Below are 56,241 nucleotides of genomic sequence, written 5' to 3'. Positions count from 1 at the left end.
GCACGCCTTGAGCGATGCGTTGCTCGGCGCAGCGGCGTTGGGTGATATCGGCAAGCACTTTCCGGACACCGACCCAACCTTCAAGGGCGCGGACAGTCGTGTGCTGCTGCGCCATGTCGTCGGTTTGATCCATGCCAGGGGCTGGAAAGTCGGTAACGTCGATAACACCATCGTGGCCCAGGCGCCAAAAATGGCCCCGCATATCGAGTCGATGCGTGCCCTGATTGCCGCAGACCTGCAAATAGAATTGGACCAAGTGAACGTGAAAGCCACCACCACCGAAAAGCTCGGGTTTACCGGTCGTGAAGAGGGCATTGCCGTGCACTCCGTCGCCTTGTTGCTGCGCGCATGAACGAATTTGAATTGCTTGGCCCGCGTGCCTATGGCGAGGCCTTGGGGCGCGCTGTACTGAAGGCCACCGCCGAAGATTTCCAGGTAGACGAAGTGCTCGACATCCCGTTGACCGGCGAGGGCGAGCACCTGTGGTTGTGGGTGGAGAAGCGCGGCCTGAACACCGAGGAAGCGGCGCGGCGTATCGCCAAGGCCGCTGGCGTGCCGTTGCGCACCGTCAGCTACGCCGGGCTCAAGGATCGCCAGGCATTGACCCGGCAGTGGTTCAGCGTGCAATTGCCCGGCAAGGCTGACCCGGACATGAGTGCCGCCGAGAACGACACCCTCAGGATCCTGAAAACCGCTCGGCATAAACGCAAGCTGCAGCGCGGTGCCCATGCCGCCAACGGCTTTACCTTGCGCCTGACCCAGTTGACGGGCGATACCGCCGCCATCGATGCGCGCCTGCAACTGATTGCCCGTCACGGTATTCCCAACTATTTCGGCACCCAGCGCTTCGGCCATAACGGCGGCAACGTCGTCGACGCCCGTGAGTGGGCGGCGCGCAAGGCCTTGCCGGAGCAGCGCAACGTGCGTTCGCGGTTGCTGTCCACCGCCCGTAGCTTTCTATTCAACAAAGTGTTGGCGGCGCGTGTTGCCGACGGCTCCTGGCAGTTCGCCCAGGTCGGCGATCTGCTGGCCTTCACCGACAGCCGCAGCTTCTTCCCAGCCGGGGAGGCTGAATGCAACGACCCGCGTCTGGCGATCCTGGACCTGCATCCCACCGGCCCGCAGTGGGGGGAGGGTGAGTCGCCAGCGAAAGGTCCTACATATGAGTTGGAACAATCTGTAGCCGCCGCAGAAGCTGACCTGCGTGATTGGCTAGTGAATGCGGGCATGAGCCAAGAACGTCGCATTCTGCGACTGCCCATTGGCGGGTTGACGTGGCATTATCCCGGGCCTGACATTCTGCAATTGGAATTCGTCCTGCCGGCCGGATGCTTCGCCACCGTATTGGTGCGTGAGCTCGTTGATCTGGTGCCGGTGGGGCCGACGGACAACCCATGCGTATTCTGATATCAAACGATGACGGTGCCACCGCACCCGGTCTCGCCGCGCTTCATGCTGCGCTGGCGGATTACGCCGAGTGCGTGGTGGTTGCCCCCGACCAGGACAAGAGCGGCGCCAGCAGTTCGCTGACGCTCGACCGTCCGTTGCACCCCAAGGTCCTGGCCAATGGCTTTATCAGCGTGAACGGCACGCCTACCGACTGCGTGCACCTGGCGATCAACAGCTTGCTGGAACACGCGCCGGACCTGGTGGTGTCGGGCATCAACCTGGGCGCAAACCTGGGCGATGATGTGCTGTATTCCGGCACCGTGGCGGCAGCCCTCGAAGGGCGTTTTCTCGGCGGTATCGGGTTTGCGTTTTCCTTCGCCTCACGGCAACTGGATAACTTGGCCACGGCGGCGTACTACGCGCGCAAGCTGGTGGAAGCGCACGGTTCCCTGGACCTGCCGCCGCGCACCGTGCTTAACGTCAATATTCCCAACCTGCCTCTTGACCATATTCGCGGAATCCAGCTGACGCGGCTGGGGCACCGGGCCCGTGCGGCGGCACCCTTGAAGGTGGTCGATCCGCGTGGCAAGGAAGGCTATTGGATCGCAGCGGCCGGTGACGCCGAGGATGGTGGCGAGGGCACGGACTTTCATGCGGTGATGCAAGGTTATGTATCGATTACCCCGTTGCAATTCGATCGCACCTTCAGTGATGCCTTCAGTGGTCTGGATGGCTGGCTGGAGGGACTGCGCTGATGGCTCGTGAACAAGACGACCTGCTGCGCCGTGGTATCGGGATGACCTCTCAGCGCACCCGCGAGCGTTTGATCCAGCGTCTGTACGAAGAAGGCTTGTCCAATGCGCAGGTTCTGGAAGTGATACGGCGCACGCCTCGGCACCTGTTTGTCGACGAAGCTCTGGCGCACCGCGCCTATGAAGACACCGCGCTGCCGATCGGCCACAACCAGACCATCTCCCAGCCTTATATGGTCGCGCGCATGAGCGAACTGTTGCTGGCTGCCGGGCCGTTGGACAAGGTGCTGGAAATCGGCACCGGCTCCGGCTACCAGACGGCGGTGTTGTCGCAGCTGGTCGAGCGGGTCTTCTCGGTTGAGCGTATCAAGGTGCTGCAGGACCGTGCCAAGGAGCGCCTGGTGGAACTGAACCTGCGTAACGTGGTGTTTCGTTGGGGCGACGGCTGGGAAGGCTGGCCGGCGTTGGCGCCCTACAACGGCATCATTGTGACTGCCGTGGCTACCGATGTGCCGCAAGCATTGCTGGATCAGTTGGCGCCGGGTGGCCGGCTGGTCATCCCGGTGGGCTCCGGCGAAGTGCAACAATTGATGCTCATTATCCGAGAGGACGAAGGCTTTTCCCGGCATGTGCTTGGCGCCGTGCGGTTCGTGCCGTTGCTCAACGGTCCGCTGGCCTGACATTTGTTTGCTGGCAGTGAATTCCATGGGCGCGGATGTGTCTTACAGCGGGGTCTATGGATTCAACAGTGGCGGGCGCTGGAATTAAACAGGATGAATGTTTCGTTTCAGTCGTGTGCCGGTAAAAAGCCATGCCCAGTTATACTTGCGTCATATTTCAAGCCTGATACAGGCGTTAATGTTCAGCCACCAGAAAGGGAGCGGCGGGTGAGTCTCACAGGTCCTGCGCAGCGAATGAGTAAAACAAGCTTTCAGCGACTGGTGCTTGGCCTTGTCTTGAGTTCCTTACTGGCCGCCTGCTCGAGCACGCCTTCCGGTGGTGCGCGCGTGGTTGACCGCACGAATGCGGCACCGCAAAAGCCGATGGTGACCACGGGCCAGTATGTTGTACGCAAGGGCGACACGCTGTTCTCGATTGCCTTCCGTTACGGTTGGGATTACAAGGCGCTCGCAGCTCGTAACAACATTCCCCTGCCTTATACGATCCATCCCGGGCAGACGATTCGTTTCGATGGTCGCACCGGTTCGGCGCCTACGGCAGTTGTGACAAAGTCCGGTTCTTCGGCTTCCTCTTCGAGCAAAACCACCGTCTTCACACGGCCCGCTGGCACCGCCGTGCCTTCGGCTGCGAGCAAGCCGGCACCCGCGCCATTGCCACCTGCGGGGCCTGCGCCGACCGGTTGGGGATGGCCCTCAAACGGAGTGTTGATTGGAAAATTCTCTTCAAACGGCAGTTTGAATAAAGGCATTGATATCGCCGGGGATTTGGGACAGCCTGTTTTAGCTGCGTCTGATGGGACAGTGGTGTACGCCGGGAGTGGTCTACGGGGCTACGGCGAGCTGGTCATCATCAAACACAGCGATACCTACGTCAGTGCCTACGGTCATAACCGCAGGTTGTTGGTTCGGGAGGGGCAGCAGGTCAAGGTCGGACAGACGATTGCCGAAATGGGTTCAACGGGTACAGACCGGGTGAAACTGCACTTTGAGATTCGCCGCCAAGGGAAGCCTGTAGATCCACTGCAATTCCTACCCCGCCGTTGATGTGTTGCCAGCCTGTTCCCTCACGTAGAAGGAACAGGCTCCAGCGTTGCCAAGGATAAAGGCGTCGCTTGAGCTTGAGGTCGAACTCACCAAAGGACTATAACAATGGCTCTCAGTAAAGAAGCGCCGGAGTTTGACATCGACGATGAGGTTCTCCTTATGGAGACCGGTATCGCTACGGAAACGATGTCAGATAATGAGGGGGCTTCACCACCCTCAGTTCGCACCAAATCCAAGAACTCCTCCGCGTTGAAGCAACACAAGTACATCGACTACACACGGGCGCTCGATGCGACCCAGTTGTACCTCAATGAAATCGGCTTTTCCCCCCTGCTCACCCCCGAAGAAGAAGTCCATTTTGCGCGTCTGTCGCAGAAGGGGGATCCGGCTGGGCGCAAACGCATGATTGAAAGCAACCTGCGCCTGGTGGTCAAGATCGCCCGACGCTACGTCAATCGCGGATTGTCGCTGCTGGACTTGATCGAAGAGGGCAACCTGGGCCTGATCCGGGCGGTAGAGAAGTTCGACCCTGAGCGGGGCTTTCGCTTCTCGACCTACGCCACCTGGTGGATTCGCCAGACCATCGAACGGGCGATCATGAATCAGACCCGCACGATCCGGTTGCCGATCCATGTGGTCAAGGAACTCAACGTGTACCTGCGGGCTGCGCGTGAGCTGACACAGAAACTCGATCATGAACCTTCGCCCGAAGAAATCGCCAACCTGCTGGAAAAACCGGTGGGGGAGGTCAAGCGCATGCTCGGCCTGAACGAGCGCGTGTCTTCGGTCGACGTCTCGCTGGGTCCGGATTCGGATAAAACCTTGCTGGACACCCTGACAGATGATCGCCCGACGGATCCATGCGAGCTGTTGCAGGATGATGATCTGTCCCAAAGCATCGACCAGTGGCTGTCGGAGCTCACGGACAAGCAGCGTGAGGTGGTGATTCGCCGCTTCGGCCTGCGCGGCCATGAGAGCAGCACCCTGGAGGATGTGGGTCTGGAGATCGGCCTGACCCGTGAGCGGGTTCGGCAGATTCAGGTGGAAGGTCTCAAGCGCTTGCGCGAGATCCTGGAGAAGAACGGCTTGTCGAGTGAGTCGTTGTTTCAATAACGATCCTGCTTGAGCGCTTGAATGTGGGAGGGGGCTTGCCCCTGATAGCGGTATGTCAGTCGAAGCCTATATCGACTGAAGCGCCGCCATCGGGGGCAAGCCCCCTCCCACATTTTTTTGCGTCGTGCATTTGACTGGCGGCAGCGCTAAATCCCAGGCATAAAAAAACCCCGCTTTTAAGGGCGGGGTCTTTTTGACTAAGTCAGGACAAGTTAGATAACTTGAACTTCTTCAGCTTGCATGCCTTTCTGACCGCGGGTAGCGATGAAAGAAACCTGTTGGCCTTCTTTCAGGCTTTTGAAGCCGTCGGATTGGATAGCTTTGAAGTGAACGAACAGGTCGTCACCGGATTGTGGAGTGATGAAGCCGAAGCCTTTTTCATCGTTGAACCACTTAACGGTACCAGTTTGGCGATTAGACATGGTGTAACTCCTTGAACAAAGTTAACTGCGACTCAGGAAAAGCCCTGGCCGAGACTGAGTGCAAAGAGCAGGAAAAATTCTTGGAGATGGTTGGATCGAAATTCAACATATCGTGTAGAGATTCTCAGTGACACAAGCAACACAGTGACGCCACCTTAACCCTTTTTCCGGAACGTGCCAATGGTATTTCCGAAGGTTTCTCTAATTTCGTGACTGGCGGTGGTATTTATTGTCCTGGAAAACCGCGCCAGGAGCCCCGGCCCCGCTGGCTGCGGGCTATGGACGCCAGCGCATTCTTCATTAAAAGCCCTGCGCCCTTTGAACGCCACCGCCGGCCCCGGTAAGATGCCCCACAGAATTTTTTCACCTCGCTATTCAGGACATCGCCATGAGCATCAAATCGGACAAGTGGATTCGCCGCATGGCGCAGGAACACGGCATGATCGAACCGTTCGTCGAGCGCCAGATTCGTGGTGAAGGCGACGCGCGCGTGATTTCGTACGGGGTTTCCAGCTATGGCTACGACGTGCGTTGCGCCGATGAATTCAAGGTGTTCACCAATATCAACTCGGCGATCGTCGATCCGAAGAACTTCGACGAAAAAAGCTTCGTCGACGTCAAGAGCGACGTGTGCATCATCCCGCCAAACTCCTTCGCCCTGGCCCGCACCGTAGAATTCTTCCGTATTCCACGGGACGTATTGACCATCTGCCTGGGTAAAAGCACCTATGCCCGTTGCGGCATCATCGTCAATGTGACCCCGCTGGAACCCGAGTGGGAAGGCCACGTGACCCTGGAGTTCTCCAACACCACCACCTTGCCGGCAAAAATCTACGCCAACGAAGGCGTGGCGCAGATGCTGTTCCTGCAGTCCGACGAGGCCTGCGAAGTGTCCTACAAGGACCGTGCGGGCAAGTATCAGGGCCAGCGTGGCGTTACTCTCCCACGCGCTTGATCGAAAGCTCCTACGGCTTAAGGGAATTAGTCTGCAAAAAGTGACTCTATCTAGGTGTACTGCCTCGGCGCGTGTAAAACGCGTCGAGCCACGCTTGAGGAGTGCCCTATGAAGATCAACCCGCGAATCAGCGCAGAACTTGCCCGGCTTGAACCCAACCAGATTGGCGTTCTGGCCTGGTCCCTGATGGCCGATCCTGCTTATGCGGGCGGCATCCCCGGCCAACCTGAACCGGACTATCCGCAGCCTACGGAACCGGGTGAACCGACCCTGCCGGATGAGCCGCCACCCTCGCCGGTAGCCTGATGCTCGAACGCCCGGGCGTTGTTCACTGAACCGGCCAAACCTCTTGATCGCCGATCACAAAGATTCGGCGCTCATTGTCCAGCTCCACCGCGTAACCGCCGGTAAATGCGCCAAATGCAGGCAGCAGGCTGACGCGCGTACCAATCTGGAAGCAGGGCAGGCGCAGGCTCTGCCGACCTCTACCGCGCAAGCGATACACCGGATGGACGTGCCCGGCCAGCACATGATGGCTGGGATGGGCGTCCGGCTCGTGCTGCAGCGCGAACGGCCCCATCAACAGGGGCTCCGGTACGACCTCGATGCGCAAATCGGCAGGTGGATCACCGGCGCGTTGATCGTGATTGCCGCGAATCAAGGTGATCGGCAACTGCGCATGGCGCGCTCGCCAGGCCCTGAGCGCGCCCAGGGTGCCGCTGGCGTGGGAGCCGGGTCCGTGGAGGAAGTCGCCGAGGAAGATCACCTGAGCGCAGGGAAACGCCGACAGCAGCCGGTCCAGGCGCTGCAGGTTTTCGCTCGTGGTGCCTTGGGGCACGGGCTGCCCGAGGCTGCGGTAGGCCGAGGCCTTGCCGAAGTGAGCGTCGGCGATCAGCAGGCATTGGCGCGCCGGCCAATACGCCGCTTTGTCCGCCAGCAACCACAACTGCTCACCCTCAAGCGTTACCGAACACACCATTAAGCTTTTCCTTTGTCCGCGATTTTTTCCAGGTCCTTGACCATCCGCGCAATGCGCTCCGAGAGTTTTTCCGAACTCAGGCTTTCGCGCATCCGCTCCACCAGTAGCGGGAAGGCCAGGGGCGTAGGGCGTTGGATCACATGCAGGTCCAGTTGCAATGCCGACAGGCGCAGCAACGTCTCTTCCAGGCGCTGAATGTCCAGTTCGTTGCGCAGCACCTCCTCCCCAGCCTGGGCCAGCAGCAGGTTCTGTGGGTCATATTGCTTGAAGACTTCAAAGAACAACCCGCTGGAAGCCTGCACCTGACGCGTACTTTTCGGCGCCCCCGGATAACCGGCGAACACCAGCCCGGCAATGCGCGCGATTTCGCGAAAGCGGCGCAACGCCAGCTCACCGGCATTGAGGCTGGCTGCTACATCCGTCAACAAATCCTGCGGGCTGAGCAGGGCCTCGTTGATTACATCGGGCCAGTGCACCTCGGTGGCGCTCAGCAGTTCCAGCCCATAGTCATTGACCGCAATGGAAAAGGTCACCGGTTGCCGCCGGCTGACGCGCCATGCCAGCAGACTCGCCAGCCCCAGATGCACCTGGCGCCCGGCGAACGGGTAGAGAAACAGGTGCCAGCCCTCGCGCGACTTGAGAAACTCCGCCAGCAAGTGATCGCGGGTCGGCAGGCCGGACCAGCGCAATTGTGTCTGCAGTAATGGCTGCACCGCCTGCATCTCCGGCCCTTCGAAGCGACCCTGCGCCGCCGCGTCGAAGCGCTCTATCACCGCCTGCGCCAGCTCATTGGAAAGCGGCATGCGCCCGCCATTCCAGCGCGGCACGGCCGCTTTTTTCGCGGTGCTGCGGCGTACATAGGCGGTCATGTTTTCCACGCGCACCAATTCCAGCAGGCGCCCGGCGAACAGAAAGCCGTCCCCCGGCTTGAGCCTTGCAATAAAGCCTTCCTCGACACTGCCGAGGTTCTTGCCGCCGCCGCCCTTGCTCCAATACTTCAGATGAATACTCGCATCACTGACGATGGTGCCCACGCTCATGCGATGGCGGCGTGCCAGGCGCGCATCGGGGACGCGCCAGATGCCCTGTTCGTCGGGCTCGACGCGGCGGTAATCCGGGTAGGCGGTGAGCGACAGCCCGCCATGGCGCACAAAGGCCAGGGCCCAGGCCCAATCGGCGTCGGTCAGGTCGCGGTAGGCCCAGGCTCCGCGTACCTCCGCCAGCAGCGCATCGGGGGTAAACCCGCCGCCCAGGGCCATGCTGACCAAATGCTGCACCAGCACATCCAGAGGTTTGTGGGGGGATTCGCGGGCTTCGATGCGACGCTGGGCAATCGCATCCTGTGCGGCGGCGGCTTCCACCAGCTCCAGGCTGTGGGTCGGCACCAATGTCACCCGGGATGGCCGCCCTGGTGCATGCCCCGAGCGGCCGGCGCGTTGCATCAGGCGCGCCACACCCTTGGCCGAGCCGATCTGCAGTACTCGTTCCACCGGCAGAAAATCCACGCCCAGGTCCAGACTGGAGGTACACACAACGGCTTTGAGTAGGCCTTCTTTCAGCGCACGCTCCACCCAGTCACGGGTTTCCCGCGACAGCGAGCCGTGATGCAGCGCAATCAGCCCGGCCCAGTCCGGCCTGGCCTCCAGCAGCGCCTGGTACCAGATTTCCGACTGCGCGCGGGTGTTGGTGAATACCAGGCAGCTGCTGCTCGAATCCACTTCAGCCACGACTTGCGGCAGCATCTTCAAACCGATATGCCCGGCCCAGGGAAAGCGTTCGGCGGTGGGCGGCAACAGGGTGTCGACCTGTAGCTGTTTGGCCGTGTGCCCCTGCACATTGACCCCGCCACCCTGTGGGACCAACACCTCCAGCGCGTGCGCCTGATTACCCAGGGTTGCGGAAATACCCCACACCAGCAACTCCGGATGCCAGCGCCGCAGCCGCGCCAACGCCAATTGCAGTTGCACGCCGCGTTTATTGCCGATCAGTTCGTGCCACTCATCCACCACCACCATGCGCAGATGCTCCAGGCTGACCTCGCTGTCGGCGCGCGCGAGCATCAGCGTCAGGCTTTCCGGCGTGGTGATCAGCGTGGTGGGCTGGCGGCGGGTCTGGCGCGCACGCTCGCTGCTGCTGGTGTCGCCCGTGCGCAGGCCGACGCTCCAGGGGATCTGCAGTGCGGCCAATGGCGCCTCGAGGGCGCGCGCGGTGTCGGCGGCCAAGGCACGCATGGGGGTGATCCACAGCACAGTCAAGGGTTCGGCCGGGGCCTTGCGCTTGCCGGTCGCGGGTGGACGCGAGATGGCAAAACGATTGAGGGCCGCAAACCACAGCGCATAGGTTTTACCCGCGCCGGTACTCGCATGCAATAAGCCTGACTGGCCCTCTTTGACGGCCTTCCACACGTCTTTCTGAAAGGCGAACGGGCGCCAGCCGCGGGTGGCAAACCATTGTTTGGCGAAGTCGACGGGTTTTGCCATGCGGCGGCGGACGCTCTGGAGGCTCTAATGCACAGACCCCCCAGGCGCCCCAAAGGTTTACTTCAAGTTGCCGCTCAAGAATTGCTGCAGGCGCTCGCTCTTCGGATTGCCCAGCACGTCCGCCGGCGCACCTTGCTCTTCCACTCGGCCCTGGTGCAGGAACAATATCTGGCTTGAGACTTTGCGCGCGAAGCTCATTTCGTGGGTCACCATGATCATGGTGCGGCCTTCTTCGGCCAGGCCCTGGATCACTTTCAACACTTCACCCACCAACTCCGGGTCCAATGCCGAGGTGGGTTCATCGAACAGCATCACCTCGGGCTCCATTGCCAGCGCGCGGGCAATCGCGACCCGTTGCTGTTGGCCGCCGGACAGGAACGCCGGATATTGATCGGCCACCCGCGCGGGCAGGCCGACTTTATCCAGGTAGCGGCGGGCGCGGTCTTCAGCGTCTTTCTTGCTGCACCCCAGTACGCGGCGCGGCGCCATGGTGATGTTTTCCAGCACGCTCATGTGGCTCCACAGGTTGAAGTGCTGGAATACCATGGCCAGCCGCGTGCGCAAGCGTTGCAACTCGGCATCGTCGGCCACGCGCATGCCGTGGCGGTCGCTGACCATGCGGATCACTTGACCATCCAGGGTCATGGCGCCGTCGTTGGGGGTTTCCAGGAAGTTGATGCAGCGCAGGAAGGTGCTCTTGCCCGAGCCGCTGGCGCCGATCAGGCTGATCACATCGCCGGTCCTGGCCTTGAGCGAGACACCTTTGAGCACTTCATTGTCGCCATAGCTTTTATGCAGGCCTTCAACGGTCAATTTGTACATGGAGCGTGCATCCTCAAGGCGAAAGTAGGTAGCCGCTGCGGTAAGCCTCTGCGCCGGCGACATGGCTGATCACCATCCCGGCGGTGGCCATGCGTCGCAGCGAGCGGGCGTACAGCAGGCCGGCATTGCGGCAATGCACGGGCGTTACGCGGTCCGTAATGGGGTCGATGATTTCGGCGACAAGCTGCCCGGCCTCCAGGTATTCCCCCGGCAAGGCGTGGAATACCAGCAAGCCGCCCACCGACGTGGTCACAGGCTCCACGCCCGCCAGTGGCGTGGCCGGGTAGGGCAGCGCGGGCAGTGGCGGCGCGTCGCCTTCAATTGCGCCGAAGTGGGTCAGGTAATCAATGATCGCCTGGCAGTCCAGGGCCGCCAGGCCGTGGTTGACGTCGCCCTGGCCGCGCAATTCGACGGTCACGGAAAAACTGCCCAGGGGGATCGGGAAGCGCTTGCCGAAGCGTTGCTGCAACTGCCACCACACCAGGGTGAAACATTCATCAAAGGACTGCCCGCCGGAATCGGTGGCCAGCAGGTTGGCCTCCGAGCCCAGGTAGCGCGCCAGCGGCTCCACCTGCGGCCAGGCCTCGGGCGTGGTGTAGAGGTGCGCCACGGCTTCGAAGTCGCAGTGCAGGTCCAGCACCATGTCGGCATCGCACGCCAGGCGCTGCAGCACCAGGCGCTGGGATTGCAATTGAGTCGACGCGGTCTGCGCGGCCAGGGCGCCGGATAAGGCGGTGCGGATCAACTGGGCGTTGCGCTGAGCGTCATTGCCCAGTAACGCTTCAACCTGACCCGCAACCGCGTCGCTGAGGTCGACAAACAGGCGATTGAAATTCTGTCCGCTTTCCAGCTCGTAACGGCCCAGGGGGATGTCCATCAGCACCTGTTCCAGCCCGACGGGGTTGGCGACCGGCACCAGTACGATTTCGCTGCGCAAGCGCCCGGCGGCCGCCAGCTGTGCCAGGCGCACCTTCAAGTGCCAGGCCACCAGCATGCCCGGCAGTTCGTCGGCGTGCAGTGATGATTGGATGTAGACCTTGCCTGGCGCCTGTTCCGGGCCGAAGTGGAAACTGTGTATCTGTCGCGCCGTGCCGGGCACCGGCGCAATCAGGTCATGTCGCTGATGACGCATGAAAACTCCTTAATGGCTCGGCCCGAGAAAGGCCAGCCAGCGGCGTTCCGCCAGTCGAAACAGACCGACCAGGGCAAAGGTCACGGCCAGGTAGATCAACGCCGCGATGCCGAATGATTGAAAGGTCATGAAGGTGGCCGAGTTGGCATCCCTGGCGACTTTGAGGATATCCGGAATGGTTGCGGTAAACGCCACGGTGGTCGAATGCAGCATCAGGATCACTTCGTTGCTGTAGTAGGGCAACGAACGGCGCAGCGCAGACGGCATGATCACATAGGCGTACAGCTTCCAGCCGCTGAGGCCGTAGGCCTTGGCCGCTTCGACTTCGCCGTGGGCCATGCTGCGGATCGCCCCGGCGAAAATTTCCGTGGTGTAGGCGCAGGTGTTGAGAGCGAAGGCCAGGACGGTGCAGTTCATCGCATCGCGAAAGAACCCATCGAGTACCGGTTGCGCGCGAACGGCGGCGATGCTGTAGATGCCGGTGTAGCAGATCAGCAACTGGATATACAGCGGCGTGCCGCGAAACAGGTAGGTGTAGAACTGCACCGGCCAGCGCACCAGGCGCCTGCGCGATACACGGGCGATAGACAGCGGAATCGATACTACAAAGCCGATCACCAATGCCGCGCTGAGCAGCCACAGGGTCATGGCCAGGCCGGTGATGTGCTGGCCGTCGCTATAAAGGAACGGGCGCCAGTAGTCCTGCAAAAGCTCGATCATCGTACGGCCTCCCGTGAACCTGCGGCGTAGCGACGTTCAAGACGGCGCAAGAGAAAATTGGAGGCGCTGGTGATCAGCAGGTAGATCAGCGCGGCGAGTACCAGGAAGTAGAACAGTTGGTAGGTGCTCTTGCCGGCATCCTGGGCCGCTTTCACCAGGTCGGCCAGACCGATGATCGACACCAGCGCGGTGGCCTTGAGCATCACCATCCAGTTATTGCCGATGCCCGGCAGGGCAAAGCGCATCATTTGCGGGAAGGTTACGTAGCGAAACCGTTGCCCGCGCTTGAGCCCGTAGGCGGTGGCGGCTTCCAGCTGGCCACGGGGCACCGCCAGAATCGCGCCACGAAAAGTCTCGGTGAAATAAGCACCGTAGATAAAGCCCAGGGTGATGACCCCGGCGCTGAATGGGTCGATCTCGATGTATTCCCATTCCATGAAGTCGGTCAGGCCGGTCAGCCAGGTTTGCAGGCTGTAGAAAATCAGCAGCATCAGCACCAGGTCAGGGACGCCGCGAATCAAGGTGGTGTACAGCTGGGCGGGTATACGCAGCAAGGGCAGGCTGGACAGTTTGGCGCTGGCGCCGAGCAGGCCCAGCAAGACGCTGACGGCCAGGGACAACACCGACAACTTGATCGTCATCCAGGTGCCTTGCAGCAACAGCGGGCCGAAACCCTTCAAGCTGAACGCGCTCAGCCCGAGGGTTTGCAACAGATCTTCGAACATAAATCAGGACCTATGGCGATAAAAAAGCGCCCCTTTGAAAAGGGGCGCCCCGGGCATTATTTGCCGCTGTACAGGTTCAGATCGCCAAAGTGTTTCTTCTGGATGGTGGCGTAGGTGCCATCATCGTGTAACGCTTTGATACCTTTATCCAAAAGAGCCTTGAGCTCAGTGTTACCTTTTTTGATACCGATCGCGGTTTTCGAGGGCAACAGCGGGTCGTCGATGGCGGCGCTGACTTCATAGCCGGCACCGGCTGGCGACTTGAGAAAGCCCAGTTCGGCTTGCAGCATGTCCTGCACCGAAGCGTCGAGGCGACCGGACGTCAAGTCGGCATACACCTGGTCCTGGTTGGCGTAGGCCTTGGTGGTCACGCCGGCCTTGTCCAGCACAGCCTTGGCGTAGGCTTCCTGGATGGTGCCTTGCTCATAGCCCACGGATTTGCCCTTGAGCGATTCAGGCGTCGAATACCCTGCACCTTTCTTGAACACCAGCGAGGTGGGGCCCGAGAACAGCTCGTTGGAGAAGTCGATCGCCTTCTCGCGCACCGGGGTCACGGTCATCGAAGAAATCACACCGTCGAACTTGTTGGCTTTCAGGCCCGGAATCATGCCGTCGAAGTCGCTTTCAACCCATTTGCACTTGACCTTCAGCTCCGCACAGATGGCGTTGCCCAGGTCAATATCGAAGCCCACCAGGCTGCCGTCGGCGGCTTTGGATTCGAACGGTGCGTAGGATGGATCGACACCGAAACGCAATTCCTTGTATTCCTTGGCGGTTGCAACACCTGCAGCCATGCACAGAGCCAGTGCAGAAAGGGTCAGCAATGCTTTTTTCATTATGTGTTCCCTGGAAACCAAGATAAGCGCTTGTGGCGCGTTTAGGACTGTTACTGAACGGTGTCAGACGCAACCCTGGTAGCAATTTCTGCACCATAGTTCCGAATGATCGTTTTAAAAGGTGGGACGAGGGATTTCTATGTGTAGGAAATGCCCACTAATGAGCATTCGGAAAAGGTCGCACCATTACAGGTCATATTGAGATTCCAATGTGGGAGGGGGCTTGCCCCCGATAGCAGTATGTCAGTCAAAGCATGTGTGTCTGACCCACCGCTATCGGGGGCAAGCCCCCTCCCACAGTTGATTTCTGTCAGGCCAGCAAGTCCTGCAGCGTGGCGAGGCTATCGGCTTCCTCCACCGGTTTATCCTGGCGCCAGCGCAACATTCGCGGGAAGCGCACTGCAATGCCGCTCTTGTGCCGCTTGGACAGGGCGATGCCCTCAAACCCCAACTCAAACACCATGCTCGGCGTGACACTGCTGACGGGGCCGAATTTTTCCACGGTGGTCTTGCGCACGATTGCATCGACCTTGCGCATTTCTTCGTCAGTCAGCCCCGAGTACGCCTTGGCGAACGGCACGAGTGTGCGCTCGCTGCCCGGCGGGCCGTCCCACACCGCGAAGGTGTAGTCGCTGTACAGGCTGGCGCGTCGACCATGGCCGCGCTGGGCGTAGATCAACACCGCATCGACGCTGAACGGGTCGACCTTCCACTTCCACCACAGGCCCATGTCCTTGGTGCGGCCCACGCCGTAGAGGCCTTTGCGATCCTTGATCATCATGCCTTCGACACCGAGGCTGCGGGAGGCTTCGCGTTGCACGGCCAACGCGTCCCAGGTTTGCCCCTCGAGCAGTGGCGAGGGCAAGAGCACCGGTTGGTTGCACTGCGCTATAACCCGTTCCAGCTGCATGCGGCGTTCAGCCAGGGTGTGGTTGCGCCAGTCGTCGCCCTGGTATTCGAGCAGGTCGTAGGCGAGCACCGCCACCGGCGCATCCTCGAGCACTTTTTTACTCAACGTCTTGCGGCCTATCCGCTGTTGCAGCAGGGCGAAAGGTTGCACCGCATCCTTCCAGACCACGATTTCACCGTCGATCACCGTGCCATCCGGCAAGCCACTGACCAGGCTGTGCAGCTCGGGGAAACGCTCGGTCACCAGTTCTTCACCACGGGACCAGACCCACAGGCGACCCTCACGCTTGACCAGTTGCGCGCGAATGCCATCAAATTTCCATTCCACCTGCCAGTCGTCGGGGGAGCCGAGCAGGGCGTCAAACTGCTCCAGCGGTTGCGCCAAGCCATGGGCGAGAAAAAACGGATAGGGCTGACCGCCGCGTTGCGCATGTTCGTCGGATGATTCGGCGGCAATCAGCTTGAGGTAGCCAGCGGCTGTCGGGCGATTGGACAAGTCGGTGTAGCCCACCAGCCGTTGGGCCACGCGTTTGCTGTCGAGCCCGGCCATGGCCGCAAGTGCGCGGGTCACCAGCAGTTTGGACACGCCCACGCGAAAGCTGCCGGTGATCAGTTTGATGCACACCATCAGGCTCGGTTGGTCCAGTTGCGCCCACAGCGCCGGCAGGCGCTCGGCCAGTTCAAGCGGCGCAAGGCCGCGCAGCGGCAGCAGTTTGTCTTCCAGCCATACCGCCAGGCCATCTTGCGAGGTGTAGGTCGATTCGGGTAGCAGCAGGGAAATCGTCTCGGCCAGATCGCCGACGGATTGGTAGCTTTCTTCGAACAACCACGGCTCGATACTCGCCGCTTCCGTTGCCATATCCCTCAGCAGGCGGGTCGGTACCAATTGCCGCGGCCGTCCGCCGGAGAGGAAATACACCGCCCAGGCCGCATCCTGGGGCGGTGCCTGCTGGAAATAGTCTTGCAGTGCCGCCAGCTTGGCGTTGCTGGAAGTCGTGGCGTCGAGGTTGGCGTACAGCTCGGCGAAGGCTTTCATGCGCTGGCCTCTTCTTCGTCGTCGCCGTATTCGGTGCTGAACCCTTGAGCATCCAGGCCTTTCTCACGCAGGTGGCGCACCAGTACGCCGACCGAGCCGTGGGTGACCATCACCCGCTCGGCACCGGTCTGCTCGATGGCCCATAACAGTCCCGGCCAATCGGCATGGTCCGACAGCACAAAGCCGCGGTCGACCCCGCGCCGGCGCCGCGTGCCGCGCAGGCGCATCCAGCCGCTGGCGAAGGCGTCGCTGTAGTCGCCGAAACGGCGTATCCAGGTGCTGCCACCGGTGGAAGGCGGTGCGATGATCAGGGCCTGGCGCAAGAGCGGGTCGTTTTTTTTGAAATCGCCGGCGTACAGTGTTTCGGGAATATAAATACCGGCTTCACGGTAGACCCGGTTCAACGGCTCGACGGCGCCATGGCTGAGAATCGGGCCGATGCTGGCATCGATACCGTGCAGAATGCGCTGGGCCTTGCCGAACGAATAGCAGAACAGCACGCTGGCCTTGCCGGCGGCGATATTGGCCTGCCACCAGTCGTTGATGCCGGCGAAAATCTGCGCCTGCGGCTGCCAACGGTAGATCGGCAGGCCAAAGGTGGATTCGGTGATAAAGGTGTGGCAGCGCACCGGTTCGAACGGCGCGCAGGTGCCATCGGGCTCGACCTTGTAGTCGCCGGACGCGACCCACACCTCGCCCTGGTATTCCAGGCGCACCTGGGCCGAACCGAGGACATGCCCGGCCGGGTGAAAACTCAATGTGACGCCGTGGTGTACGAGTTTTTCGCCGTAGGCCAGCGTCTGCAGGTTGATGTCCTGGCCGAGGCGCGAGCGCAGAATGCCTTCGCCGGGGGCGGCGGCCAGGTAATGCTCGTTGCCGGTGCGGGCGTGGTCGCCGTGGGCATGGGTGATGACGGAACGCTCCACCGGACGCCAGGGATCGATGTAGAAATCCCCGGCGGGGCAATAGAGGCCTTCGGGTCGGGCGATGACGAGGTCCATGGGCTGACCGGGGAGATGGGCTTATCAGTTAGGAGGATGGCACGGTGAGAGAAGTTCTATCTGAATGCACGGGGTCCAAATGTGGGAGGGGGCTTGCCCCCGATAGCGGTGTGACAGTCAACATATTCATTGACTGAACTACTGCTATCGGGAGCAAGCCCCCTCCCATATTTGGAAACCGGGTTACTTGCCGGGTGTCAGGGTCAACCGGGTCTTGCCATACACCTTGTCAAAGTTCTGCGGCTGCATCGGGAAGCTCAGGTATTGCGCCTTGAGCGATGGGTCGATGCCGTTGGCATAGTTCGGGCTGGCCGGGTTGCCGGACTGGCCGGTGCCGCCCTGGCCCATCATTGGTTCCGGCTGGCCGAAGTCGACAATCATGCGCAGCGCGGATGTCTGGGCCACGTTGAAATCCTGTCCCCAGGTGTACGGTGCCGGATTCAGGGTGTTGTGGTCGCCGCCGCTGGCGAATGGCCCACGGATAACCTGGCCGCTGGCGTTTTTCCAGGTGGTGGTGTGCAGTTTGCCCCATTGCCAGGCCTTGTGATCGGCGCCCAGCAGGCTGTCGCCACTGCTGATCGCGGCGGCCAGGGTGCGCGCGAGAATCGCCGGCTTGTCTTCTTTTTGCGGTGTGCGCGTGTCATCCCAGAGCAGGCTGTCTTCACGGCCCAGCAAATGGTCTGCGGTGGCGGAGTAGGACAGGCTCGCATTGCTGACAAAGGCTTTCCAGCTGGCGCTGTGTTCCGGACCGAGTTTGTCGAAAAAGATCTGTCTGGCGCTTTCCTGCAGGAACAGCTCATAGACCGCCGCGTCGGCGGACGTTGGTGCAAGGCGACCATCAAAGGCCATCAGGCGGCTCAGTGCTTCGCGCGCCTTGGCCTGTTCGGCGGCGGGCAGCGCATCGATTGCCTGTTTCAGCGGCTGGGCCATGCCCGGCGCCTGGAACATACCCTTGAGTTTGGCGGCAAAGGGGGTGGTCTGGTCGTATTGCATGGCGATCAGGCTGCGGCTGTCGTGCTTGCCGGCGTTGGCCAGTTGCGCCAGGCGCTCGCTGCGTTCCGGCGCGTCCCAGGAATTGGACAGCTGCATGCCATAGCCACGCGGGGCGGTGCGCTGGTTGGCGGTACCGATCCAGCCTTGAGCCGGGTCCTGGTCATAGGGGTGCAGCATGGCGTCGGCGTAACCGTCCCAGTCAAAGCGCGTATCCCAGCCCGGCGAGGGCAGCAGGCCTTCGCCTTCGCGGCGGTTGGGGAAGCGGCCGGTGACTTGCCAGCCGATGTTGCTGGCGTCGGCGAAGATCATGTTCAAGGCAATGGCGCGAATTTCGCGGGTGGCGTCCGAGGCCTTGCCGGCGTTTTGCGCGCGGGACAGGTCGAAGAACGCATCCAGGCTCTTGTCGTCCTTCAAATCGGCGGTTTGCAGGGCCAGGCCAAACCCGCTGGTGAGTGCCTGGCTGCTGTTGAGCAAGGCGCCGTGGCGGGTTTCGTACACCACGTCGCGAATCGAGCGTTGGCCTTTGATGAAGAAGGTCTCGTTACGCACGCCGGCCGGTAGCCATTTGCCGTTGTTCTCGTAGTACAACGCGCTGCCCTGGCGTCTGACCTTTTCCAGGAACAGGTCCTGGGTGTCGCCCTTCACCGCGCTCATGCTCCACGCCACCTTGCCGTTGAAACCCGATAGCAGGGTCGGCAGGCCGGCAATTGAAGCGCCGACCGCCTGATATTTCGGTGCACGGATCTGCACGTAGCTCCAGGGCGTTGGTGCCTGCGGCTGGGCGGCGATATCGTTGGCCAGCAGGCTTTTACCGCTGCGGCTGCGTTGCGGCCCGATGGCCCAGTTGCTCGAAGTGGTCACGCCCAGGGCATTGAGGCTGGTGAGCTGCTGGCTGACCGCGTCCAACCCGGCAAGCCCCGTGATCTGGCTCAGGGTCACGCCCTTGAGCTTATCGGCCTCGGCCAGGGGAATCGCTTCGTCCGGCGCGCTTGGAATGAGCCAGGCGAGCTTGTCCACTCCGACTTTTTGCGCCAGCACCAGCGACGAAATTTCTTCCTGCAGGTTGCTCGACTCACTGAAATTCAGCAGGCAGAACAGCAGCGCCGAATCTTCCGGTTTCCAGTACTCGGGCTTGTAGCCGGTCTGGGTCAGGTCGGTCGGCAGCTTGTCGCGGTAGCGGAACAGGTAGGCGTTGACGCCCCGCGCGTAGACCTCAAAGAAGCGCTTGAGGCGTGGCGACGAGGCGTTGTACAGCTCGCCGGCGCTTTTTTTAAGGTTGACCGCGCGCATGAAACGGTCGACGTCGAGGACCTCGGGACCGGACATTTCCGCCAGGCGGCCCTGGGCCAGCAGCCGCAAGGTGACCATCTGGGTGATCCGGTCGCTGGCATGCACATAGCCGAGGCTGAACAGCGCGTCGTGGAAGGTATTGCTTTCGATCAGCGGCATGCCCTGGGCATTGCGGCGTATCGACACGTTTTGCGCCAGGCCTTTGATCGGCTGTACGCCGGCTGCGGGGGGCAGGGTGTCCTGGGTGTTCTGGAGCTGGCAACCGGACAGGCTCAACGCACTGACCACTGCCGCGGCAACGCCGAACCGGGGAAGAAAATGTGTAAGGGCTGGCGAGGCCATGGCAAAGCTCCTGCGGGGGGTAGCGTCATTAAAGGCGCTACGTTAGTGAGCGCGGCGAAACGACGCAAGCGGGAGTTTTGTAATTGTGTGAGTACCAATGTGGGAGGGGGCTTGCTCCCAATAGCAGTGGGTCAGTACCAAATAGGCTGACTGACACACTGAATCGGGGGCAAGCCCCCTCCCACATTTTGATCTTCAGTGTGGCTTAGGCGCCGTGGCACTTCTTGAATTTCTTTGCGCTGCCGCATGGGCAAGGATCGTTGCGACCCACGTCTTTCAACGCGTTGCGCACCGGTTCCTGATGAGCGTGGCCGCAGTTCGGGCCGTGGACATGGCCGTGGTCGTGATCATGGTGATCGTGATCGTGGTTGCAGTCGGGACCATGGACATGGGGTTGCTGAGTCATCGATGTCGCTCCGGAATAAAATCGCCGGGGATTATCTCGCCATTGTGGGCCACCTGCACGTCATTACCGATGAATAATCCGGTTTTCAACTCGCCTTCAAGACGATAGGGCACGGGGCGCTCGGGGTTTTTCAGCATTTGCACCACATCGCGTATTCGCGGCCACAGATTGGTACGTACCGACACCCTGAAGTATTTATGGCTGCGCGGCGGTACGGTCAGCCATTCGTTGGACTCACCTTCGGTCAGCACCAGATCGCCGAGAGTGACCTTGTAAATCAGGCCGCGCACGGTCAGGTCGGCGTCGTCGCGGTTATCCACGCGAAAGTAGAGCTTGAACTTCTGCTCCAGCAACTTGGCGCGCACCACTTCGACCTTCACCAGTGAAACGTGGGGCGGCGGCGAATCGTCCTCGAACCAGGAGGCGCAGCCGCTCAGGCCCAGGGTTAACGCCAGCATCAGGCTGAATGTGCGAAGCATTGGCGTTATCCCGTCAGGTCATTAAAAGTAGCTGGAACAGCACTTCTTGAACTTTTGCCCGCTGCCGCACAGGCATGGGTCATTACGTCCGGCCTTCACTTCCACCGTCGGGTCGATGAAGTACCAACGCCCCTCATTCTGTACGAAAGAAGAGCGCTCGCGGTGGCTATGTTCACCGGTGCTGTCATGCCAGCGCGCCGTGAAGGTCACGAAGGCGTGTTCCGGTTGGCCGCCGAAGACCTCGGCGTTTTCCACCTCAAGCCCCAGCCAGGTGCTTTGGGCACTCCAGGCGGTAATGGCATTGCGGTCCAGGCCGGCCTGTTGCGTCGGCAAGGTGGTTGCCAACAGGTAGTCGACCAGGCCCAGCACATAGGCGCTGTAGCGCGAGCGCATCAATGCGCTGGCACACGGCGCGGGGTGGCCGGCGTGGTAATGGCCGCAGCAGGCGTCCAGCAGATTGCCACTGCCGCAGGGGCAAATGGATGTACTCATCGTGTTACCACCAATACTTTCCAAAATTTTCCGGGTTGGCCCAGAAGCGGGCGTTGAGCCAGTCGGGTACTTGTTTATAGTCAAGCAGATCATAGGTGAACAGCGTAAGCACCTGCTCATCGCGCTGGAAACGCTCACTGGCTTGCAGGGCCAGGGAGAAAAAGTCGGTGTCCTGCCAGTCACAGGCGTCCAGGTCCACCAGCACCGCTATGCGGCTGGCATTGAGGTTGCGAATGCCGCCCAGCAACGTCAGACCCTGAGATTTGGGCAGGTGTTCAAGGCAATCGACCACCAGCGCCAGGTCAAAACGCTGCGCCGCCAAGTCGGCGGGCAGCGGCCCAGGTCGGGCAACGCTGACGTGCACAGCGGGATGTGCTTTTTTGAACGCATCCAGAGCGGGAAACTGGCTGGCGCCCAACAGCAACAGGCGCTTGGGGGCGTGCAGGTCCAGCAGCGCAGCCAGGGCTTGCTGGGGTGTACGGGAAGAAATACCAGCGGTCATTGAAGATCCTCACATCAAGACCGTAGAGACTAGCGCGGCTGGGCGTGCGGGCCTAGCGCATTAGGGCCGATACCGCCGGTGCCAGAGACGGGCCTTCTGAAGTTTTTTGATGCTTCACTGGCAAATCGCCTGCAGAAGTCGTTACTGTGCGTCCAAAGAAAAATTTGAAAACACTCGGGAGCCCCATGATGCGTAAGGTTTTTCTGCTGGCCCTGTTGGTCAGCCCCATTGCCCTGGCCCAGAGTGTCAGTGTCGAAACCCATTCATTGATGCGCCTGCCCAGCAGCACCAGCGTGTTGCAGCTCGAGCGCCTGGACGTGGCGGACTATGGCACCCTGTTGATTCCGGCCACCATCGGTCAGATCTCGGTGGAGGAACTGCATCTGGGACGTGAAGCACGCATCGCCATCGTCCCCGGCGCTACCGCGCTGCAGTTGCAGGTGCGCCAGGCTCAACTGGACCCCGGCAGCCAGATCACCTCCCGCGGTGCGCCCGGCACCCATGAAAAGCCGGCCAGGGCCGGGCGCGACCTGACCTTGCGCATTGAGTCGCTGACGGCAGAACAACTGTCCGTGGATGCCCGTGGTGGCGCCGGCGCTCAGGGTTATGCCGGCCTGGATGGCGCCAACGGCGAAGACCCAGGCTGCACCTGGGGTTCGGCCGGGCGTGGGTTCAACGGTGATAACGGCGGCGATGGGTTGCCGGGTGCATCGGGTGCGCTAGTGCGCGTTGAGTTGCCGCAGAGTTTCCCGGCTGATCAGATCAAGGTCTTGGTGGACGGCGGGCCTGGGGGCTTGGCCGGTGTTGCGGGTAAGCCCGGCAAGGGCGGTCAGTCCAAGGGTTGCGTGGTGTACCGCGCCGATGGCGGTGAAAAAGGCCGCTCGGGGTTGGAAGGGCAACCGGGGCCGGCGGGGCCTGCGGGGGCGGTGACCATCCAGCGGCTCTGAGTCGCCTGGCCTGACGCTATCGGGGGCAAGCCCCCTCCCACCTTTGATCGCATTCCAATGTGGGAGGGGGCTTGCCCCCGATGGCGATGTAAGAGTCGCCTTACAACATCGGCCGAGCCGAAGCAATCGCCACCACCACCAACCCGACAATCAAGTTAATCCCCACCAGCCTGCGAATCTGCCCCAATGCAGCCGCGCCCGCCGGCCAGTCCTCAGCCGCCACCGCCGCCTTCAACGCCGGAAACTTCAACGCCTGGATGCGGATAAACAGCGCCGTCATCACCAGATACAAGCCCATCATCACCTGCACATAGCGCGGTGCGGTTTCAAAACCGTTGAAGCGCAGGTGCAGCAGGCCGACGCCGCTGATCGGCAAAATCAGCACCGCCACCCACACCCATACAAAAAAACGTTGAAACACATTTGCCCACAGCCTGAGCCGGGCAGGGCCCTCAAGGGCCGCCATGGCGGCGGGGCGCAGGATCATCCAGGCGAAAAACATACCGCCGACCCAGATCAGGGCGGCCAGTACATGCAGGGTGTAAGCGAGGCTAAACGCGGTCATTGTGGTACTCCGTTCTGCGCGGGATTAATTAGCGGGGTATGATAGCGGCCGAACCGAACCACTGAAAATTTATCCAGCGTTTTTTGCGCCCGACTATCCATGATCAGCACTGAACTCAAAACCACGATCCAGGGCGCCTACTCGCGTTTTCTCGAAGCCAAGAGCTTGAAACCGCGCTACGGCCAACGCCTGATGATCGCCGAAGTGGCCAAGGTCCTCGGGGATATCGACACCGACGACGAAGGTCGGCGCAGCGGTGACCCTGCGGTCGTGGCCGTCGAAGCCGGCACCGGTACCGGCAAGACCGTGGCCTACAGCCTGGCTGCGATCCCCACCGCCAAGGCCGCCGGCAAGCGCCTGGTAATTGCCACCGCGACCGTCGCGCTGCAGGAGCAGATTGTCTACAAGGACCTGCCTGACCTGATGCGCAACAGCGGGCTGAACTTCACCTTCGCACTGGCCAAGGGCCGTGGCCGCTACATGTGCCTGTCCAAGCTCGACGTGTTGCTGCAGGAAGGCCACGCGCAGACCGCCACGGCCTCGCTGTTCGAAGAAGAAGGCTTCAAGATCGAAGTCGACGAAGTCAGCCAGAAACTGTTTACCAGCATGATCGAGAAGCTCGCCGGTAATAAATGGGACGGCGACCGCGACAGCTGGCCTACCGCCCTGGAAGACTCCGACTGGGCGCGCCTGACCACCGATCACAGTCAATGCACCAACCGCCATTGCCCCAACTTCGGCCAGTGCGCGTTCTACAAGGCCCGCGAAGGCATGGGCAAGGTCGACGTGATCGTCACCAACCACGACATGGTGCTGGCCGACCTGGCCCTGGGCGGCGGCGCCGTACTGCCGGACCCGCGCGATACCCTGTACGTGTTCGACGAAGGCCATCACCTGCCGGACAAGGCCATCGGCCACTTCGCCCATTACACGCGCCTGCGCTCTACCGCCGACTGGCTGGAAACCACCGCCAAGAACCTCACCAAGCTGCTGGCGCAGCATCCGCTGCCCGGTGACCTGGGCAAGCTGATCGAACAGGTGCCTGAGCTGGCGCGGGAGATCAAGACCCAGCAGCAGTTCATGTTCAGCGCCTGCGAGCAGGTGGCCGACTTCAAGCCCGGCGAAGACGTGGAAGGCCGTGAGCGGCCGCGCCACCGTTTTGTCGGTGGGATGATTCCCGAGCACATGCGTGAAATGGGCATTGAACTGAAGAAGGGCTTTTCCCGCCTGACCGACCTGTTCACCCGTCTCACCGACTTGCTCAAGGAAGGCATGGATGGCGAGGTCAATATCGGCATCGCCAGTAACCAGGCCGAAGAATGGTACCCGTTGTTCGGCAGCCTGCTGTCCCGCGCCCAGGGCAACTGGGAGTTGTGGACCGCGTTCACCGTCGAAGACCCGGAAGACAACCCGCCCATGGCGCGTTGGCTGACCTTGGCCGAAAGCGGTGCGCTGTTCGATATCGAGGTCAATGCCAGCCCGATCCTTGCCGCCGAGATGCTGCGCCGCAACCTGTGGAACGTGGCCTACGGCTGCCTGGTGACCTCGGCCACCCTGACCGCGCTGGGCACCTTCGACCGCTTCCGCATGCGCGCCGGTCTGCCGAAAAAGGCCGTCACTGCGGTGGTGCCGAGCCCGTTCCATCACGCCGATGCTGGCGTACTGCGGGTGCCCGACCTCAAGGCCGACCCACGGGACGCGGCGGCGCACACCGCGGCGATCATCCGCGACCTGCCCGAGCTGGTGGAAGGCTCGCGAGGCACCCTGGTGCTGTTTTCGTCGCGCAAGCAGATGCAGGACGTGTTTGACGGCCTCGACCGCGACTGGCGTAAACAGGTGTTCATCCAGGGCAACCTGTCCAAGCAGGAAACCTTGAACAAGCACAAGGCGCGGGTCGATGGCGGTGATTCCAGCGTGCTGTTCGGCCTGGCGAGCTTTGCCGAGGGTGTGGACTTGCCCGGCGCCTACTGCGAACACGTGGTCATCGCCAAGATTCCGTTCTCGGTGCCGGATGATCCGGTCGAGGCCGCGCTGGCCGAATGGATCGAAGCCCGTGGCGGCAACCCGTTCATGGAAATCTCGGTGCCCGATGCATCCCTGAAGCTGGTGCAGGCCTGCGGGCGCTTGCTGCGCACCGAGCAGGACCGGGGCACCATCACATTGCTCGATCGCCGCCTGGTCACCCAGCGCTATGGCAAGGCCATCCTGAATGCCTTGCCGCCGTTCAGGCGCGAAATTTCTTAAGCCGCCGTGGGCGAACTCGCCCACTTCGTGGTCCATCTCATATATGTCATCAGGCCATTCACCGGCCGTCTGGGAGAACCTTGTTCGTATGATTCGCACGCTGCCCGCTCTTTTTGCCCTGCTGTTCGCCGCGCCCTTGATGGCCGCGCCTGCCGGGCAACAAACGCTGTTCAACTTCGTCCGGCCCGCCGATGTGGTCAAGGTGGCGACCCAGGACGCCAGCCTGCCGCAATACAACGCCGAACAAACCCCGGAGGGCGAGGTGCTGCGCCGCATCACCTTCAACCCGGCGGCCGAGCCGAGCCTGGTGCTCAGCCCGCAATCCGGCATGTGGGACTGGTCGCAATCGGGCGCCATGAGCCTGCGCATCCAGAGCGCGATGAATTGGGCGTTGACCCTCTATGTAAAAGTACAGAGTGCCGACGGCAAGACCCTGGTCAGTCGCGTCGACCTGCCGGCCGGCCCGGCCCAGACCCTGCTGGTGCCACTGCAAGCGAGCTCGCCGCTGAGCCAGGGCATGAAGGCCGGCCCGCCGATGCCGATGACCGTGGACGGCCAGCGTGTCCTGCTGGCTGCCAGCGCCGGGGAAGTCGACCGCAGCCAGGTGGTGTCGGTGACATTGTCGATGATCAAACCCGATGCCGCCCAAAGCATCCTGCTGGAGCGCTTTGGCGTGCAAGACAGCGAGCCGGTGATGAGGGCCGCCTACAGCGAACTGGTGGACGCTTACGGCCAGTCCGCCCGCGCGCGCTGGCCGGAAAAAGTCAGCAGCGACGAGCAGCTCAAGGCCGCAGCCGCCAAGGAGCAGCAACAACTGAAGGGATGGCTTGCCGAGCGCGACAAATCCGCCCTGGATCAGTACGGAGGCTGGAACAAAGGCCCGGCGTTCGACGCCAGCGGCTTTTTCCGCACCGAAAAGCGCGACGGTCGCTGGTACCTGGTCACGCCGCAAGGCCATCCGTTCTACTCGCTGGGTGTCAACACCGTGGCGCCGGACAACAGCCAGACCTACGTGGCGGGGCGTGAGTGGATGTTTGCCGCGCTGCCCAAGGCTGGTGAACCCTTCGACAAGTATTACGGCAGTGGCGACAACCGTACCGGCAACGGCGCGGGCGAAGGTCGCGGTTTCGGCTCGGGACGTTGGTATGATTTTTATGGCGCCAACCTGCAGCGCACCTATGGCGGTGACGGTTTCGATCAGAAACGTTGGGTGAGCCACACCCTCGACCGCCTGCAAGCCTGGGGCTTCAACACCGTGGGCAACTGGAGCGATCCGGACCTGGCCACGGCCGACCGTGTGCCTTACACCTTGCCGCTGTCGATTGTGGGTGACTACGCCAGTATCAGCACCGGCACCGACTGGTGGGGCGGCATGCCCGACCCGTTCGACCCGCGCTTCGCCATGGCCACTGAGCGCGCCGTGGCCATTGCCGCTCGCGATCATCGCGACGACCCGTGGCTGATCGGCTTCTTCGCCGATAACGAACTGGCCTGGGCCGGCCCCGGCGACGATGCGAAATCGCGCTATGCCCTGGCCTACGGCACCCTGCGCATGACCACCGACGTGCCGGCCAAGCGTGCCTTCCTCAAGCAACTGCGCGACAAGTACCGCAATGAAGACGGGCTGTCGAAAGCCTGGGGCATCCACTTGGCCGGTTGGGAACTGATGGAAGACCCCGGCTTCGAACCGCCGATGCCCAACCCGGAACACCCTGAAATCGAGGCCGACTTCAAGTATTTCCAGAAGACCTTTGCCGATGCCTACTTCAAGACCATCTCCGACTCGCTGAAATGGCACGCGCCCAACCAACTGCTGCTGGGCGGGCGTTATGCCGTGAGTACCCCCGAAGCGGTTGCGTCCTGTGCACAGTATTGCGATGTGCTGAGTTTCAACATGTACACCCTCAAGCCCCAGGACGGTTATGACTTCGCCGCCCTGCGCGCCCTCGACAAGCCGGTATTGATCACCGAATTCAACTTCGGCTCGACCGATCGAGGCCCCTTCTGGGGCGGGGTGACGCAGGTGGCCGCTGAAGAAGATCGCGGCGCGGCCTATGCCGCCTTCCTCAAGCAAGCCATGGCGGAGCCGTCGATTGTCGGCGTGCACTGGTTCCAGTATCTGGACCAGCCCGTGACCGGACGCCTGCTGGACGGTGAAAACGGTCACTTCGGCCTGGTTGGCATGACTGATGTACCCTTTCAGGGCTTTGTCGACAGCGTGCGCAAGAGCAACCTCGCGGCGGTCGACCAGTTGGGTAAGGAGGCCGAAAAAGCCAGGGCGGCCGGTGCGGCCCGTGAGAGCGAAGGTGGCCGCTCGGGCCAGGCCGGCAAAGGTGCCGGCCAGGGCACCGGGCACGCCGGCGGGCACTCCGGAAATGGTCATTGATTCGTCGTTGACGGGTTCACAAATCCGCCAATGACTGGAACAATGCCGGCCACTTTCATGCGGTTTTCTTGAGGTCGTTCCGGTGCAGATTCAGGGTCATTACGAGCTCCAGTTCGAAGCGGTACGTGAAGCGTTTGCCGCATTGTTCGATGACCCCCAGGAGCGCGGCGCCGGGCTTTGCATCCAGGTCGGCGGCGAGACGGTCGTCGATCTGTGGGCCGGCACCGCCGATAAGGACGGCGCCGAAGCCTGGCACAGCGACACCATCGTCAATCTGTTCTCCTGCACCAAGACCTTCACGGCGGTCACCGCCCTGCAATTGGTGGCCGAAGGCAAATTGAAGCTGGATGCGCCCGTGGCCGAGTACTGGCCGGAATTTGCGGCGGCGGGCAAGGAGTCCATTACTTTGCGCCAGTTGCTCTGCCATCAGGCCGGGTTGCCGGCGATCCGCGAGATGCTGCCCGCCGAAGCCTTGTACGACTGGCAGTTGATGGTCGATACCCTGGCGGCTGAAGCGCCGTGGTGGACACCCGGCCAGGGCCATGGCTACGCGGCGATCACCTATGGCTGGCTGGTCGGTGAACTGTTGCGTCGTGCCGATGGGCGCGGGCCTGGCGAGTCTATCGTGGCGCGGGTGGCGCGACCGTTGGGGCTGGACTTCCATGTGGGCCTGGCCGACGCAGAGTTTTACCGTGTCGCCCATATCGCCCGCAGCAAAGGCAATATGGGCGATGCCGCGGCACAACGGTTACTTCAAGTAATGATGCGTGAGCCCATGGCGATGACGACACGTGCATTTGCCAACCCGCCGTCTATTCTGACCAGCACTAATAAACCCGAATGGCGGCGTATGCAGCAACCCGCGGCAAATGGTCACGGTAATGCACGAAGCCTGGCCGGGTTTTATAGTGGTTTATTGGACGGTAGTTTGCTGGAAAGCGATATGCTCGAACAATTGACCCGTGAACACAGTATCGGACCGGATAAAACCTTATTGACCCAAACCCGTTTCGGCCTGGGTTGCATGTTGGATCAACCGCAATTGCCCAATGCTACGTTCGGCCTCGGCCCGCGCGCATTCGGGCATCCCGGGGCAGGGGGCTCCGTTGGGTTTGCCGACCCTGAGCATGATGTAGCCTTCGGTTTCGTGACTAATACCCTGGGGCCCTATGTACTTATGGACCCACGGGCGCAGAAGTTGGTCGGAATATTGGCCGGTTGTCTATAAACCCCTTGCTGTTTCACAATTTTTTGTTACAAAGACACGTATAAGAAGACGCTGAACGCAATGATGTAACTTCAATGTTCTTTAAGCGTCTGGTTAACGGGGCATCTGGCCCCCTGGTTTTTTCTCATTTTGTGGATATCTCATGTTATCGAACAAGTCCTTGGCACTGGCGCTGTGCCTCACTATTACCGGCTGTGCACAAACTCCACAAAATGATGCCGAAGGTGGGCACTGGTGGTCATTTGGATCAGACAAGGCTGCTACCAAGGACGCAGTGACCCAGACCGACGCCAAGCCGGATGCCGAGCCCGCGGCCGATGCCAAGCCTGCTGCGCCTGTCGCTGCTGCTTCTGCTCCTGCTCCGGTAGCCAAGGCTGACACCGGCTTCAACTGGTGGCCATTCTCCGCCAAGAGCGCCGACGAAAAGGCCGCCGAGGCCAAGGCCGACCTGAAAGCGGACCTCCAGGCCGCCACCCCGGCTCCCGTGACCAAGACTGACACCGAAGCCCACTGGTGGTGGCCGTTCGACACCAAACCCAAGCCACTGGCCAAGGTCGATGTGACCAACGTGCAGATGCCCGATCCGAAAGTCACCCAGGCCTGGTTGGACGATTACGAGCCGCGTCTGCGCGCCGCCATCAAGGACAGCAACCTGCAATTGGAACGCCGCGACAACGTACTGGTGGTGATTGCACCGGTAGACGGCTCCTACAACCCGAAACGCCCGGCGATGTTGCTGCCGGTTACCCTGGGCCCGTTCACTCGCGTTGCGAAAGCCGTTGAAGCGGACCCGAAGACCGCCGTACTGGTTCTGGGCCACGTTGATGCTACCGGCAGTGCTCCGGCCAGCCAGGCGCTGAGCAAGGAACGCGCGCAGTCGATCGCTTCGATTTTCAGCCTCAGCGGTTTGAAACAGGATCGCCTGATGCTGCGTGGCATGGGCGACCTGATGCCGCGTGCCGCCAACGACAGTTCCCAGGGCCGTGCGCTGAATCGTCGCATGGAAATCATGTTCACTCAGCGTACAACCATGTTGGCGTTGCTGAGCAAGTACAACTCGGGCAAGACTCCGCCTGTGGCTGAAATGGTTGCCGTGCAGGATGTCCCCGCACCGGCCCCGGCGGCAAAAGCTCCAGCGAAGAAAGCTGCGGCCAAGAAAGCCGCTGCCAAGCCGGCCGCCAAGTCAGCCGCTAAAAAGGCCCCAGCCAAACCGGCAGCAAAGAAACCGGCTGCGGCCAAAGCCAAGGCTGCTGCACCGGCGAGCAACGACCAGGCGAAAAACTGATCCGTTGAACTACGAGGATAAAGCCGCATGACCCAGGCACTGGCCGATATGCGCCGTGACTACACACGGGACGGTTTGAGCGAGGCCCAGGCCCCGGACGAACCGTTTGCCTTGTTCCACCAGTGGTTCGCCGATGCGGTGAAAACCGAGCAGGCACCGGTGGAGGCCAATGCCATGACCCTGGCCACCGTCGATCAGGACGGTCGGCCGCACTGTCGCATCCTGTTGCTCAAGGGGCTGGACGCACAGGGCTTTACCTTCTTTACCAACTATCAGAGCGCCAAGGGCGAACAACTGGCGGCGCGGCCGTTCGCGGCCATGACGTTTTTCTGGCCGACCCTCGAGCGCCAGGTGCGTATTGAAGGGCGCGTGGTCAAGGTCACGCCTGAAGAGTCGGATGCCTATTATCAGGTGCGCCCCCTGGGCAGCCGCCTGGGTGCATGGGCTTCGCCGCAGAGCAAGGTCATTCGTGATCGCGAAGAACTGCAGCAACTGCTCAAGGCCACTGAACAACGTTTCAGCGACACCCAGCCCGATTGCCCCGAGCATTGGGGAGGCTACCGTTTGTTGCCGGAGCGCATCGAGTTCTGGCAAGGCCGCGCCAGCCGCCTGCATGATCGTCTCAACTATCGGCTGCAAGCAGGCCAGTGGACGCGCGAGCGGCTTGCGCCTTGAGCGCATCCTTTCGTCATCTGATCTGAATCATGCCCTGTGCGCCGAAGTCTTTATGTACGAGATTTCGGCGTTTTCGGCTGTATGACTACACTGATCAACCAGGCTATGGCATGGTGCGGTTTGGCTACCGCTCGTCGAATCCTGTAGTGCCGACAGCCTGTACTCAGGCTGAATAAAAGCACTTTTCTGCCTGGCTTGCCGTGACAGGCGCCAAGCCGCAGCGTTTAATGAATACCTGTCCTTTGGAGTTGATGCTATGCGTAAGTCCGTTTTACTGGTTGCCTGCTTTACTACCCTGTCCTTGCTGCTGGGTGGCTGCGCCTCGAGTCTGACCGGCGACTCCTACTCCCGTGACGAGGCACGTCGTGTACAAACTGTTCGCATGGGCACCATCGAATCCCTGCGCCCGGTGAAAATCGAAGGTACCAAGACCCCAATCGGCGGTGCGGCCGGTGCAGTCATCGGCGGCGTTGGCGGCAGCGCCATCGGTGGCGGCCGTGGCAGCATCGTCACCGCTGTGATCGGCGCGGTAGCCGGCGGTCTGCTGGGTTCGGCCACCGAAGAAGGCCTGACCCGCACCCAGGGCGTGGAAATCACCGTTCGCGAAGACGACGGCAGCATGCGCGCCTACGTACAAGCCGTGCAGGAAAATGAAATCTTCCGCATTGGCGACCGCGTACGCATCATGACGGTTGACGGTACCAGCCGCGTTACCCGCTAAGCGGTCAGCGAAAGGCAAAGAAAAACCCCAACCGGGTGACTGGTTGGGGTTTTTTGTTCAATAGATCCGTGATCTTGCCGTCCAAAAACCCTAATCGCAGATAATAAAAAACCGCCTTAGTAGGGCGGTTTGTTATTGCAAGGCCATTATGAAGCTAGACTTGCAGGCTCACAGAACGCAATGACATGGTCGAAATATTACTGCCGACTGCGGTATCAGGCAAGATGCCGTTGTAAAGCAGGACTAGCGCGTCTGATACTTTTTTTGTCAGAAAGAAATTGAAAATAAATAACAAAATTCGCCCTGCGCTTGGTCACACCTTTGGCGGGCCGCTCAGTTAGTATCGACGCCGTTCTACGTTCGTCATCCTGTAAGTCGGCCGGGTCAATGAGCAAGTTTTTGGACCAGCCGCCACGGGCTAGTAATCCGTGCCGGATTGATGCGGAGGGCCCGTCAACCCTGCCGCCTCATAGAACGCAATGACAGCATTCGAAGGCTCACATGTTCCGGTAAGTGCGCTGGAGGTAAGGCCCAACTCCAAGGAGGGCCGAGTATGTCAAAGTTTGCACGACGTACGTGGAACCTCGTAGTGAATGCCCTGCGTATTTATCACGTATGGGTATTCCTGCGGGACAGCTTCGATGACCTTTAAGGCCTGAGAAGTGGAGCCGCCTCGATTCAGTTCGAGGCGGCTTTTTGGTGTTTGGGTATCAGCTCAACTATCAAATGACGGCTTTCTTGCGACTCGCCATTGCCGTCACCGCATAACCCACACACGCCGCCAATATCGACCCGGTCAGAATGCCCATGCGATCCTCGCCGGCAAACTCGCTGACGCCTGGGACAAACGCCAGTGAGCCGACAAACAGGCTCATGGTAAAGCCGATGCCACACAGAATCGCTACCCCCAGCACCTGGCCCCAGCTAGCGCCGCTGGGCAGTGAGGCGATGCCGGTCTTGATGGCCAGCCAGGTCAGGCCGAACACACCGATGGTCTTGCCGATCAGCAGACCCGCGGCAATGCCCATGGGCACGTGATGGGTAAAGCTTTCGAGACTGACGCCAGTGAGGGACACCCCTGCATTGGCAAACGCGAACAGCGGCAGGATGGCGTAGGCCACCCACGGGTGCAGGGCATGCTCCAGGGTCAGCAGGGGCGAGGTTTCGGCATTGCGGGTGCGCAATGGAATGCAGAACGCGAGGGTTACCCCGGCCAGCGTGGCGTGTACGCCGCTCTTGAGCACGCACACCCACAGAATCAGGCCGATGATCATGTACGGCCCGAGTTTGATCACACCCAGGCGGTTCATCGCAATTAACGCGATCAAGCAGGCCGCTGCGCCCGCCAGGGATGCCCCGGACAGGTCGGCGGAATAGAACAGCGCAATGACGATAATGGCGCCCAGGTCGTCGATGATTGCCAGGGTCATCAGGAACAGTTTCAACGACACCGGTACGCGTTTACCCAGCAGTGCCAGGACGCCCAGCGCAAAGGCGATATCCGTGGCCATCGGGATCGCCCAACCGGCGAGGGCCGCAGGATTGTCCTTGTTCAACGCCCAGTAGATGAGCGCGGGCACGACCATGCCGCCGATAGCCGCTGCGCCCGGAAGCACCACCTGCGACGGTTTTGACAGGTGCCCATCGAGCAGCTCGCGCTTGACCTCGAGGCCGATCAGCAGGAAAAACAACGCCATCAGGCCGTCATTGATCCACAGCAAGGCGGGCTTGGCGATCTGCAGCGCGCCAACCTGGGCCACCACGGGCGTGTCGAGAAAGGCGCCGTACAGGTGTGACAACGGTGAGTTGTTGATGATCAGCGCCAAGGCGGCTGCCGCGATCAGCAACAGGCCACTGGCGGCTTCCAGCTGGAAAAAACGGGTGAAAGTGCTACGCAGAGGCAAGGGATGCTCTCCAATCCAGGTTCAATAGGTGGGTACCCTAACCCGTACCGTTAGTTGTTAAAACAAAAGTTATATTCTTATTTGTTATAAGCGTTGAGCAGAGCTGGCGTTGCGTCTTAGCCTAGCAATTGTGTGTCCAATTGAGTCGTTACTGTATCTGTGTGCAGTGTAGGAAACCCCCTAATATCGGGCTGAAATTCTTAGAGAAGTCTCATCATGAGCGACCAGCGTCCTTGGGCCCGCGAAGCCATCCGAATCATTGAAGCGGATTTCCAGCGCAGCGCCGACACCCACCTGATTCCTTTGCCATTGCCGGGTTTGCCGGGTATCGAGTTGTATTTCAAGGATGAGTCCAGCCACCCGACCGGTAGCCTGAAGCACCGGCTGGCGCGTTCTCTGTTCCTGTACGCATTGTGCAACGGCTGGCTGAAGCCGGGTGCACCCGTGATCGAGGCTTCCAGCGGGTCGACGGCCATCTCCGAAGCCTATTTCGCACGCCTGCTCGGCCTGCCGTTCATTGCCGTGATGCCCGCCACCACCTCCCAGGAGAAGATCGCCCAGATTGCTTTTTATGGCGGCAAGAGCCATCTGGTGCAGGACCCTACGCAGATCTATGCCGAGTCCGAACGCCTGGCGCAGGAGAGCGGCGGCCACTTCATGGACCAGTTCACCTACGCCGAGCGCGCCACCGACTGGCGCGCAAACAACAACATCGCCGAATCGATCTTCCAGCAGTTGCGCTTCGAGCAACACCCGGAGCCGAGTTGGCTGATTTCCAGCCCCGGAACCGGCGGCACGACCGCGACCCTGGGGCGCTATGTACGCTATCGCCAGCATTGCACCCGCGTGCTGTGTGCCGATGCCGAACGTTCGGTGTTTTTCGATTATTACCTGAGCGGCGATGCGAGCCTGCGCCTGGACTGTGGTTCACGGATCGAAGGGATCGGTCGGCCACGGGTCGAAGCCTCGTTTTTGCCGGCGGTGATCGATGCGATGGTCAAGGTGCCGGACGCGCTGTCCCTGGCGGCCATGCATTACCTGGCCGAGCGGTTGGGCCGGCGGGTGGGAGGCTCCAGTGGGACGAACCTGATCGGTGCGCTGGTGGCGGCGCAGCAGATGAAAGCGGCGGGGGAGTCGGGGTCGATCGTGGCGATTCTATGTGATGGGGGAGAGCGCTATGCCACGACTTACTACGATCAGGCGTGGCTGGCGGGGCAGGGGTATGAGCTGCAAGGGTTGATCGCGGCTGTTGCGGCAAGTGTCGAACAGGGCGAGTCACTGCCGGACAGCATCCTGCGCGCCAATATCTGACACACCGCAAACCAACTGTGGGAGGGGGCTTGCTCCCGATAGCAGTGATTCAGTCGGAGCATCTTTGACTGACACATCGCAATCGGGGGCAAGCCCCCTCCCACAGTTGTACAGAGGCGGTCTCAGGCCTCGAGGCCCAGCATATCCCGCGCCAAGGCTTCGGCAATCCGAATGCCATCGACGCCTGCCGACAGGATGCCCCCGGCGTAACCCGCGCCTTCTCCTGCCGGGAACAAGCCTTTGACATTCAGGCTCTGCATCGAGTCATTCCGGGTGATCCGCAGCGGCGATGAGGTGCGGGTCTCGATACCGGTCAAGACCGCATCGTGCAGCGAGTAGCCTTTGATCTGCTTCTCGAACGCCGGCAAGGCTTCGCGGATGGCTTCAATGGCGAAGTCCGGCAGTGCCAGGGCCAGGTCACCCAGGGATACCCCCGGCTTGTAGGACGGTTCCACGCTGCCGATAGCCGTGGACGGCTTGCCTGCGATGAAATCGCCGACCAACTGCGCCGGAGCCTCGTAAGTGCTGCCGCCGAGCACGTAGGCATGGGACTCCAGGCGCTCCTGCAGTTCGATACCGGCGAGCGGCCCGCCCGGGTAGTCCACCTCGGGCGTGATGCCGACCACGATGCCCGAGTTGGCGTTGCGCTCATTACGCGAATATTGGCTCATGCCGTTGGTCACGACACGATTGGGCTCCGACGTCGCCGCCACCACGGTGCCACCGGGGCACATGCAGAAGCTGTAGACCGAGCGACCGTTTTTGGCGTGGTGCACCAACTTGTAATCGGCGGCGCCAAGTTTCGGGTGCCCGGCGTATTTGCCCAGGCGTGCGGCGTCGATCAACGATTGCGGGTGCTCGATCCGGAAACCCACCGAGAACGGCTTGGCCTCCATGTACACGCCACGGCTGTGAAGCATGCGGAAGGTGTCGCGGGCACTGTGGCCCAGGGCAAGGATCACGTGTTTGGAGAGGATTTGCTCGCCGCCGTCGATGACCACGCCATTCAACTGGCCATCTTCGATCAGCACGTCAGTGACCCGTTGTTCGAAGCGCACTTCACCGCCCAGGGCGATGATCTGCTGGCGCATGTTTTCCACCACGCCGGTCAGGCGGAACGTGCCGATGTGCGGTTTGCTGACATACAGAATTTCTTCCGGCGCGCCGGCCTTGACGAACTCGTGCAGCACCTTGCGCCCGTGGAATTTCGGGTCCTTGATCTGGCTGTACAGCTTGCCGTCGGAGAAGGTCCCGGCGCCGCCTTCGCCGAACTGCACGTTGGATTCGGGGTTGAGCACGCTTTTGCGCCACAGGCCCCAGGTGTCCTTGGTGCGTTGGCGCACTTCCTTGCCGCGCTCGAGGATGATCGGCTTGAACCCCATCTGTGCCAGCAGCAGCCCGGCGAAGATTCCGCAGGGGCCGAAACCGACCACCACCGGTCGTTCGACCAGGCTATCCGGTGCCTTGCCCACCACGTGATAGCTGACATCCGGCGCCGGATTGATGTTGCGATCATCGGCAAACTTGAGCAGCAGGGCGGCTTCGCCCTTCACATTCAGGTCGACGGTGTAGATGAAGCACAATTCCGAGGACTTCTTGCGGGCATCGTAGCTGCGCTTGAACAGGGTGAAATCGAGCAGGTCATCACTGGCGATGCCCAGGCGCTGCACGATGGCAGGCCGCAGGTCTTCTTCGGGATGGTCGATGGGCAGCTTGAGTTCGGTGATTCGTAACATGACAGGATCCGGTAGGCGGCGGGCAAAGAGGCCGGCTGTTTTGCAAACCGGCGATTATAAGCCCCAATAGGGTTTTTCCGTCAGGTTAAAACGACGCACGCTGCAATCAGTCGTCCCGCGAGCCGCCAAATGCCGCGCAACCACGCTGTACCTGGCCGTTGACACGCAATTGGGCGCTCATGTGCTGCAGGCTGCCACTCACGCTGTCGACGCAGCGCTGCGGGGCGACCCACAATTCGATGTGCTGGTTATTGGCGTCGGTCATCAGGTTGAAGCGCCCGTCACCCAGTTGCTCTTCGACATAAGGCACCGCCAGGGGCGGCTGGCCTTCGCGTTCCAGCACCATGCCCTTGGCCGTGACGCTCATCGCCCAGGCCGGCTTATGGCCGTTTGCCCGCAGGATCATGCGCTTGAAGTCCGGGTCGTTACAGGCCGAGGTCGAGCGCTCGACGCGATACAACTGTTGCAGGTCCACCGAGCCCTGAGTGCCGCTGGCGACGCCGGAAAACTTGCCACGCAGGTCGGCAAACAACGTGCCTTGCTGGCCCGCCAGGGAGGCGGCTTCCTGCAGGACGCTGGTGCCGGCGGTATCGTTGACCACATAGTTGCGCTGGTCGCCGCAGGGCTGGAACAACAGCTTGTTGTCAACCGCCGTCAATTCGCCCTGCATGCGGGTCAGCCCGACGGTAGACAGCTTGGCCGGTTCGCTGTCGAACATCTGGCAAGCGGCGAACAAGGGGAACAGGGCGAGCAAGGTAAAGGTCGAGGCGGCACGCATTTTCGGTCTCCAGACAAGTGCCGTCACGTTACGCAGGCACGCGCCGCATCACAAGCCCGCGGCGCAGCTTCAGGCGATTCTTACAAGCCTGAAACTCAGCCCACGATAAAGGTCTGACCGGTCTGCAAGCCCTCGACACTTTTCGCGTAGGCCAAAGCCACTTCGGCGCCGGCTACCGGTTTGAACCCACGGAAATAGGGGGCGTAGCTGCCCATGGCTTCCACCAGTACCGTCGGACTCACGGAGTTGACGCGCAAGCCCCGGGGCAGTTCGATTGCCGCGGCTTTGACGAAGGCGTCCAACGCGCCGTTGACCAGCGCCGCCGAGGCGCCGGTGCGGATCGGATCGCGGTTCAGGATGCCGCTGGTGAAGGTAAACGACGCGCCGTCATTGGCGAACTCGCGGCCGATCAGCAGCAGGTTGACCTGGCCCATCAATTTGTCACGCAAGCCCAGTTCGAAGTCGGCTTCGCCCATCTCGCCCAGCGCCACGAAGTTCACGCTGCCTGCCGCGCAGATCAGCGCGTCGAACGTGCCGGTCTGCTCGAACAGCCTGCGTATCGAGGCGCTGTCGCTGATATCGAGCTGGAAGTCGCCGCTGTGACGACCGATGGCAATCACATCGTGACGCTGCGCCAGTTCCGTCTTGACCGCTGAACCGATCGTGCCGTTGGCACCGATCAAAAGGATTTTCATTGCGCTGTTCCTCCAGGGGTTAGATAAAGCTTAAGTCTAGAGTGGCTTTTTCACTGGATAAACGCGCTAATAGGCAACCGTTGGTTTTCAATTGGAAACAATCGATGAGCGAAATGGACGACCTGGCGGCCTTCGCCGTATTGATCGAAGCCGGCAGTTTCACCCTGGCGGCCGAGCGACTGGGGTGCAGCAAGGGGCAATTATCCAAGCGAATCAGCCAGTTGGAAGCGCAGTTCGGCGTGGTGCTGCTGCATCGCACCACGCGCAAGCTGAGCCTTACCGCCGCAGGCGCGGCGTTGCTGCCCCAGGCACAAGCGCTGGTGGTCCAGGTGGAACGGGCGCGTCAGGCCTTGGCGCGGCTCAAGGATGACCTGGCCGGTCCGGTGCGTATGACAGTCCCGGTTTCCCTGGGAGAGACGTTCTTCGATGGCTTGTTGCTGGAGTTTTCCAAGCAATACCCCCAGGTGCAGATCGAGCTGGAACTGAACAACGGCTATCGAGACCTGGCACGGGACGGGTTCGACCTGGGCGTGCGCTCGGGGGCCCTCGAGAATGAGCGCCTGGTGGTCAAGCCTCTGCGGGCCTGGCACGAGATGACCTGCGCCAGCCCGGCCTATCTGCAACAGCACGGCGAACCGCTGTGCCCGGCGGATCTGGCGGGCCACAGCTGTTTGCTCAACAGTCACTACAGCGGCCGCGAGGAATGGCTGTATCACCAGCAGCATGAGCTGTTGCGTGTGCGCGTGAGCGGCACCTTCGCTTCCAACCATTACAACCTCTTGAAGAAGGCTGCATTGGTGGGCGCCGGTATCGCTCGGCTGCCGTCCTACCTGCTGCCGGCGGAAGTGGCCGAGGGCCGATTATGCTGGCTGTTGCGTGATTATCAGACGCGCAGCCAGCCGATGTATCTGGTCCATCCCTATCAAGGTGGCCTGCCGCGCCGCACCCAGGTACTGGCCGACTACCTGGTGGACTGGTTCAAGCGCAGCGGCGCAACCCTGGATCGCCTTCAGCGCCAGTGACGAGCGATCCAGTGGTCGATGGATAACCGGCCCGGCCCCTTGGCCACCAGCAGCAATAGCAGTGCAATCCAGGTGCCGTGGGTGGGGTAGGCGTCCGGGTAGACAAACAACTGAATGGTCAGGGTCATGCCGATCAAGGCCAGGGCCGAAAATCGCGTAGCCAATCCCAGCAGGATCAGCGCCGGAAAAAAGTGCTCGGCAAATGCCGCCAGGTGTGCGGCGACTTCGGGGGATAACAGCGGGACGTGATATTCGCTGCGAAACAACGGCAAGGTCGAGGCGGCCAGCCTGGGCTCGCCGAGTTCGAAGGTGCCGTTGATCAGATCAATGGCAAAGCCTTCGACCTTGGTTTGTCCGGACTTCCAGAACACCGCCGCGATGGAAAAGCGCGCGATAAAAGCGATCAGGCTGTAGGGGATTTTTTCGAAAAGGGCGATGACCTGTTTCAGCAGGCCGGCAGCGGGACTGTTCATGGCGATACCTTGTGTTCCAGGTGTAAATGAGTGATGGCGTCGTGGCTGATCAACAGCGTCAGGCACCTGTGCAGGTCGAATTCGGACGAGGCCTGCAAGGCATGCTCCACTGCCATTTCCAGCCCCGTGCCCTGGTTCAGGCAGTTGATAAAGGCCACCGAGCCGCTGTCGATGGCGAACGTCTTGACCGCCAGCCCGTGGCGCAACACCAATGCGTTCTGCGCAGGCCAGGGGTTGAAATCAGCGAGACCGCCGTCAGTCTGGTGCGCGGCCCATATCGCCACCACCGCATGGGCAGAGCGCAAGGTGGCAAGCGATGGATGCAGTTGCAGGCTCAACTGGCCCAAGTTGTCCTGGCCCTGCAGGTGTTGAAGAATGTGCTGCTGGCACAGCGCCGGCGTGTCGGCTGCGTGATAGGCACGCACCCGCAGGCGCTCCAGCCGTGCGACATCCGCCAGGTAAGGCACGCTGTCGGCCGGTTCGAATGTCTGGATAAAATCGGCCCATCGGCTGCCGTACTCGTTGATCAACGGGCTGGTGGGCGGGTTGGCCTGGACGAAGAGGCCGGCCATGGCGCGAAAGAATTCATCGCCCACCAGCTGCAACGTCACCGGATAACTGGCCGCCAAGGCATTGATCAGCGAGCCATGCACATTGTTGCGATACACCGCAAAGCGGCTGGCGGGGTCGGCGCCGTTGCTGCTGAACAGGCCATCCGGGCAGCCACCGTGCGCCGCGAGCAGGGCGTTGGCGAACGCATCCTGAAGGCTCATGACATCACCCGCGACAGATGCCATTCGGCTTGCCGCGCCTCGGCGTGCAGCACGCTGAAGGCCGGCACGCGGTTATCGCGCTCGATCAGCGTGGCTACCGGCCCCGTGCGTTCGAGCACCTGTTCGTAGAGCCGCCACACGGCATCATCGACCGGCGCACCGTGATCATCGATGAGCAGTCGATCGCCCAGGCTGTCGGTGTCTTCGGAAAAACCGGCCAGATGTATCTCGCCGACGGCATGCAAAGGCAAGGCGTCGATGTAGGCCAGCGCATCACGCTGATGATTGATGCACGACACATAAACGTTATTCACGTCCAGCAGCACACCGCAGCCGGTGCGCCGGACGATCTCGCTGATGAAATCCGTCTCGTCCAGGGTGGAGCGCTGGAACTGCACATAGGTCGACGGGTTCTCCAGCAGCATTGGCCGCTGGAGCGTGCTTTGCAGTTGATCTATGTGCTCGCATACCCGGGCCAGCGCTTGCGCATCGTAGGCCAGGGGCAGCAGGTCATTGAGAAATACCGGGCCGTGGCTGGACCAGGCCAGGTGTTCGGAAAATGCGTGGGGTTGATAGCGATCGATCAGCCTGGCCAACCTCGCCAGGTGCTGAGGGTTCAGTGGGCTTTCGCCGCCGATGGACAGACCCACGCCGTGCAACGACAGTGGGTAGCGTTCGCGGATCAAGCCCAGGTGGTGGTGAAAAGGCCCGCCGGCAACCATGTAGTTTTCGGCATGCACTTCAAAGAAACCGATGTCGGGGCGGGTCTCAAGCACTTGCTGGATGTGCTCGGTCTTCAGTCCCAGCCCGGCCCTGTGAGGGAGGCCGGGCACCTGAGCCGGTGAGACCGTGGGGGAGGGTGAAAGCGTCATCATCAGTCCTCAGGTTTTTTTTGGATTCAGGACTTGGCGGTAAAGGCCGCTTCCTGACCGAAACCGGTCGGCGAGGTGGAGCTTGGGGTCTTCAGGCAGGTACCGGCCGGGACCAGTTTCCAGGCGTTGGCCTGGTCTTTGGTTTTCGAGGTGCCGGCGCAGGAAGTGCCGGCGCCTGCGGCGCAGTCGTTCTTGCCGGCTTCGGCGACACCGAAACATTTCTGCATGTCGTCGGCTGCATGGGCGGTGGTGGTGAGGGCAGACAGGCTCAGGGCCGAGCCGAGGGCCATTACGAGGGCGGCGGCGGACAGCTTGGTGGTCATGGTGTATCTCCAGCAGTGGGTTGAAAGGACAGGCTCGATTGCCTGCCTGCACCACTAGAGAGAGCTGGATTGGGTTCGTTACAAGATCAGTCGAAAATTTTTCAAATTACGCAAAACAAATGTGGGAGGGGGCTTGCCCCCGATGGCGGTGTATCAGTCAAAAATGTTCTGACTGAACCACCGCCATCGGGAGCAAGCCCCCTCCCACATTCTAGAGCCAGCGCCGGGTCTTAGCCGCCGAGGTACGCCTCCCGCACCTTGGGATCCGTCAACAGCTGCTCGCCAGTACCTTGCATCACCACCCGGCCGTTCTCCAGCACATAGGCTCGGTCGGCGATTTTCAATGCCTGGTTGGCGTTCTGTTCCACCAGAAACACCGTCACGCCGTCCTTGCGCAGCTGTTCGATGATGTCGAAGATCTGCTGGATGATGATCGGTGCCAGGCCCAGGGACGGTTCGTCCAGGAGCAACAGCTTGGGCTTGCTCATCAATGCGCGGCCGATGGCGAGCATTTGCTGCTCGCCGCCGGACATGGTGCCGCCGCGCTGGCTGAAGCGTTCCTTGAGACGCGGGAACAGGTGCAGCACCTTGTCCATCTGCTCCTGGTAATCGCCCTTGTCGGTAAAGAACCCACCCATGGCCAGGTTCTCTTCGACGGTCAGGCGCGAGAACACGCGACGGCCCTCCGGTACCACCGCAATGCTCTTGCGCATGATGTGCGACGACTGCTGGCCCACCAGTTCTTCACCCATGTAACGGATGCTGCCGCTGTGGGCCTGGGGCGAACCGCACAGGGTCATCAGCAGGGTGGACTTGCCGGCACCGTTGGCGCCGATCAGGGTAACGATCTCACCCTGGCGCACTTCCACGTTGACGCTGTGCAGGGCCTGGATCTTGCCGTAGAAAGTGGAAACGTTTTCGAATTGCAGCATTTTACGCTTCCCCCAGATAGGCTTTGATCACTTCGGGATTGTCGCGGATCTGCTCCGGCGTCCCGTCGGCCAGCGGCGTGCCCTGGTTGATCACCACGATATGGTCGGAAATGCTCATGACCAGCTTCATGTCGTGTTCGATCAACAGCACGGTGGCGTTGTTTTCCTCACGCAACACGCCGATCAGCGCCTTGAGGTCTTCGGTTTCCTTGGGGTTCAGGCCGGCCGCCGGTTCGTCGAGCATCAGGATCCGCGGGCGGGTCATCATGCAGCGGGCGATTTCCAGGCGACGTTGCTGGCCGTAGGCGAGGGTGCCTGCGGGGCGGTTGGCAAACTCGGTCAGGTTGACCTTGTCCAGCCAGTATTCCGCGTATTCCATGGCCTCGCGCTCGCTCTTGCGGAACGCCGGGGTCTTGAACAGGCCTGCGAAGAAGTTGGTGTTCAGGTGACGGTGCTGGGCGATCAGCAGGTTCTCGACCGCCGTCATGTCCTTGAACAGGCGCACGTTCTGGAACGTGCGCACCACCCCCTTGCGGGCGATCTCGTGACCGGCCAGGCCCTGGATCGGCTGACCGTCCAGCAGGATGCTGCCGCCGCTCGGCTTGTAGAAACCGGTAAGGCAGTTGAACACCGTGGTCTTGCCGGCGCCGTTGGGGCCGATCAGCGCTACGACCTGTTTCTCCTTGACGGTCAGGGCGACGCCGTTGACCGCCAGCAAGCCGCCGAAGCGCATGCTCAGATTTTCGACTTTCAGGATCTCGCGGCTCATTTGCGCAGCTCCATGTGTGGACGTTGCATGGGCAGCAGGCCTTGAGGGCGCCAGATCATCATCAGCACCATCATGGCGCCGAACATCAACATGCGGTATTCGCTGAACTCACGCATCATTTCCGGCAGCAGAATCATCACGATCGCCGCCAGGATCACACCCAGTTGCGAGCCCATGCCACCCAGTACCACGATGGCGAGGATGATCGCCGACTCGATGAACGTGAACGACTCCGGGGTCACCAGGCCTTGGCGCGCGGCGAAGAAGCTGCCGGCAAAACCGGCGAACGCGGCACCCAGGGTGAACGCGGAGAGTTTGATGATGGTCGGGTTCAAGCCGAGGGCGCGGCAGGCGATTTCATCTTCGCGCAAGGCTTCCCAGGCGCGGCCGATGGGCATGCGCAGCAAACGATTGATCACGAACAGCGCCGCCAGCGCCAGCAACAGGGCGACCAGGTACAGGAACACCACTTTGCTCACCGGGTTGTAGGCAATCCCGAAGTATTCGTGGAAAGTCTGCATGCCTTCGGCGGCAGTGCGGTCGAACGACAGTCCGAAGAACGTCGGCTTAGGGATGCTGCTGATGCCGTTGGGGCCGCCGGTGATGTCGGTGAGGTTGCGCAGGAACAGGCGGATGATTTCCCCGAAGCCCAGTGTCACGATGGCCAGGTAGTCACCGCGCAGACGCAACACCGGAAAGCCCAGCAGGAAGCCGAAGGTGGCTGCCGCCATCCCCGCCAATGGCAGGCATACCCAGAAGCTCCAGCCCAGGTAGTGCGAGAGCAGCGCGTAGGTATAGGCACCCACGGCATAGAAGCCCACATAGCCCAGGTCGAGCAGCCCGGCCAGACCCACCACGATGTTCAGGCCAAGGCCGAGCAACACGTAGATCAGGATCAGGGTGGCGATGTCGACCGCGCCGCGCGAACCGAAGAACGGCCAGATCAACGCCGCGATGATCAGGGCGATGATGATGTAGCGCTGGGTGCGCGGCAGGGTCAGGAATTGGCTGACCTTGGGCGACACCAGCGGCGCACGGTTGCCCTTGAACAGGGCGCCGACCTGCTGGGTGAACAGCACGCGCAGGAACATCAGCACCGAGCACAGGGCTATCACGCTCAGCGTCAGCGGCCCGGTTCCGTGCACTTCCAGGTTGATGCCGACAATGCTCAGCTTGAGGCCGAGTACCGGAAAGGCCACGGCCCATACCAGCAAGGCGCTGAAAAACGCCGATTTAAGATATCTGCTCATACTTTCTCAACCTCCGGACGGCCGAGGATGCCGGTCGGACGGAACAACAACACCAGAACCAACAAGCCGAATGCCACGACGTCCTTGTACTGGTCACCGAAGATATCGGCGCCGAAGGCTTCGGCCACGCCCAGCACCAGCCCGCCGAGCATGGCGCCCGGAATGCTGCCGATGCCGCCCAATACCGCCGCGGTAAAGGCCTTGAGGCCTACCAGGAAGCCGGCGTTGGGGTTGATCACGCCATACTGCATGCTCAGCAACACGGCAGCCACCGCCGCCAGTGCAGCACCGATCACGAAGGTCAGGGCGATGATGTTATTGGTGTTGATGCCCAGCAGGTTGGCCATCTTGATGTCTTCGGCGCAGGCCCGGCAGGCGCGCCCCAGACGAGAGCGGGAAATGAACAGCGTGAGGCCGAGCATGGCCACCAGGGTGACGATGAAGACCAGGATCTGCATGTAGGAGATCAGCACTTCTTCCGCGCCACCGGGGCCGAAGGAAATGCTCCCTGGAATCAGGTTGGGAATGGATTTGTCCTTGGAGTCCTGGGACAGCAATACGGTGTTCTGCAGGAAAATCGACATGCCGATGGCGGAAATCAGCGGGATCAACCGGTTGCTGCCACGCAGGGGGCGGTAGGCAACACGCTCGATACTGTAGCCATAGGCACTGGTCACGACGATCGATGCAAGGAACGCAGCGGTCATCAACAGCGGCAGGGAATGGATGCCCATCATGGCCAGCCCGGCAAGGGCGATGAAGGCCACGTAGGAACCAATCATGTACACCTCGCCATGGGCGAAGTTGATCATTCCAATGATGCCGTAGACCATTGTGTAGCCAATGGCTATCAAGGCATAGGTGCTGCCAATGGTCAGGCCATTAACCAGCTGTTGGAAAAAATGATAGAGCTCAGGCATTACAGCGCTCCTAAAAACCCGATACGCATTTCACTGGTGGAGTCATTTTCGGCCCGTGCCCTGTTCTATGACCAGGTTGCACAAAGCGTTTGCCAGCGAACCGCTGGTGACGGTTTTAAGATTTTCAGGTGAGCCAGCGCCCGGATCGCGGGTGACATGGCCCATAAACCTCGTAAAACAAAGCCCACTGCTCTCACAGTGGGCTTGTTGACCAGTAACGCCTGGCTTACTGAGGGGAAACTTCGGTTTTTGGTTTGCCGAAGTGCCATTCGTAGACCACGAACTTGAAGTCCTTCAGGTCGCCCTTGGCGTCGAAGCTCAGGTCACCGGTAGGGGTCTTGAAGGTACCTGCGTGAATGGCTTCGGCCACTTTGGCGGTGTCTTCGCTTTTCGCGGCGGTAATACCGGCGGCGATCACTTCGACAGCCGAATAAGCCGGGAACACGAACGGACCGGTCGGGTCCTGTTTGTTCTTGGCAAACGCTTCAACGATGGCTTTGTTGGCAGGATCGGTGTCGAAGGATTTCGGCAGGGTTACCAGCAGGCCTTCGGAAGCGCCCTGGGCGATTTGCGAGATGGAGTCGTTGCCGACGCCTTCAGGGCCCATGAACTTGGCATTCAGGCCTTTTTCCTTGGCCTGGCGCAGGATCAGGCCCAGCTCAGGGTGGTAGCCGCCGTAGTAGACGAAGTCGACGTTGGCTTGCTTGAGTTTCTGGATGATCGAGGAGAAGTCCTTGTCACCGGCGTTCAGGCCTTCGAAGACGGCAACTTTGACGCCTTTTTCTTCAAGGGTTTTCTTCACGGCGCTGGCGATGCCTTCACCGTATTGCTGCTTGTCGTGCAGGACGGCAACGATCTTCGGCTTCACGTGGTCGGCGATGTAGTTGCCGGCCGCCGGGCCTTGTGCGCTGTCCAGGCCGATGGTGCGGAAGATCAGCTTGTAGCCTCGGGCGGTGATTTCCGGGCTGGTGGCTGCCGGGGTAATCATGATGACGCCTTCGTCTTCATAAATATCCGACGCGGGCTGAGTGGAGCTGGAGCAGAGGTGACCGACCACGAACTTGACGCCGTCATTGACCACTTTGTTGGCGACGGCAACGGCTTGTTTCGGATCGCAGGCGTCGTCGTATTCCTTGGCTTCAAGCATCTTGCCGTCCACGCCGCCCTTGGCGTTGATGTCGGCGATGGCCTGCTTGGCACCCATGAATTGCATGTCGCCGTATTGCGTTACCGGACCGGTCTTGGGACCCGCGATACCGATCTTGATGGTGTCGGCTGCGAACGAATGGCCGGCAACCCCAGCCAGGACCATAGCGGCAAACAGTTTGGAAATCTGCTTAGTAGCCTTATTCATAGTGCTCCACTCTTACTGTTGTATTTTTTATAGTTCTAGCGGCCTTGTGAGCTGCAGAACCGGATCGGATATCGCGGATATCCCCCGGCATTGCCCCGGCAACTGTACCGGTACAGTGTAGAGCGCCGGTTGATCGCTTGAAAAGCTGGCTGCCGAGGGCAAAACGCAGTGGTGTCGCTTAAATGAAAGAAAAAGACAGAATTGCGGCGGGGTAATGCCAGCCCTTCAAGCATTCCCTGGCTTTTCCGACACTTTCAATCGCTACCTCATTTGCTACTGGGTTTTTCTGACTGAGCCACGACGCTATGATTGCGCCGATTTTTTACTCAGGTGAACTCCCATGACGCAAGAACCTAGCACCCTCTATGCCAAGCTGCTCGGTGAAACCGCCGAAATTTCCTGGAAGGAGCTCGAACCGTTCTTTGCCAAGGGTGCCCTATTGTGGGTCGAAGCCGGCCTGGATTTGATCGAAGCGGCCGAGGCAATGGCCGAGGACAATCGCGATAAAGTCGCTGCGTGGCTGGCTGCGGGGAGCGTTGGCGAAGTGTCTGCGACGCGGGCGCTGGACCTGGTCGAGCGTGACCCTGGACTGTGGGCGGTAGTGGTCTCGCCGTGGATTTTGATCCAGGAAAGGGCGGCGTAAGAGTGTCGTGATCGAAAAAGGTGCACTGCTTGCGCCTGGGCAAGTGTGTAGCGGAGTAACCGCTTGCCCGGTGATGGCACCTTGCCGTAGAGAAAGGTCACAGCTGACGGTGACGTTAACGTCACGGGAACAGTTGGGCAGCAGGCGTTAATGCCGGGAAATTGTTTCAAGGTATTGGAATTCTGGCCGCGTCAGCGAATGGGCCTCACTGTGGAAGGCGGGCTGATGCGCGCCGGGGCAGGCGCCTTGGGCGGTGCCGCATCTTTATTGCCGGCTGCGCTGAACGTGTGAAGCGGATTGCGTATCTGCATGCCTTGCATGACGCCGATGATATCGTTGAAAGCCACCGCCGGGCTCAGCAGATAACCCTGAATGAAATCGCAGCCATGCTGCAGCAACAGCTCGAATTGCGCCTGGGTTTCCACCCCTTCGGTCACCACTTCCAGGTGCAGGGTATGGGCCATGCCAATAATGGCCTGGACGATTTCGCTGTCGGCGGTGGATTTGGGAATGTCCTGGATAAACGAGCGGTCGATTTTCAAGGTGGTGAGCGGCAGGCGCTTGAGATAGGCCAGGGATGAATAGCCGGTGCCGAAGTCATCGATCGCCAGGGAGACACCCAGGGCACGAATCTGCCGCAACAAGGCCAGGGTGCTGCTGATATTGCCCATCAACGCGTTTTCGGTGACTTCCAGCTCCAGGCGATTGGCGGCGATGCTGGCAAAGCGCAGGGCGGCTTCGATTTCGTCCGCCAATTCATCCCGAGCCAGATTCAGGGCCGAGCAGTTCACGGACATGGTCAGTTCGGTGTAGCCACGATCAGACAGCAGGCTCAGATCGTGACAGGCCTGGCGCAATACCCAGTGGTCCAGTTCGGCAATCAGCCCGTTACTCTCGGCAATCCCGATAAACCGGTCCGGCGCCAGCAGGCCGTGTTGCGGATGCTGCCAGCGCACCAGCGCCTCCAGGCGCGTGACCTTGCCCAGCTTCATGTCGAATATCGGCTGATAGAACAGCACCAGTTCGTTACGTGTGCGCAGGGCGGCGCGCAATTCTTCCTCAAGCTGCAGCTCAAGGAAGGCGCGGGTTTTGAGGTTGGCACTGAAGAAGTGCAGGCTGTTGCGCCCGGCGTCCTTGGATTGGTAAAGCGCAAGGTCAGCGGTTTTCAGCAGTTCTTCACAGGTCTGGCCATCATCGGGAAACAGGCTGATACCGATGCTGGTGGTCATGACCATGCGCCGGCCGGCCAGCTCGATGGGTTCTTTCATCTTTTGCATGATGCGCTGGGCCATGTGCCGCGCTTCGTCGCGATGATGGATATTGATCAGGATGCAGAACTCATCCCCGCCAAAACGCGCGACCACGTCGGCATGGCTGCGCACCGAACTCTTGATATGGCTGGCCAGCACGGTGAGCAACTGGTCGCCAGCGTCATGCCCAAGGCTGTCATTGATGCGCTTGAAGTGGTCGATGTCGAGGAAGATCACCGCCATCATGCCGTTGGAGGCGGTTTTTTCTGCGACCTTTTCCGCAAAGATCTGGTTGAAGCCCCGGCGGTTGAGCAAGCTGGTCAGCGCATCGTAATGAGCGACCTGCTGCAACGAGGCGCGTGCCTGGTCCAGTTCGCTGAGCAGCGCGTTGACCCGGCGCAGGTCGCGTTCCTTGTGCTGCAGCTTTTTATCCGCCAGGGCGGCGCTGACGCTGCTGCCGATGACCAGCAAGGTAATCACCGCCACCGACAGGCCCAGCTGTATAGGGTTGTTATCCACCGGCAATGCCAGATTCACGCCGTTGGGTACCAGCATTTGCATGGCCGCCATGCCGGTGAAATGCATGCTCAGGATGCCGGCGCCCAGCACCAGGCTGGCGGCGTATTTGAGCAATTGGTGAAACACGCCGGCACCGTTGCGCAGGTAGCTCGATAGCAACAACGCTGCCAGGCTCGCGCCTATGGCAATCGCCACCGACACCATGAACAGCCCGGAATCGAAATACACCTGGGCCTGTGAGCGCATGGCCGACATACCGACGTAGTGCATCAGCGCGATCCCCAGACCCATCCACAGCGAGGCCAGCACGTACTGGTGCAACCGCAGGCGTGCATGGCTGAGGGTCTGCATGGCGAACAGCGAGGCGATCAACGCGATGACCAGCGAGACGAAGGTCATGATCAATTCGTAATGAATGGCGATGGGCGCCTGGAAGGCCAGCATGCTGATGAAGTGGGTCGACCAGATGCCGCCCGCCAGGCATCCCGCGCCCAGCCAACGCCAGTGGCGGCGGGCGGTGGGGTCTTCTACATGGCCGACGCGTTCGGCCATGTCCAACGTGCCGAAGCCCGCCGCGCAGGCGACCAGATAAGCCAACAGCACCAGAAAGGGGTTATGACTGCAATTGAGTAATAAGTGCCCGTTGTCTGGAAGGTCGGTGAAAAAGTGCAGTCCCAGCCATTCCATAGTGTGTCCCGTCATAGCGTGGCATCACAGCCTGAGGCGGTGACCTGTGCAGTCGAGTATAGAAGCCTCGCGGGATTTGCCATGAATAATGGCACTTTGATGCAACTGTTTTTGCATGTCGTACATAGCGTTCGATGCTAAGCGCTGATGGGCAGATCCAGTTCGAACGGTCGCTCTTCGAGGGGCGCCAGGCCGAACGCGGCACGGGCGGCGTCGCAATCGAGGTTTTGTACACCCTGGCTCCACGAGGCGTCGAACTCGCGGCAGGGACTCGAGCGTTGTTCATAAATCGAACAGCGTGTGCTGTTACCCACTTCGCCCTCGAGGCTGCAGCAGCGCGCGGGCTTCTGGTCGGTTCCGATCATCGCCACGCGGGTGGGGTTGATCTGCACCACCAGGTCATCGGGCACCGTACCGCCTGACGAGGCGCACTCGCCCCAGAAGAAAGACACACGAAAGTATGAACAGCAGGCACCGCAATTCAGACACGGACTGGCTTCGGACATGGGCGTCATCGATTAAGAGTAGGTAAGGGGGACTGCGGGAAGGCTCGCCATTCTATCTGGGCCATGGCCGTTGGGAAGGGGGGCGCATGGATATATTTTCCGTAGGGAAAGTCCCGTAGTTTCGGGGATATCACGCCCTATCAGCTTTACGAATCATTACAGACAAGCGCCGTCAGCCTGACTATGTTGCAGCTACCGAGCAGGATGCGGTGGGCATCGCAGCTCTCATAACAATAAAGAGACGGACCCATGCAGAACTCGACCCAAGCGGCGAATGCCTGGCGCATTCTGTTCCTGCTGTTCCTCGCCAATCTGTTCAACTTCTTCGACCGCACCATTCCCGCGATCATCATCGAGCCGATCCGCATGGAGTGGCACCTGAGCGACTTCCAGCTCGGCATCATCGGTACCTCCTTCACCATCGTCTATGCCATTGCCGGGCTGCCGCTGGGCCGTTTGGCCGACACGGGTTCGCGCAGCAAATTGATGGGCTGGGGCCTGTTTGCCTGGAGCGGGCTGACGGCGATCAATGGCCTGGTTGGCAGTTTCTGGAGCTTCCTGCTGGTGCGCATGGGTATCGGCATCGGGGAAGCCAGTTATGCCCCCGCCGCCAATTCGCTGATCGGCGATCTGTTTCCCGCCCATCGCCGGGCGCGCGCCATGGGCATCTTCATGCTCGGCCTGCCGTTGGGCTTGTTGCTCGCATTCTTCACCATCGGTGCGATGGTCAAGGCGTTCGACAGCTGGCGTGCGCCGTTCTTTATTGCCGCCGTGCCGGGGCTGATCCTCGCGGTGTTCATGTTCTACATCAAGGAGCCCAAACGCGGCGCGGCGGAGTCGGTGCAAGTGTCCCAGGAGCGCGTCGACCGTCCGATCCGCCGCGTCCTGGCGGTGCCGACCTTCCTGTGGCTGGTGCTGGCCGGGCTGTGCTTCAACTTCGCCACCTACGCGTGCAACTCGTTCCTGGTGCCGATGCTGCAACGTTACTTCCTGATGCCTTTGCAGGATGCGGCGGTGGCCACCGGTGTGATCGTCGGCCTGACCGGTCTGGTGGGCCTGACCCTGGGTGGCTGGATTGCCGACAAGATCCATCAGCGGGTCGCCAATGGCCGGCTGTTGTTCGCCGCGTGCAGCCTGATCATCTCCACCGTCACCACGGCTTGGGCCTTGCATGCCGGGCGTATTGAGATTGGCGTGTTCGTCTTGCTGTTCAGCGTGGGCTGGTTGTTTGCGTACAACTTCTATACCTGCGTGTACACGGCGATCCAGGACGTGGTTGAGCCGCGCCTGCGGGCCACGGCGATGGCGTTGTTCTTTGCCGGTTTGTATCTGCTGGGCGGGGGGATGGGGCCGATTGTGGTGGGTGGACTGTCTGATCACTTTGCGCATGCGGCGATGTATGCGGCCGGTGCGCAGCAGATGACCGAGGCTTATAAAGCGGTGGGGTTGCATGACGCCATGTACCTGATTCCGGTGGCGCTGTTTTTGACCATGCTGTTTTTGTTTCAGGCTTCGCGCAGTTTTGTGCGTGATGCCAGGCGGATGAAGGAGGGGTTGGGTGTGGTGGAGGTGCCGGCTGCTGCGGCAACGGCTTGAGACCGGGGTGACTCTATCGGGGGCAAGCCTCCCACATTTTGACTTGTGAACACAGTCAAGTGTGGGAGGGGGCTTGCCCCCGATGGCGGTCTCTAGGCCGGCCGGGATGCTGGATCAGACCGGGTACATATCCATTATTTAGGTAACGGCCACTTAGGGTTCCGCCCTTACGGCGGCTCACTTTTGAAAAGCGCAAAAGTAAGCAAAACGCTCTTGCCCCACCACTCGGCACCTCGCCTAGGCTCGGTGTGCCCGAACGCAGGCTTGAATCCGTGGGCCGCCGCCACGCGCCATCCATGGCGCGGGGCGGCTAACCCGGCGTCCTGCCGGGTTGCCCACGGATTCAAGCCTGCGTTCGGCCAGCGTGGTTTAACGGGGCGCCTGAGATCAAAAGCAGATCAAGATCAAGATCAAGAGCGACTCGCTGCGCATCGTGGTTAGCGGTTTAGCGGTGTGCGCTACAAAGTTGTGTGGATACCTATGCCCCGATGAGGCCCTGAAGGCTTATAAAAAAGGCCCGCATTGTGTGCGGGCCTCTCTTTTTTCAGCAGGCAGTGATCAACCCGCCACCAGCACTCGAATCGCTTCGAGGCGCAACGCCGCCTTGTCGAGCATGGCCAGGCCTTGCTCGCGCTGGTTGCGCAGGGCCACCAACTCGCTGTCGCGTACGGTCGGGTTGACCGCTTGCAGCGCGGTCAAACGTGCCAGCTCTTCGTCGGTGTCGGCCGCCAGGCGACGCTTGGCCTCGGCCACGCGCTCGGCGTGACGCGGGGCGATCTTCTCTTCGCCGGCGTTGATGCGCGGCGTCAACTGGTCGCGCTGGGCCTGTACGAATTTGTTGGCGCTGGCGCGCGGCACGCTTTCCAACTGGTCGTTCAAGGTCACGAACGACACGCGGCCGGACAGGTCATTGCCGTTGGCATCCAGCAGGCAGCGCAAGGCCGCCGGCGGCAGGTAGCGACCCAGCTGCAGCGAGCGCGGGGCAACCACTTCGCTGACATACAGCAGCTCCAGCAGGACGGTACCCGGCTTGAGCGCCTTGTTCTTGATCAGTGCCACGGCGGTGTTGCCCATGGAACCGGACAGCACCAGGTCCATGCCGCCTTGCACCATCGGGTGTTCCCAGGTGATGAACTGCATGTCTTCACGCGACAGTGCCTGGTTGCGGTCGTAGGTGATGGTCACGCCTTCGTCGTCGCCCAGGGGGAAGCTGGCGTCGAGCATTTTTTCGCTGGGCTTCAAGATCAGCGCGTTTTCCGAATGGTCCTCGCTGTCGATGCCGAAGGCGTCGAACAGGGTTTCCATGTAGATCGGCAGGGCGAACTGGTCGTCCTGCTCGAGGATGTCCTCGACCAGCGCATCGCCTTCACCGGCGCCGCCGGAGTTGAGTTCCAGCAAACGGTCGCGACCGGTGTGCAGCTCCTGCTCCAGGCGCTCGCGCTCGGCCCGGGCCTGGTCGATCAGGGCCTGCCACTCGCCGTCGTCGGCATTCTCCAGCAGCGGCAGCAGGCGTGGGCCGAACTGATGCTGCAGGGCGTTGCCGGTGGGGCAAGTGTTGAGGAAGGCATTGAGCGCTTCGTGGTACCACTGGAACAAACGCTCTTGCGGGCTGGTTTCCAGGTACGGCACGTGCAGTTCGATCACGTGTTTCTGGCCGATCCGGTCCAGACGGCCGATGCGCTGTTCCAGCAGGTCGGGGTGGGACGGCAGGTCGAACAGCACCAGGTGGTGGGAGAACTGGAAGTTGCGGCCTTCACTGCCGATTTCCGAACAGATCAGCACCTGGGCGCCAAATTCTTCATCCGCGAAGTACGCCGCAGCGCGGTCGCGTTCGAGGATGTTCATGCCCTCATGGAACACCGTGGCCGGAATGCCGGAGCGTACGCGCAGGGCGTCTTCCAGATCCATGGCGGTTTCGGCGTGGGCGCAGATCACCAGGACCTTGGTGCGCTTGAGCATTTTCAGCTGGTCGATCAGCCACTCGACACGCGGGTCGAAACGCCACCAGCGGTTTTCTTCCTCGATGTCCGGTTGCGCCTGGAAGCTGACTTCGGGGTACAGCTCGGCGTGTTCGCCCAGCGGCAGCTCCATGTATTCGTCCGGGTTCGGCAGCGGGTAGGCGTGCAGCTTGCGCTCGGGGAAACCCTGCACGGCGGCGCGGGTGTTGCGAAACAGCACGCGGCCGGTGCCGTGGCGGTCGAGCAGTTCACGCACCAGGCGTGCGCTGGCTTCGGTATCGCCATCGTTGACGGCGGTGAGCAAGGCTTCACCTTCGTTGCCAAGGAAACCCTGGATGGTCTTGTGCGCGGCAGGCGACAAACGACCCTTGTCCAGCAGCTCCTGCACGGCTTCGGCGACCGGGCGGTAGTTCTCGCTCTCGGCGCGGAAGGCTTGCAGGTCGTGGAAGCGGTTCGGGTCGAGCAGGCGCAGGCGCGCGAAGTGGCTGTCCTGGCCCAGTTGTTCCGGGGTGGCGGTGAGCAGCAGCACGCCTGGAATCACTTCGGCCAGTTGCTCGACCAGCGAGTACTCGGCGCTGGCCTTGTCTTCGTGCCACACCAGGTGGTGGGCTTCGTCGACCACCAGCAGGTCCCAACCGGCGGCGAACAGCGCGTCCTGGGCCTTCTCGTCGTCCACCAGCCATTCCAGGGCGACCAGCGCCAGCTGAGTGTCTTCGAACGGGTTGGTGGCATCGCTTTCGATAAAGCGCTCTTCGTCGAACAACGCAACCTGCAGGTTGAAGCGGCGGCGCATTTCCACCAGCCACTGGTGCTGCAGGTTTTCCGGCACCAGGATCAGCACGCGGCTGGCGCGGCCCGAGAGCAACTGGCGATGGATCACCAGGCCCGCTTCGATGGTCTTGCCCAGGCCCACTTCGTCGGCCAGCAATACCCGTGGCGCGATACGGTCGGCGACTTCACGGGCGATGTGCAGTTGGTGGGCAATCGGTTGCGCACGCACGCCGCCCAGGCCCCACAGCGAGGACTGCAGTTGGCGGCTGGTGTGTTCCAGGGTGTGGTAGCGCAGCGAGAACCAGGCCAGCGGGTCGATCTGCCCGGCGAACAGGCGGTCGCTGGCCAGGCGGAACTGGATGAAGTTGGACAGTTGGGTTTCCGGCAGGGTGACCTGCTCGTTCTGCCCATTGAGGCCGTGGTAGACCAGCAGGCCATCGACGTCATCGACTTCCTGTACGGTCATTTTCCAGCCTTCGAAATGGGTGATGCTGTCGCCCGGCGAAAACCTCACGCGGGTGAGGGGCGCATTCCGTAGCGCATACTGGCGAGTGTCGCCAGTGGCCGGATAGAGCACGGTCAACAAGCGGCCGTCCTGTGCCAGAACGGTGCCTAACCCCAGCTCTGCTTCGCTGTCACTAATCCAGCGTTGCCCCGGTTGATACTGCTGCGCCATGCTGCCTGACTCCCGCCGTGAAAAAGCCGACTATCTTAACGGAACAAGGCCCCACGCCCAAGGACTCTGACAAAACTACCGGGTTGGCACACAGGCCTGCGGGCCAAATCGACGGGTGGCAGGGCACTCGCAACTGTCGACTGGGTCACAGCTTGGCGAGCGAGCGCTCAAGTCGCCCTGGGGCGCGCCGACAGCCTGATGACCAGGAGAATCAAGATTATGTTGCCACCCATGCTGCCCGTCAGTGTCGTGCCGGTCACGTCGCAACTCGATCCGGTGCGCCAGAAGCCGGATATCCCACCCGTTGTGCCGGTTCAAGCGGGCTCCAACGAGAGCACCATCGACCTGAAAAAAGGCGATGCGGAGCAATCGACCTTTCTGCTGCGCGAAGAACAACGCCGCCAGCAAGAGCAGCAAAAACGTCAGCGTGAAGCCGGCGACGACCCTGAGCAGCACCTGCCGATCCCCGGTGACCTGCTCAACGCCGACAACACCGTTCCCGTAGCGCCGCTGATTGAAGATGCGCCGCGCCAGGGCCTCTGGGTGGATATCGAGGTCTAGCAAAAGGCGCGCACCGGTCGACGGTGTGCCTTTTGTCGCCCGCTGATTTGCCGTCTGGCGCAGGAGCCCGCATTATTCAGGCACTCCTGCCACAACATAAGCCAAGCCATGAGCAACGACGACAAGCTGATCGACCTGAATGCCGAGCGCGCCAAGCGTGTGCATGACCTCAATGACAAACGCCTGAATGAAGTGCGCCAGGCGTTTGAACAGGCGATGCCCTTGGGTAAAGCCAAGAAGAAAGCGAAGAACAAGCCGAAAAAACGTTGAATCAACTTGCCTGGATTGATCCAGGTCAGTTATTGCCCTTCTTTACGCCCCGTCGCGGGCGACATTGATCCCCGTCAATTTTCCACTTCGCCTTCTCGATTAACTTAGCCCTATCGCAACAGGGCAAGTGCAGGAGGCCGGT

Annotated in this window: 53 protein-coding genes (1 of these 53 running past the window's edge); 21 read left to right on the top strand and 32 right to left on the bottom strand. The window is 61.2% G+C overall.

Annotated features, from left to right (window positions below; genetic code table 11):
* From ispF to rpoS, 6 genes are all read left to right on the top strand, one after another.
* Positions 1-352 carry the 3' portion of a 2-C-methyl-D-erythritol 2,4-cyclodiphosphate synthase gene (gene ispF, locus TU82_RS10765; RefSeq protein WP_057723182.1) on the top strand. The gene continues 122 nt to the left of window position 1, outside the view, so 352 of the gene's 474 nt are visible here — the last part of the coding sequence; its start codon lies off the left edge, out of view; the stop codon is at positions 350-352.
* On the top strand, positions 349-1,407 hold the full coding sequence (gene truD, locus TU82_RS10760) for a tRNA pseudouridine(13) synthase TruD (protein ID WP_057723181.1): 1,059 nt from the start codon (positions 349-351) through the stop codon (positions 1,405-1,407). Before ispF ends, truD begins: the two co-directional genes overlap by 4 nt.
* The gene (surE, locus tag TU82_RS10755; protein WP_057723180.1) at positions 1,395-2,144 is read left to right on the top strand and encodes a 5'/3'-nucleotidase SurE; all 750 of its coding nucleotides are present in this window, start codon (positions 1,395-1,397) and stop codon (positions 2,142-2,144) included. The genes truD and surE overlap by 13 nt, the downstream gene beginning before the upstream one ends.
* A 41-nt stretch (positions 2,145-2,185) precedes the next feature.
* Entirely contained in the window at positions 2,186-2,821 is a 636-nt protein-coding gene (locus TU82_RS10750) for a protein-L-isoaspartate(D-aspartate) O-methyltransferase (protein WP_169850588.1), read from the top strand.
* Between the two features lie 207 nt (positions 2,822-3,028).
* Positions 3,029-3,865 carry a peptidoglycan DD-metalloendopeptidase family protein gene (locus TU82_RS10745; protein ID WP_057723179.1) on the top strand — a complete coding sequence of 279 codons (837 nt, stop codon included), beginning with the start codon at positions 3,029-3,031 and terminating at the stop codon, positions 3,863-3,865.
* Positions 3,866-3,970: 105 nt separating this feature from the next.
* On the top strand, positions 3,971-4,978 hold the full coding sequence (gene rpoS / locus TU82_RS10740; protein ID WP_057723178.1) for an RNA polymerase sigma factor RpoS: 1,008 nt from the start codon (positions 3,971-3,973) through the stop codon (positions 4,976-4,978).
* Between the two features lie 212 nt (positions 4,979-5,190).
* On the opposite strand, the gene TU82_RS10735 is transcribed toward rpoS, so the two are convergent.
* Entirely contained in the window at positions 5,191-5,400 is a 210-nt protein-coding gene (locus TU82_RS10735) for a cold-shock protein (RefSeq protein WP_002554837.1), read from the bottom strand.
* A gap of 388 nt (positions 5,401-5,788) precedes the next feature.
* On the opposite strand from TU82_RS10735, the gene dcd reads away from it, so the two are divergent.
* Entirely contained in the window at positions 5,789-6,355 is a 567-nt protein-coding gene (gene dcd, locus TU82_RS10730; RefSeq protein ID WP_048719838.1) for a dCTP deaminase, read from the top strand.
* A gap of 108 nt (positions 6,356-6,463) precedes the next feature.
* Positions 6,464-6,661 (top strand): hypothetical protein, encoded by a 198-nt coding sequence (locus TU82_RS10725; protein WP_057723177.1) that lies wholly within the window; start codon positions 6,464-6,466, stop codon positions 6,659-6,661.
* Positions 6,662-6,683: 22 nt separating this feature from the next.
* Here TU82_RS10725 and pdeM read toward each other — a convergent pair whose 3' ends face one another.
* The 14 genes from pdeM to TU82_RS10655 form a co-directional block, all read right to left on the bottom strand.
* The gene (gene pdeM, locus TU82_RS10720; RefSeq protein ID WP_057723176.1) at positions 6,684-7,334 is read right to left on the bottom strand and encodes a ligase-associated DNA damage response endonuclease PdeM; all 651 of its coding nucleotides are present in this window, start codon (positions 7,332-7,334) and stop codon (positions 6,684-6,686) included.
* Entirely contained in the window at positions 7,334-9,814 is a 2,481-nt protein-coding gene (locus TU82_RS10715; RefSeq protein WP_057723175.1) for a ligase-associated DNA damage response DEXH box helicase, read from the bottom strand. The genes pdeM and TU82_RS10715 overlap by 1 nt, the downstream gene beginning before the upstream one ends.
* A 57-nt stretch (positions 9,815-9,871) precedes the next feature.
* Positions 9,872-10,636 carry an ABC transporter ATP-binding protein gene (locus TU82_RS10710; protein WP_057723174.1) on the bottom strand — a complete coding sequence of 255 codons (765 nt, stop codon included), beginning with the start codon at positions 10,634-10,636 and terminating at the stop codon, positions 9,872-9,874.
* 13 nt (positions 10,637-10,649) lie between these two features.
* Positions 10,650-11,768, bottom strand: coding sequence for a succinylglutamate desuccinylase/aspartoacylase family protein (locus tag TU82_RS10705; RefSeq protein WP_057723173.1), 1,119 nt, complete (start codon positions 11,766-11,768; stop codon positions 10,650-10,652).
* A gap of 9 nt (positions 11,769-11,777) precedes the next feature.
* Positions 11,778-12,488, bottom strand: a complete 711-nt coding sequence (locus tag TU82_RS10700; RefSeq protein ID WP_057723172.1) for an ABC transporter permease — start codon at positions 12,486-12,488, stop codon at positions 11,778-11,780.
* Entirely contained in the window at positions 12,485-13,213 is a 729-nt protein-coding gene (locus TU82_RS10695) for an ABC transporter permease (protein WP_057723171.1), read from the bottom strand. The genes TU82_RS10700 and TU82_RS10695 overlap by 4 nt, the downstream gene beginning before the upstream one ends.
* Positions 13,214-13,269: 56 nt before the next feature.
* Positions 13,270-14,049 carry a transporter substrate-binding domain-containing protein gene (locus tag TU82_RS10690; protein ID WP_057723170.1) on the bottom strand — a complete coding sequence of 260 codons (780 nt, stop codon included), beginning with the start codon at positions 14,047-14,049 and terminating at the stop codon, positions 13,270-13,272.
* Between the two features lie 310 nt (positions 14,050-14,359).
* Complete coding sequence (locus TU82_RS10685) at positions 14,360-15,994, bottom strand: ATP-dependent DNA ligase (RefSeq protein WP_057723169.1); 1,635 nt, start codon at positions 15,992-15,994, stop codon at positions 14,360-14,362.
* Positions 15,991-16,995 carry a ligase-associated DNA damage response exonuclease gene (locus tag TU82_RS10680; protein WP_057723168.1) on the bottom strand — a complete coding sequence of 335 codons (1,005 nt, stop codon included), beginning with the start codon at positions 16,993-16,995 and terminating at the stop codon, positions 15,991-15,993. The genes TU82_RS10685 and TU82_RS10680 overlap by 4 nt, the downstream gene beginning before the upstream one ends.
* A 183-nt stretch (positions 16,996-17,178) precedes the next feature.
* Positions 17,179-19,620, bottom strand: coding sequence for a penicillin acylase family protein (locus TU82_RS10675; RefSeq protein ID WP_057723167.1), 2,442 nt, complete (start codon positions 19,618-19,620; stop codon positions 17,179-17,181).
* 205 nt (positions 19,621-19,825) lie between these two features.
* Positions 19,826-20,026 carry an SEC-C metal-binding domain-containing protein gene (locus TU82_RS10670; protein WP_026136698.1) on the bottom strand — a complete coding sequence of 67 codons (201 nt, stop codon included), beginning with the start codon at positions 20,024-20,026 and terminating at the stop codon, positions 19,826-19,828.
* Complete coding sequence (locus TU82_RS10665; RefSeq protein WP_057723166.1) at positions 20,023-20,505, bottom strand: LEA/WHy family protein; 483 nt, start codon at positions 20,503-20,505, stop codon at positions 20,023-20,025. The genes TU82_RS10670 and TU82_RS10665 overlap by 4 nt, the downstream gene beginning before the upstream one ends.
* Positions 20,506-20,526: 21 nt before the next feature.
* Positions 20,527-20,997, bottom strand: coding sequence for a YchJ family protein (locus TU82_RS10660; protein ID WP_057723165.1), 471 nt, complete (start codon positions 20,995-20,997; stop codon positions 20,527-20,529).
* Between the two features lie 4 nt (positions 20,998-21,001).
* Positions 21,002-21,499 carry a DUF6231 family protein gene (locus tag TU82_RS10655; RefSeq protein ID WP_057723164.1) on the bottom strand — a complete coding sequence of 166 codons (498 nt, stop codon included), beginning with the start codon at positions 21,497-21,499 and terminating at the stop codon, positions 21,002-21,004.
* A 188-nt stretch (positions 21,500-21,687) separates the two neighbouring features.
* Between TU82_RS10655 and TU82_RS10650 the strand changes: the two genes are divergently transcribed.
* Positions 21,688-22,446, top strand: a complete 759-nt coding sequence (locus TU82_RS10650) for a hypothetical protein (protein WP_057723163.1) — start codon at positions 21,688-21,690, stop codon at positions 22,444-22,446.
* Between the two features lie 100 nt (positions 22,447-22,546).
* Here the strand turns inward: TU82_RS10650 and TU82_RS10645 are convergent, their stop codons facing one another.
* Positions 22,547-23,011 carry a CopD family protein gene (locus tag TU82_RS10645; protein WP_057723162.1) on the bottom strand — a complete coding sequence of 155 codons (465 nt, stop codon included), beginning with the start codon at positions 23,009-23,011 and terminating at the stop codon, positions 22,547-22,549.
* Positions 23,012-23,110: 99 nt separating this feature from the next.
* On the opposite strand from TU82_RS10645, the gene dinG reads away from it, so the two are divergent.
* The 6 genes from dinG (at position 23,111) to TU82_RS10615 (ending at position 31,550) form a co-directional block, all read left to right on the top strand.
* Positions 23,111-25,255, top strand: a complete 2,145-nt coding sequence (gene dinG / locus TU82_RS10640; protein ID WP_057723161.1) for an ATP-dependent DNA helicase DinG — start codon at positions 23,111-23,113, stop codon at positions 25,253-25,255.
* A gap of 88 nt (positions 25,256-25,343) precedes the next feature.
* Positions 25,344-27,641 carry a beta-galactosidase gene (locus tag TU82_RS10635; RefSeq protein WP_057723160.1) on the top strand — a complete coding sequence of 766 codons (2,298 nt, stop codon included), beginning with the start codon at positions 25,344-25,346 and terminating at the stop codon, positions 27,639-27,641.
* Positions 27,642-27,723: 82 nt separating this feature from the next.
* Entirely contained in the window at positions 27,724-28,869 is a 1,146-nt protein-coding gene (locus tag TU82_RS10630; RefSeq protein WP_057723159.1) for a serine hydrolase domain-containing protein, read from the top strand.
* A gap of 142 nt (positions 28,870-29,011) precedes the next feature.
* Complete coding sequence (locus tag TU82_RS10625; protein WP_057723158.1) at positions 29,012-30,154, top strand: OmpA family protein; 1,143 nt, start codon at positions 29,012-29,014, stop codon at positions 30,152-30,154.
* A 27-nt stretch (positions 30,155-30,181) separates the two neighbouring features.
* The gene (pdxH, locus tag TU82_RS10620; protein WP_057723157.1) at positions 30,182-30,829 is read left to right on the top strand and encodes a pyridoxamine 5'-phosphate oxidase; all 648 of its coding nucleotides are present in this window, start codon (positions 30,182-30,184) and stop codon (positions 30,827-30,829) included.
* A gap of 256 nt (positions 30,830-31,085) precedes the next feature.
* The gene (locus TU82_RS10615) at positions 31,086-31,550 is read left to right on the top strand and encodes an outer membrane lipoprotein (protein ID WP_003189251.1); all 465 of its coding nucleotides are present in this window, start codon (positions 31,086-31,088) and stop codon (positions 31,548-31,550) included.
* A 722-nt stretch (positions 31,551-32,272) separates the two neighbouring features.
* On the opposite strand, the gene nhaA is transcribed toward TU82_RS10615, so the two are convergent.
* The gene (gene nhaA / locus TU82_RS10610; RefSeq protein ID WP_057723156.1) at positions 32,273-33,454 is read right to left on the bottom strand and encodes a Na+/H+ antiporter NhaA; all 1,182 of its coding nucleotides are present in this window, start codon (positions 33,452-33,454) and stop codon (positions 32,273-32,275) included.
* Positions 33,455-33,670: 216 nt separating this feature from the next.
* On the opposite strand from nhaA, the gene TU82_RS10605 reads away from it, so the two are divergent.
* A complete protein-coding gene (locus TU82_RS10605) occupies positions 33,671-34,765 on the top strand; it encodes a PLP-dependent cysteine synthase family protein (RefSeq protein ID WP_057723155.1) in 1,095 nt (364 codons plus the stop codon).
* A 122-nt stretch (positions 34,766-34,887) separates the two neighbouring features.
* Here the strand turns inward: TU82_RS10605 and TU82_RS10600 are convergent, their stop codons facing one another.
* From TU82_RS10600 to TU82_RS10590, 3 genes are all read right to left on the bottom strand, one after another.
* Positions 34,888-36,501: an NAD(P)/FAD-dependent oxidoreductase gene (locus TU82_RS10600; protein ID WP_057723154.1), complete on the bottom strand. Its 1,614-nt coding sequence runs from the start codon at positions 36,499-36,501 to the stop codon at positions 34,888-34,890.
* Positions 36,502-36,607: 106 nt separating this feature from the next.
* Positions 36,608-37,279: a COG3650 family protein gene (locus TU82_RS10595; RefSeq protein ID WP_057723153.1), complete on the bottom strand. Its 672-nt coding sequence runs from the start codon at positions 37,277-37,279 to the stop codon at positions 36,608-36,610.
* 95 nt (positions 37,280-37,374) lie between these two features.
* Positions 37,375-37,974 carry a short chain dehydrogenase gene (locus tag TU82_RS10590; RefSeq protein WP_057723152.1) on the bottom strand — a complete coding sequence of 200 codons (600 nt, stop codon included), beginning with the start codon at positions 37,972-37,974 and terminating at the stop codon, positions 37,375-37,377.
* 104 nt (positions 37,975-38,078) lie between these two features.
* Here TU82_RS10590 and TU82_RS10585 point away from each other — a divergent pair, with 104 nt between their 5' ends.
* Positions 38,079-38,996, top strand: a complete 918-nt coding sequence (locus TU82_RS10585; RefSeq protein WP_057723151.1) for a LysR family transcriptional regulator — start codon at positions 38,079-38,081, stop codon at positions 38,994-38,996.
* On the opposite strand, the gene TU82_RS10580 is transcribed toward TU82_RS10585, so the two are convergent.
* The 9 genes from TU82_RS10580 to TU82_RS10540 all read right to left on the bottom strand — a co-directional run bounded on the left by TU82_RS10580 (position 38,984) and on the right by TU82_RS10540 (position 46,662).
* A complete protein-coding gene (locus tag TU82_RS10580) occupies positions 38,984-39,469 on the bottom strand; it encodes a DoxX family protein (RefSeq protein WP_057723150.1) in 486 nt (161 codons plus the stop codon). The genes TU82_RS10585 and TU82_RS10580 overlap by 13 nt on opposite strands.
* Positions 39,466-40,242, bottom strand: coding sequence for an HvfC/BufC N-terminal domain-containing protein (locus TU82_RS10575; protein ID WP_057723149.1), 777 nt, complete (start codon positions 40,240-40,242; stop codon positions 39,466-39,468). Before TU82_RS10575 ends, TU82_RS10580 begins: the two co-directional genes overlap by 4 nt.
* A complete protein-coding gene (bufB, locus tag TU82_RS10570) occupies positions 40,239-41,117 on the bottom strand; it encodes an MNIO family bufferin maturase (RefSeq protein ID WP_057723148.1) in 879 nt (292 codons plus the stop codon). The genes TU82_RS10575 and bufB overlap by 4 nt, the downstream gene beginning before the upstream one ends.
* Positions 41,118-41,140: 23 nt before the next feature.
* Positions 41,141-41,437 (bottom strand): BufA1 family periplasmic bufferin-type metallophore, encoded by a 297-nt coding sequence (locus TU82_RS10565; RefSeq protein ID WP_057723147.1) that lies wholly within the window; start codon positions 41,435-41,437, stop codon positions 41,141-41,143.
* A 230-nt stretch (positions 41,438-41,667) separates the two neighbouring features.
* The gene (locus tag TU82_RS10560; RefSeq protein ID WP_017844798.1) at positions 41,668-42,369 is read right to left on the bottom strand and encodes an ABC transporter ATP-binding protein; all 702 of its coding nucleotides are present in this window, start codon (positions 42,367-42,369) and stop codon (positions 41,668-41,670) included.
* A gap of 1 nt (position 42,370) precedes the next feature.
* Positions 42,371-43,138, bottom strand: coding sequence for a high-affinity branched-chain amino acid ABC transporter ATP-binding protein LivG (gene livG, locus TU82_RS10555; RefSeq protein ID WP_012722652.1), 768 nt, complete (start codon positions 43,136-43,138; stop codon positions 42,371-42,373).
* Positions 43,135-44,388, bottom strand: coding sequence for a high-affinity branched-chain amino acid ABC transporter permease LivM (locus tag TU82_RS10550; RefSeq protein WP_057723146.1), 1,254 nt, complete (start codon positions 44,386-44,388; stop codon positions 43,135-43,137). Before TU82_RS10550 ends, livG begins: the two co-directional genes overlap by 4 nt.
* Positions 44,385-45,308 (bottom strand): high-affinity branched-chain amino acid ABC transporter permease LivH, encoded by a 924-nt coding sequence (gene livH / locus TU82_RS10545; protein WP_057723145.1) that lies wholly within the window; start codon positions 45,306-45,308, stop codon positions 44,385-44,387. The genes TU82_RS10550 and livH overlap by 4 nt, the downstream gene beginning before the upstream one ends.
* Positions 45,309-45,534: 226 nt before the next feature.
* Positions 45,535-46,662, bottom strand: a complete 1,128-nt coding sequence (locus tag TU82_RS10540; protein ID WP_057723144.1) for a branched-chain amino acid ABC transporter substrate-binding protein — start codon at positions 46,660-46,662, stop codon at positions 45,535-45,537.
* A 340-nt stretch (positions 46,663-47,002) separates the two neighbouring features.
* Between TU82_RS10540 and TU82_RS10535 the strand changes: the two genes are divergently transcribed.
* Positions 47,003-47,305 carry a DUF2288 domain-containing protein gene (locus TU82_RS10535; protein WP_057723143.1) on the top strand — a complete coding sequence of 101 codons (303 nt, stop codon included), beginning with the start codon at positions 47,003-47,005 and terminating at the stop codon, positions 47,303-47,305.
* Between the two features lie 191 nt (positions 47,306-47,496).
* On the opposite strand, the gene TU82_RS10530 is transcribed toward TU82_RS10535, so the two are convergent.
* Positions 47,497-49,761: a putative bifunctional diguanylate cyclase/phosphodiesterase gene (locus TU82_RS10530; RefSeq protein ID WP_057723142.1), complete on the bottom strand. Its 2,265-nt coding sequence runs from the start codon at positions 49,759-49,761 to the stop codon at positions 47,497-47,499.
* Positions 49,762-49,898: 137 nt separating this feature from the next.
* Positions 49,899-50,267: a YkgJ family cysteine cluster protein gene (locus TU82_RS10525; RefSeq protein WP_057723141.1), complete on the bottom strand. Its 369-nt coding sequence runs from the start codon at positions 50,265-50,267 to the stop codon at positions 49,899-49,901.
* Between the two features lie 249 nt (positions 50,268-50,516).
* Between TU82_RS10525 and TU82_RS10520 the strand changes: the two genes are divergently transcribed.
* On the top strand, positions 50,517-51,863 hold the full coding sequence (locus tag TU82_RS10520) for a spinster family MFS transporter (RefSeq protein WP_057723140.1): 1,347 nt from the start codon (positions 50,517-50,519) through the stop codon (positions 51,861-51,863).
* Positions 51,864-52,421: 558 nt separating this feature from the next.
* Here the strand turns inward: TU82_RS10520 and rapA are convergent.
* Positions 52,422-55,268 carry an RNA polymerase-associated protein RapA gene (gene rapA / locus TU82_RS10515; RefSeq protein ID WP_057723139.1) on the bottom strand — a complete coding sequence of 949 codons (2,847 nt, stop codon included), beginning with the start codon at positions 55,266-55,268 and terminating at the stop codon, positions 52,422-52,424.
* A 219-nt stretch (positions 55,269-55,487) separates the two neighbouring features.
* On the opposite strand from rapA, the gene TU82_RS10510 reads away from it, so the two are divergent.
* Positions 55,488-55,829 (top strand): hypothetical protein, encoded by a 342-nt coding sequence (locus TU82_RS10510; RefSeq protein ID WP_057723138.1) that lies wholly within the window; start codon positions 55,488-55,490, stop codon positions 55,827-55,829.
* 108 nt (positions 55,830-55,937) lie between these two features.
* Positions 55,938-56,099, top strand: coding sequence for a hypothetical protein (locus TU82_RS28895; RefSeq protein ID WP_169794958.1), 162 nt, complete (start codon positions 55,938-55,940; stop codon positions 56,097-56,099).
* The last annotated feature ends 142 nt before the right edge of the window (positions 56,100-56,241 follow it).

Source organism: Pseudomonas orientalis (genome assembly GCF_001439815.1).
In the GTDB taxonomy this organism is placed as follows: domain Bacteria; phylum Pseudomonadota; class Gammaproteobacteria; order Pseudomonadales; family Pseudomonadaceae; genus Aquipseudomonas; species Aquipseudomonas orientalis.
This window is presented reverse-complemented; position numbering and strand designations above follow the sequence as displayed.

Bases quoted from the DNA above. Each gene is read 5' to 3' on its own strand.
- truD (WP_057723181.1), top strand. From the start codon at position 349: ATGAACGAATTTGAATTGCTTGGCCCGCGTGCCTATGGCGAGGCCTTG.
- surE (WP_057723180.1), top strand. From the start codon at position 1,395: ATGCGTATTCTGATATCAAACGATGACGGTGCCACCGCACCCGGTCTC.
- TU82_RS10750 (WP_169850588.1), top strand. From the start codon at position 2,186: ATGACCTCTCAGCGCACCCGCGAGCGTTTGATCCAGCGTCTGTACGAA.
- rpoS (WP_057723178.1), top strand. From the start codon at position 3,971: ATGGCTCTCAGTAAAGAAGCGCCGGAGTTTGACATCGACGATGAGGTT.
- TU82_RS10735 (WP_002554837.1), bottom strand. From the start codon at position 5,400: ATGTCTAATCGCCAAACTGGTACCGTTAAGTGGTTCAACGATGAAAAA.
- dcd (WP_048719838.1), top strand. From the start codon at position 5,789: ATGAGCATCAAATCGGACAAGTGGATTCGCCGCATGGCGCAGGAACAC.
- TU82_RS10725 (WP_057723177.1), top strand. From the start codon at position 6,464: ATGAAGATCAACCCGCGAATCAGCGCAGAACTTGCCCGGCTTGAACCC.
- pdeM (WP_057723176.1), bottom strand. From the start codon at position 7,334: ATGGTGTGTTCGGTAACGCTTGAGGGTGAGCAGTTGTGGTTGCTGGCG.
- TU82_RS10715 (WP_057723175.1), bottom strand. From the start codon at position 9,814: ATGGCAAAACCCGTCGACTTCGCCAAACAATGGTTTGCCACCCGCGGC.
- TU82_RS10710 (WP_057723174.1), bottom strand. From the start codon at position 10,636: ATGTACAAATTGACCGTTGAAGGCCTGCATAAAAGCTATGGCGACAAT.
- TU82_RS10705 (WP_057723173.1), bottom strand. From the start codon at position 11,768: ATGCGTCATCAGCGACATGACCTGATTGCGCCGGTGCCCGGCACGGCG.
- TU82_RS10700 (WP_057723172.1), bottom strand. From the start codon at position 12,488: ATGATCGAGCTTTTGCAGGACTACTGGCGCCCGTTCCTTTATAGCGAC.
- TU82_RS10695 (WP_057723171.1), bottom strand. From the start codon at position 13,213: ATGTTCGAAGATCTGTTGCAAACCCTCGGGCTGAGCGCGTTCAGCTTG.
- TU82_RS10690 (WP_057723170.1), bottom strand. From the start codon at position 14,049: ATGAAAAAAGCATTGCTGACCCTTTCTGCACTGGCTCTGTGCATGGCT.
- TU82_RS10685 (WP_057723169.1), bottom strand. From the start codon at position 15,994: ATGAAAGCCTTCGCCGAGCTGTACGCCAACCTCGACGCCACGACTTCC.
- TU82_RS10680 (WP_057723168.1), bottom strand. From the start codon at position 16,995: ATGGACCTCGTCATCGCCCGACCCGAAGGCCTCTATTGCCCCGCCGGG.
- TU82_RS10675 (WP_057723167.1), bottom strand. From the start codon at position 19,620: ATGGCCTCGCCAGCCCTTACACATTTTCTTCCCCGGTTCGGCGTTGCC.
- TU82_RS10670 (WP_026136698.1), bottom strand. From the start codon at position 20,026: ATGACTCAGCAACCCCATGTCCATGGTCCCGACTGCAACCACGATCAC.
- TU82_RS10665 (WP_057723166.1), bottom strand. From the start codon at position 20,505: ATGCTTCGCACATTCAGCCTGATGCTGGCGTTAACCCTGGGCCTGAGC.
- TU82_RS10660 (WP_057723165.1), bottom strand. From the start codon at position 20,997: ATGAGTACATCCATTTGCCCCTGCGGCAGTGGCAATCTGCTGGACGCC.
- TU82_RS10655 (WP_057723164.1), bottom strand. From the start codon at position 21,499: ATGACCGCTGGTATTTCTTCCCGTACACCCCAGCAAGCCCTGGCTGCG.
- TU82_RS10650 (WP_057723163.1), top strand. From the start codon at position 21,688: ATGCGTAAGGTTTTTCTGCTGGCCCTGTTGGTCAGCCCCATTGCCCTG.
- TU82_RS10645 (WP_057723162.1), bottom strand. From the start codon at position 23,011: ATGACCGCGTTTAGCCTCGCTTACACCCTGCATGTACTGGCCGCCCTG.
- dinG (WP_057723161.1), top strand. From the start codon at position 23,111: ATGATCAGCACTGAACTCAAAACCACGATCCAGGGCGCCTACTCGCGT.
- TU82_RS10635 (WP_057723160.1), top strand. From the start codon at position 25,344: ATGATTCGCACGCTGCCCGCTCTTTTTGCCCTGCTGTTCGCCGCGCCC.
- TU82_RS10625 (WP_057723158.1), top strand. From the start codon at position 29,012: ATGTTATCGAACAAGTCCTTGGCACTGGCGCTGTGCCTCACTATTACC.
- pdxH (WP_057723157.1), top strand. From the start codon at position 30,182: ATGACCCAGGCACTGGCCGATATGCGCCGTGACTACACACGGGACGGT.
- TU82_RS10615 (WP_003189251.1), top strand. From the start codon at position 31,086: ATGCGTAAGTCCGTTTTACTGGTTGCCTGCTTTACTACCCTGTCCTTG.
- TU82_RS10605 (WP_057723155.1), top strand. From the start codon at position 33,671: ATGAGCGACCAGCGTCCTTGGGCCCGCGAAGCCATCCGAATCATTGAA.
- TU82_RS10600 (WP_057723154.1), bottom strand. From the start codon at position 36,501: ATGTTACGAATCACCGAACTCAAGCTGCCCATCGACCATCCCGAAGAA.
- TU82_RS10595 (WP_057723153.1), bottom strand. From the start codon at position 37,279: ATGCGTGCCGCCTCGACCTTTACCTTGCTCGCCCTGTTCCCCTTGTTC.
- TU82_RS10590 (WP_057723152.1), bottom strand. From the start codon at position 37,974: ATGAAAATCCTTTTGATCGGTGCCAACGGCACGATCGGTTCAGCGGTC.
- TU82_RS10585 (WP_057723151.1), top strand. From the start codon at position 38,079: ATGAGCGAAATGGACGACCTGGCGGCCTTCGCCGTATTGATCGAAGCC.
- TU82_RS10580 (WP_057723150.1), bottom strand. From the start codon at position 39,469: ATGAACAGTCCCGCTGCCGGCCTGCTGAAACAGGTCATCGCCCTTTTC.
- TU82_RS10575 (WP_057723149.1), bottom strand. From the start codon at position 40,242: ATGAGCCTTCAGGATGCGTTCGCCAACGCCCTGCTCGCGGCGCACGGT.
- bufB (WP_057723148.1), bottom strand. From the start codon at position 41,117: ATGATGACGCTTTCACCCTCCCCCACGGTCTCACCGGCTCAGGTGCCC.
- TU82_RS10565 (WP_057723147.1), bottom strand. From the start codon at position 41,437: ATGACCACCAAGCTGTCCGCCGCCGCCCTCGTAATGGCCCTCGGCTCG.
- TU82_RS10560 (WP_017844798.1), bottom strand. From the start codon at position 42,369: ATGCTGCAATTCGAAAACGTTTCCACTTTCTACGGCAAGATCCAGGCC.
- livG (WP_012722652.1), bottom strand. From the start codon at position 43,138: ATGAGCCGCGAGATCCTGAAAGTCGAAAATCTGAGCATGCGCTTCGGC.
- TU82_RS10550 (WP_057723146.1), bottom strand. From the start codon at position 44,388: ATGAGCAGATATCTTAAATCGGCGTTTTTCAGCGCCTTGCTGGTATGG.
- livH (WP_057723145.1), bottom strand. From the start codon at position 45,308: ATGCCTGAGCTCTATCATTTTTTCCAACAGCTGGTTAATGGCCTGACC.
- TU82_RS10540 (WP_057723144.1), bottom strand. From the start codon at position 46,662: ATGAATAAGGCTACTAAGCAGATTTCCAAACTGTTTGCCGCTATGGTC.
- TU82_RS10535 (WP_057723143.1), top strand. From the start codon at position 47,003: ATGACGCAAGAACCTAGCACCCTCTATGCCAAGCTGCTCGGTGAAACC.
- TU82_RS10530 (WP_057723142.1), bottom strand. From the start codon at position 49,761: ATGGAATGGCTGGGACTGCACTTTTTCACCGACCTTCCAGACAACGGG.
- TU82_RS10525 (WP_057723141.1), bottom strand. From the start codon at position 50,267: ATGTCCGAAGCCAGTCCGTGTCTGAATTGCGGTGCCTGCTGTTCATAC.
- TU82_RS10520 (WP_057723140.1), top strand. From the start codon at position 50,517: ATGCAGAACTCGACCCAAGCGGCGAATGCCTGGCGCATTCTGTTCCTG.
- rapA (WP_057723139.1), bottom strand. From the start codon at position 55,268: ATGGCGCAGCAGTATCAACCGGGGCAACGCTGGATTAGTGACAGCGAA.
- TU82_RS10510 (WP_057723138.1), top strand. From the start codon at position 55,488: ATGTTGCCACCCATGCTGCCCGTCAGTGTCGTGCCGGTCACGTCGCAA.
- TU82_RS28895 (WP_169794958.1), top strand. From the start codon at position 55,938: ATGAGCAACGACGACAAGCTGATCGACCTGAATGCCGAGCGCGCCAAG.